Annotated in this window: 46 protein-coding genes and 1 pseudogene (1 of these 47 running past the window's edge); 23 read left to right on the top strand and 24 right to left on the bottom strand. The window is 48.3% G+C overall.

The annotated features are described in order from the left end of the window. The 5 genes and pseudogenes from ACXLDX_RS04960 to ACXLDX_RS04980 form a co-directional block, all read left to right on the top strand. Positions 1-405, top strand: a pseudogene (locus tag ACXLDX_RS04960) (hypothetical protein); the annotation flags it as partial. Then, positions 402-3,497, top strand: coding sequence for an efflux RND transporter permease subunit (locus ACXLDX_RS04965; protein ID WP_457576089.1), 3,096 nt, complete (start codon positions 402-404; stop codon positions 3,495-3,497). The pseudogene ACXLDX_RS04960 and the gene ACXLDX_RS04965, both read left to right, overlap by 4 nt. A 128-nt stretch (positions 3,498-3,625) precedes the next feature. Further along, on the top strand, positions 3,626-5,110 hold the full coding sequence (locus ACXLDX_RS04970) for an ATP-dependent DNA helicase (RefSeq protein WP_457576090.1): 1,485 nt from the start codon (positions 3,626-3,628) through the stop codon (positions 5,108-5,110). A gap of 4 nt (positions 5,111-5,114) precedes the next feature. Further along, positions 5,115-6,785, top strand: coding sequence for a glycosyltransferase family 4 protein (locus tag ACXLDX_RS04975; RefSeq protein WP_457576091.1), 1,671 nt, complete (start codon positions 5,115-5,117; stop codon positions 6,783-6,785). Between the two features lie 3 nt (positions 6,786-6,788). After that, on the top strand, positions 6,789-7,673 hold the full coding sequence (locus ACXLDX_RS04980) for a DMT family transporter (RefSeq protein ID WP_457576092.1): 885 nt from the start codon (positions 6,789-6,791) through the stop codon (positions 7,671-7,673). Positions 7,674-7,697: 24 nt separating this feature from the next. On the opposite strand, the gene ACXLDX_RS04985 is transcribed toward ACXLDX_RS04980, so the two are convergent. Beyond that, positions 7,698-9,563, bottom strand: coding sequence for a glycosyltransferase family protein (locus tag ACXLDX_RS04985; protein ID WP_457576093.1), 1,866 nt, complete (start codon positions 9,561-9,563; stop codon positions 7,698-7,700). Positions 9,564-10,021: 458 nt separating this feature from the next. On the opposite strand from ACXLDX_RS04985, the gene ACXLDX_RS04990 reads away from it, so the two are divergent. The 9 genes from ACXLDX_RS04990 (at position 10,022) to ACXLDX_RS05030 (ending at position 20,120) form a co-directional block, all read left to right on the top strand. Beyond that, entirely contained in the window at positions 10,022-11,899 is a 1,878-nt protein-coding gene (locus ACXLDX_RS04990; protein WP_457576094.1) for a PAS domain-containing sensor histidine kinase, read from the top strand. Continuing rightward, positions 11,893-12,642 (top strand): PAS domain-containing protein, encoded by a 750-nt coding sequence (locus ACXLDX_RS04995; protein WP_457576095.1) that lies wholly within the window; start codon positions 11,893-11,895, stop codon positions 12,640-12,642. Before ACXLDX_RS04990 ends, ACXLDX_RS04995 begins: the two co-directional genes overlap by 7 nt. Positions 12,643-12,716: 74 nt before the next feature. Beyond that, on the top strand, positions 12,717-14,498 hold the full coding sequence (locus ACXLDX_RS05000) for a sigma 54-interacting transcriptional regulator (RefSeq protein ID WP_457576096.1): 1,782 nt from the start codon (positions 12,717-12,719) through the stop codon (positions 14,496-14,498). Between the two features lie 289 nt (positions 14,499-14,787). After that, positions 14,788-16,584, top strand: coding sequence for an ATP-dependent zinc metalloprotease FtsH (ftsH, locus tag ACXLDX_RS05005; protein ID WP_457576097.1), 1,797 nt, complete (start codon positions 14,788-14,790; stop codon positions 16,582-16,584). After that, on the top strand, positions 16,581-17,069 hold the full coding sequence (locus ACXLDX_RS05010) for a cytochrome c3 family protein (RefSeq protein ID WP_457576098.1): 489 nt from the start codon (positions 16,581-16,583) through the stop codon (positions 17,067-17,069). The genes ftsH and ACXLDX_RS05010 overlap by 4 nt, the downstream gene beginning before the upstream one ends. A gap of 21 nt (positions 17,070-17,090) precedes the next feature. Further along, on the top strand, positions 17,091-18,020 hold the full coding sequence (locus ACXLDX_RS05015; protein ID WP_457576099.1) for a 4Fe-4S dicluster domain-containing protein: 930 nt from the start codon (positions 17,091-17,093) through the stop codon (positions 18,018-18,020). Then, positions 18,017-19,294, top strand: coding sequence for a polysulfide reductase NrfD family protein (locus tag ACXLDX_RS05020; RefSeq protein WP_457576100.1), 1,278 nt, complete (start codon positions 18,017-18,019; stop codon positions 19,292-19,294). The genes ACXLDX_RS05015 and ACXLDX_RS05020 overlap by 4 nt, the downstream gene beginning before the upstream one ends. A 294-nt stretch (positions 19,295-19,588) precedes the next feature. Beyond that, positions 19,589-19,786 carry a hypothetical protein gene (locus ACXLDX_RS05025; RefSeq protein ID WP_457576101.1) on the top strand — a complete coding sequence of 66 codons (198 nt, stop codon included), beginning with the start codon at positions 19,589-19,591 and terminating at the stop codon, positions 19,784-19,786. Between the two features lie 28 nt (positions 19,787-19,814). Beyond that, positions 19,815-20,120: a hypothetical protein gene (locus ACXLDX_RS05030; RefSeq protein WP_457576102.1), complete on the top strand. Its 306-nt coding sequence runs from the start codon at positions 19,815-19,817 to the stop codon at positions 20,118-20,120. A gap of 72 nt (positions 20,121-20,192) precedes the next feature. Here ACXLDX_RS05030 and ACXLDX_RS05035 read toward each other — a convergent pair whose 3' ends face one another. The 4 genes from ACXLDX_RS05035 to ACXLDX_RS05050 form a co-directional block, all read right to left on the bottom strand. Then, complete coding sequence (locus ACXLDX_RS05035) at positions 20,193-21,479, bottom strand: multiheme c-type cytochrome (RefSeq protein WP_457576103.1); 1,287 nt, start codon at positions 21,477-21,479, stop codon at positions 20,193-20,195. 199 nt (positions 21,480-21,678) lie between these two features. Next, the gene (locus tag ACXLDX_RS05040) at positions 21,679-21,984 is read right to left on the bottom strand and encodes an AzlD family protein (protein WP_457576104.1); all 306 of its coding nucleotides are present in this window, start codon (positions 21,982-21,984) and stop codon (positions 21,679-21,681) included. Beyond that, entirely contained in the window at positions 21,977-22,810 is an 834-nt protein-coding gene (locus ACXLDX_RS05045) for an AzlC family ABC transporter permease (protein ID WP_457576105.1), read from the bottom strand. Before ACXLDX_RS05045 ends, ACXLDX_RS05040 begins: the two co-directional genes overlap by 8 nt. Before the next feature lie 55 nt (positions 22,811-22,865). Further along, the gene (locus tag ACXLDX_RS05050) at positions 22,866-23,789 is read right to left on the bottom strand and encodes an AraC family ligand binding domain-containing protein (RefSeq protein ID WP_457576106.1); all 924 of its coding nucleotides are present in this window, start codon (positions 23,787-23,789) and stop codon (positions 22,866-22,868) included. A 296-nt stretch (positions 23,790-24,085) separates the two neighbouring features. Between ACXLDX_RS05050 and ACXLDX_RS05055 the strand changes: the two genes are divergently transcribed. Together ACXLDX_RS05055 and ACXLDX_RS05060 are read left to right on the top strand one after the other, a co-directional pair. Further along, the gene (locus tag ACXLDX_RS05055; protein ID WP_457576107.1) at positions 24,086-24,433 is read left to right on the top strand and encodes a DsrE family protein; all 348 of its coding nucleotides are present in this window, start codon (positions 24,086-24,088) and stop codon (positions 24,431-24,433) included. A gap of 299 nt (positions 24,434-24,732) precedes the next feature. Continuing rightward, positions 24,733-26,364, top strand: coding sequence for a hypothetical protein (locus ACXLDX_RS05060; protein ID WP_457576108.1), 1,632 nt, complete (start codon positions 24,733-24,735; stop codon positions 26,362-26,364). Between the two features lie 102 nt (positions 26,365-26,466). On the opposite strand, the gene ACXLDX_RS05065 is transcribed toward ACXLDX_RS05060, so the two are convergent. From ACXLDX_RS05065 to ACXLDX_RS05075, 3 genes are all read right to left on the bottom strand, one after another. Beyond that, complete coding sequence (locus ACXLDX_RS05065; RefSeq protein WP_457576138.1) at positions 26,467-27,591, bottom strand: iron-containing alcohol dehydrogenase; 1,125 nt, start codon at positions 27,589-27,591, stop codon at positions 26,467-26,469. 54 nt (positions 27,592-27,645) lie between these two features. Then, positions 27,646-29,031, bottom strand: coding sequence for an aldehyde dehydrogenase family protein (locus tag ACXLDX_RS05070; protein WP_457576139.1), 1,386 nt, complete (start codon positions 29,029-29,031; stop codon positions 27,646-27,648). A gap of 120 nt (positions 29,032-29,151) precedes the next feature. Then, complete coding sequence (locus tag ACXLDX_RS05075; protein ID WP_457576109.1) at positions 29,152-30,522, bottom strand: glutamine synthetase family protein; 1,371 nt, start codon at positions 30,520-30,522, stop codon at positions 29,152-29,154. Between the two features lie 278 nt (positions 30,523-30,800). Between ACXLDX_RS05075 and ACXLDX_RS05080 the strand changes: the two genes are divergently transcribed. Next, entirely contained in the window at positions 30,801-31,724 is a 924-nt protein-coding gene (locus tag ACXLDX_RS05080; RefSeq protein ID WP_457576110.1) for an AEC family transporter, read from the top strand. A gap of 154 nt (positions 31,725-31,878) precedes the next feature. On the opposite strand, the gene ACXLDX_RS05085 is transcribed toward ACXLDX_RS05080, so the two are convergent. From ACXLDX_RS05085 to ACXLDX_RS05105, 5 genes are all read right to left on the bottom strand, one after another. After that, positions 31,879-34,335: a bifunctional aconitate hydratase 2/2-methylisocitrate dehydratase gene (locus ACXLDX_RS05085; RefSeq protein WP_457576111.1), complete on the bottom strand. Its 2,457-nt coding sequence runs from the start codon at positions 34,333-34,335 to the stop codon at positions 31,879-31,881. An 82-nt stretch (positions 34,336-34,417) separates the two neighbouring features. Next, entirely contained in the window at positions 34,418-35,221 is an 804-nt protein-coding gene (locus ACXLDX_RS05090) for a beta-keto acid cleavage family enzyme (protein WP_457576112.1), read from the bottom strand. A 5-nt stretch (positions 35,222-35,226) separates the two neighbouring features. Further along, complete coding sequence (locus ACXLDX_RS05095) at positions 35,227-36,186, bottom strand: DODA-type extradiol aromatic ring-opening family dioxygenase (protein WP_457576113.1); 960 nt, start codon at positions 36,184-36,186, stop codon at positions 35,227-35,229. Between the two features lie 24 nt (positions 36,187-36,210). Then, a complete protein-coding gene (locus tag ACXLDX_RS05100; protein WP_457576114.1) occupies positions 36,211-37,191 on the bottom strand; it encodes a fumarylacetoacetate hydrolase family protein in 981 nt (326 codons plus the stop codon). 135 nt (positions 37,192-37,326) lie between these two features. Next, positions 37,327-37,995, bottom strand: coding sequence for a GntR family transcriptional regulator (locus ACXLDX_RS05105; RefSeq protein WP_457576115.1), 669 nt, complete (start codon positions 37,993-37,995; stop codon positions 37,327-37,329). Between the two features lie 452 nt (positions 37,996-38,447). On the opposite strand from ACXLDX_RS05105, the gene ACXLDX_RS05110 reads away from it, so the two are divergent. The 3 genes from ACXLDX_RS05110 (at position 38,448) to ACXLDX_RS05120 (ending at position 42,581) form a co-directional block, all read left to right on the top strand. Further along, positions 38,448-38,861, top strand: a complete 414-nt coding sequence (locus ACXLDX_RS05110) for a hypothetical protein (protein ID WP_457576116.1) — start codon at positions 38,448-38,450, stop codon at positions 38,859-38,861. Positions 38,862-39,141: 280 nt separating this feature from the next. Then, positions 39,142-41,757, top strand: coding sequence for a molybdopterin-dependent oxidoreductase (locus ACXLDX_RS05115; protein ID WP_457576117.1), 2,616 nt, complete (start codon positions 39,142-39,144; stop codon positions 41,755-41,757). Then, positions 41,757-42,581 (top strand): 4Fe-4S dicluster domain-containing protein, encoded by an 825-nt coding sequence (locus ACXLDX_RS05120; protein WP_457576118.1) that lies wholly within the window; start codon positions 41,757-41,759, stop codon positions 42,579-42,581. Before ACXLDX_RS05115 ends, ACXLDX_RS05120 begins: the two co-directional genes overlap by 1 nt. A 116-nt stretch (positions 42,582-42,697) precedes the next feature. On the opposite strand, the gene ACXLDX_RS05125 is transcribed toward ACXLDX_RS05120, so the two are convergent. The 5 genes from ACXLDX_RS05125 to ACXLDX_RS05145 all read right to left on the bottom strand — a co-directional run bounded on the left by ACXLDX_RS05125 (position 42,698) and on the right by ACXLDX_RS05145 (position 45,853). After that, a complete protein-coding gene (locus ACXLDX_RS05125) occupies positions 42,698-43,126 on the bottom strand; it encodes an FKBP-type peptidyl-prolyl cis-trans isomerase (RefSeq protein WP_457576119.1) in 429 nt (142 codons plus the stop codon). An 84-nt stretch (positions 43,127-43,210) separates the two neighbouring features. Continuing rightward, positions 43,211-43,540: a ferredoxin-thioredoxin reductase catalytic domain-containing protein gene (locus tag ACXLDX_RS05130; protein WP_457576140.1), complete on the bottom strand. Its 330-nt coding sequence runs from the start codon at positions 43,538-43,540 to the stop codon at positions 43,211-43,213. Continuing rightward, positions 43,540-43,797, bottom strand: coding sequence for a glutaredoxin family protein (locus tag ACXLDX_RS05135; protein WP_457576120.1), 258 nt, complete (start codon positions 43,795-43,797; stop codon positions 43,540-43,542). The genes ACXLDX_RS05130 and ACXLDX_RS05135 overlap by 1 nt, the downstream gene beginning before the upstream one ends. 155 nt (positions 43,798-43,952) lie before the next feature. Further along, positions 43,953-44,468, bottom strand: coding sequence for a universal stress protein (locus ACXLDX_RS05140; protein ID WP_457576121.1), 516 nt, complete (start codon positions 44,466-44,468; stop codon positions 43,953-43,955). A gap of 173 nt (positions 44,469-44,641) precedes the next feature. Continuing rightward, positions 44,642-45,853 (bottom strand): MFS transporter, encoded by a 1,212-nt coding sequence (locus ACXLDX_RS05145; RefSeq protein WP_457576122.1) that lies wholly within the window; start codon positions 45,851-45,853, stop codon positions 44,642-44,644. A 648-nt stretch (positions 45,854-46,501) separates the two neighbouring features. Between ACXLDX_RS05145 and ACXLDX_RS05150 the strand changes: the two genes are divergently transcribed. The 3 genes from ACXLDX_RS05150 (at position 46,502) to ACXLDX_RS05160 (ending at position 50,729) form a co-directional block, all read left to right on the top strand. Beyond that, positions 46,502-47,314 carry a cyclase family protein gene (locus ACXLDX_RS05150; RefSeq protein WP_457576123.1) on the top strand — a complete coding sequence of 271 codons (813 nt, stop codon included), beginning with the start codon at positions 46,502-46,504 and terminating at the stop codon, positions 47,312-47,314. Positions 47,315-47,329: 15 nt separating this feature from the next. Beyond that, complete coding sequence (locus tag ACXLDX_RS05155) at positions 47,330-48,109, top strand: cyclase family protein (protein ID WP_457576124.1); 780 nt, start codon at positions 47,330-47,332, stop codon at positions 48,107-48,109. A gap of 625 nt (positions 48,110-48,734) precedes the next feature. Beyond that, entirely contained in the window at positions 48,735-50,729 is a 1,995-nt protein-coding gene (locus ACXLDX_RS05160; protein WP_457576125.1) for a hybrid sensor histidine kinase/response regulator, read from the top strand. Between the two features lie 115 nt (positions 50,730-50,844). Here ACXLDX_RS05160 and ACXLDX_RS05165 read toward each other — a convergent pair whose 3' ends face one another. The 6 genes from ACXLDX_RS05165 to ACXLDX_RS05190 form a co-directional block, all read right to left on the bottom strand. Further along, a complete protein-coding gene (locus ACXLDX_RS05165; RefSeq protein WP_457576126.1) occupies positions 50,845-52,161 on the bottom strand; it encodes a TRAP transporter large permease in 1,317 nt (438 codons plus the stop codon). Next, positions 52,158-52,643, bottom strand: a complete 486-nt coding sequence (locus tag ACXLDX_RS05170) for a TRAP transporter small permease (RefSeq protein ID WP_457576127.1) — start codon at positions 52,641-52,643, stop codon at positions 52,158-52,160. Before ACXLDX_RS05170 ends, ACXLDX_RS05165 begins: the two co-directional genes overlap by 4 nt. A 430-nt stretch (positions 52,644-53,073) precedes the next feature. Further along, on the bottom strand, positions 53,074-54,093 hold the full coding sequence (locus ACXLDX_RS05175; protein WP_457576128.1) for a TRAP transporter substrate-binding protein: 1,020 nt from the start codon (positions 54,091-54,093) through the stop codon (positions 53,074-53,076). 101 nt (positions 54,094-54,194) lie between these two features. Then, positions 54,195-55,412, bottom strand: coding sequence for an MFS transporter (locus ACXLDX_RS05180; protein WP_457576129.1), 1,218 nt, complete (start codon positions 55,410-55,412; stop codon positions 54,195-54,197). A 107-nt stretch (positions 55,413-55,519) separates the two neighbouring features. Continuing rightward, entirely contained in the window at positions 55,520-56,362 is an 843-nt protein-coding gene (locus ACXLDX_RS05185; protein WP_457576130.1) for a 4Fe-4S dicluster domain-containing protein, read from the bottom strand. Then, positions 56,362-57,671, bottom strand: the end of a protein-coding gene (locus ACXLDX_RS05190; RefSeq protein WP_457576131.1) for a molybdopterin-dependent oxidoreductase. It continues 1,696 nt past the right edge of the window; the window shows 1,310 of its 3,006 coding nt (coding positions 1,697-3,006); its start codon lies beyond the right edge, outside the window; the stop codon is at positions 56,362-56,364. The genes ACXLDX_RS05185 and ACXLDX_RS05190 overlap by 1 nt, the downstream gene beginning before the upstream one ends.

Consider the following 57,671-nt stretch of genomic DNA (forward strand, 5'->3'; position numbering starts at 1 on the left):
GTCCTGCGCCTTGCTCCGGAACTCGAGCAGCAGGGGCGAATGGCCATCCTCTTCGTCTCCATTACCGATCCGCTCAGCTTTAAAAAATCCAACAAAAACAGCCCCAGACTTCTCCTCGGTTCCTTTCTCAGTGCAGAAATCGAGGGAACCCTGCTCCCTCACGTAATCCCCCTGCCCCGTCGCTATCTCCATGAAGGGAATAGTGTCCATATTCTGTCAACCGACAACACCCTGCAGGTCAGAAAAGTCAACATTGTCTTCAGTAACAGGGAGCAGGTCCTTGTTTCTTCCAACATTCTGGAAGGTGAGCAAATTATAACCACATCCCTTTCAGCTCCAGTTGCCGGAATGGCCCTGAAACTCAGCAGTAAAACCCTTAAAACTTCCGGGGAGGCAACCAGGTGATCAGATCAGCAGACTCCCGGGAGAAACAGGGGATCATTGCCTGGATGGTTCATAACAGGGTCACCCCGAACCTGCTCATGCTGGTCCTGCTCCTGGGTGGTTTTTTCATGTCAACCAGGATCAGACAGGAAGTGTTTCCCGCCTTTGAACTGGATCTTGTCTCCATCCGGATACCCTATCCCGGTGCAGGACCGGAAGAAGTAGAGCAGGGGCTTATTCTTGCAGTTGAAGAGGCCATTGACGGCCTGGAGGGTATCGGCGAAATCACAGCCACAGCGCTTGAAGGCAGTGCACTTATCAGGGTAGAGCTGCTGGAAGATGCCGATCCAGGCAGGGTTATCCGTGATATCCAGCAGGCGGTAGACAGTATCAGCAGTTTCCCCCGGGATGCCGAAGATCCCATAATATCACTGGCAACCCGCAAAAGACAGGTTATACGCCTGAATATCTACGGAAACATACCTGAGCTTTCTCTTCTTGAAACGGCGAAACAGGTTCGTAACAGTCTTCTGAAACACAAGGATATTTCCCAGGTGGAACTCCTTGGAGGCGGGGACCGGGAAATAGAGATATCGGTGTCCATGGAAAACCTCCGGAGATATAACCTCACACTGGCAGGGATTGCGACGATTCTCCGGAACCGATCCATCGAAATCCCCGGTGGAAAAATTGAAACAGAAAACGGTGAAATCCTGCTCAGGGTTAAAGACAGAAGAATCACTGCCGAAGATTTCGGACGTATCCCCATAATCACCACGCCAGGCGGAACTGAACTCTATCTTGCTGACATTGCCGAAATTAATGAAATTTTTGGTGATTCCGACCATTATGCAACATATAACCGTGCCAGAAGCATGCAGCTCCGTATTGCCCGGGTCGGCCGGGAGACTCCCATTGCGGTATCTTCCGCAGCCCGGGAAGTGATGGAAGAAATCAGCCCGGATCTGCCGCCGACAGTCAGCTGGTCCTTTTCCAGCGATCACTCCAAAATCTATAAACAGCGCCTTGAACTGCTGTTGAAAAACGGTTTTCTTGGACTCGCCCTGGTACTTATTCTTCTCGGACTCTTCCTCGAATTAAAACTCGCCTTCTGGGTAACCATGGGTATTCCCATCTCCTTTCTCGGCAGCCTGCTCTTTCTCCCGTTTTACGGTATCTCAATCAACCTGGTCTCCATGTTTGCCTTCATCATTGCCCTGGGAATAGTGGTGGATGATGCCATCATCGCCGGAGAAAATATTTATGAATACCGCCAGAGAGGCCTCAATTATGCAGAGGCTGCCATTCTTGGAGCCAGGGATGTGGCTGTTCCCATTGCCTTCAGTATTCTCACCAATATCGTCGCCTTTCTCCCCCTTGCCCTTGTCCCCGGTGTAATGGGGAAAATATGGCGCGTCATCCCCCTGGTGGTGATAACAGTCTTTCTGCTCTCCTGGCTGGAGGCCCTGCTTATCCTTCCCGCTCATCTGGCCCACAGCAGAAAAGAATCCCGCAGTGTTCCTCTCCGCTTTATCCAGACCAGACAACAACACTTCGGAAAATTCATAAACAATTGCATCAATACTGTTTACGGAAAAATCCTACTCATTCTCCTGCGTTATAAATATTTTACGGTCTCTTTACTGATTTCAATATTCATCATTACGGCTGGTTTTGTGAAAAGTGGTCGTATTGGCCTGATTCTCATGCCCAGGGTGGAATCGGATCGCACCGTTGTTACCGCGACTCTTCCCTACGGCAGCCCGTCCCGGGAAATCAGACAGGTCCATGACAAACTTGTCTCAGCCCTTGAACGCGTAGCCGCAGCCCATGGCAACCAGCAGCTTCTCGAAGGAATCTCATCCACTGTGAATAACAGCCGTATCGAAATAAACGGTTATCTCACCCCGCCGGAAATCAGACCCCTGTCAACCGGCCGGGTGACAAAACTGTGGAGAAAAGAGGTCGGCCCACTGCCGTCCCTCCAGTCGATTCGCTTTGAGGCCGACCGGGGCGGACCCGGACGGGGGGCGGCCATATCCATCGAACTGAGCCACAGAAACAGGAATATTCTTACGGAGGCCAGTGAGATGCTCGCGGAAAAACTCCGACAATTTCCTGCCACAAGGGATGTCGACAGTGGAGCCGGCAACGGGAAAATCCAGCTCACCTTCAAAGTCAATGAACAGGGAAAGAGCCTGGGCCTTGATACCACCGAGGTCGGCAGACAGATTCGCAATGCATTCCAGGGCGTCATTGCCCTTCGACAACAGCGGGACAGCGATGAAATGACGATCAGGGTCAGGTTACCGGAATCGGAAAGATCAAGTGAATATGATATAGAATCATTCCTGGTCAATACCCCGTCAGGAACATTTGTTCCCCTGCGTCAGATTGCCGAAACCGTCAGAAACAGAGGATATACCAGCATAGAACGACGAAACGGCCACCGGACCGTAACCGTATCCGCCAATGTCAACCCCCTGGGTATGACCTCACGAATATTAAAGGTCCTGAACGAAAAAACACTGCCTCAACTGGAGGCTGACTTTCCCGGCCTGGACCACCAGTACCGAGGCAGGCAGTCCGACCGTAAGGAAAGCCTTTCAAGCCTGGCGACAGGTTTCCTTTTTACCCTGGGAGCTATCTATTTTCTTCTGGCAATTCCCTTTCGCAGCTATGTCCAGCCGGTTATTGTCATGCTGGCTATTCCGTTCGGTATGGTGGGTGCCGTTCTCGGCCATCAGATCATGGGGTACAACCTGAGCCTGATGAGCATGATGGGGATCGTTGCCCTCTCTGGAATTGTCGTCAACGACTCCCTGGTTCTGATAGATTACGCCAACCGGCAACGGATGAGTGGGAAAAATTCTTTTGAATCAATACAGCTTGCTGCCCTTCGCCGATTTCGTCCAGTTCTGCTGACGACCCTGACCACATTCGGCGGCCTGGCACCAATGATGCTTGAGACATCACGCCAGGCACGCTTTCTCATCCCCATGGCTATTTCTCTTGGTTTCGGCATCGTTTTTGCCACTGTCATCACCCTGGCCCTTGTCCCTGCCCTCTACCTGATCGTGGAAGATATCAGAAAAAGCGCAGAATTCAGGTGACATCTTCTGGAAAATAGGACAAAATACCCGAATCTGTAAGCAATCTCCCGCAGGGTGGCAGATGATTGTTGAAATACGCCTGCCCGGACGGACACATCTTTTGACGATCAACTTTTTTTCAGGCCTGTATGGAACCATTTACCCTGTTAGCCCTGGCCTCGGCAGCCGGATTTGTCTTTAACAAGATGACCGGCAGAGGCAGTGAAAACCAGGAACTTGAAAATCGGAGCCGAACCGGTAGCTGGGACAGAGTTGCCACACTCACTCCCGACAACAGGTCTGAGTTCGATCTCTCTTCAATCGAGATTCTGCCCGAATACAAGCTGGTAAAAAAACTGATTGAAAAAGAATTTCCCCTTATTTTCATCACGGGAGGAGCCGGAACAGGCAAGAGTACTTTTGTCAGATGGATGGTCAATGAATTCAGCGGATCCGTACTTCTCGGTGCTCCCACCACCATGGCTGCACTCACCGTCGGCGGCAAGACCCTTCATTCCCTCTGCCGGCTGCCGCCCGGCTGGATCGTAAAAAAGGATATCCACCATGTTCCGAAACGAAAAGATATCCAGAAGGCAAAACTGCTTATCATCGATGAAATATCAATGGTTACCGCCAATCTTCTTGATGGCGTCAGTGGTTTTCTACGGTTGAACCGCGAGATTGATAAACCTTTCGGCGGTCTGCCCGTCATCATGGTGGGAGACATGTTTCAGCTTCCGCCGGTAGTCCGGGCTTCTACCCGCTCACTTTACCAGACGGTGTACGGGTCCGCAAAATTCTATAATGCAAAATGTCTGCGCGAAACAACCTATTATGCTGTGGAACTCACAAAAACATACCGTCAATCCGATCAGCATTTTGTCAATATTCTCAGCAGGCTGCGGGAGGGTATCGACCTGCCTCAGACATTGGCGGCGCTGAATGCCGGTTGCACAATTACTTCAACACCACCGCCGGATGCCGTTTGGCTTTCCCCCCGAAACAATGAAATCAGTTCCCGCAATTTTCGAGAAATGGCCGGCATCAACTCTCCCGAGAAAACCTACACCGGGACACTGCTTGGCCGCTTTCAATCCAGGCAGTTTCCCTCCCCCATGGAGCTGACACTCAAACGCGGCGCCCAGGTCATGTTCACCAAAAACGACGCGGCTCAAAGATGGATCAGTGGTACGGTAGGCAGGGTACAGAGACTGCTGGACGAAAAGATATTTGTCCAGCTTGCGGATTCAGGCAGGATTGTCGATGTGGGCAGGGTCAGGTGGAGTGAATATCACTATGGCTGGAACGAGCACAGTAGAAAAATAGAACGGACAGAAACGGGAGCCTATATCCAGTTTCCCCTGATACCTGCCTGGGGAATGACCATCCACAAAAGCCAGGGAAAGACCATCGAAAAAGTTCATCTTGATCTGGGCGGTGGCGCATTTGAAACCGGACAGACCTATGTCGCCCTCAGTCGCTGTCGATCCCTGCAGGGATTATCCATGGCCCGTCCCCTGACTGTTGCTGATATTCTTGTGGATTTTGAATCAAAACAATTTTATGATCACCTGCGAAACGTGATAAGAAAACTGCCCCCCGAAAAAATGCTTCACGAACTGAACCGGGAATAATCAATTGATTCCACCAGGCCAGACCCAGATGACCTTATCCATAGCCTTTCTTCTCGGCTCTCCCGACATCAGCGGCGGTACTTATGTTATTTTCGAACATGCCGCAAGACTGCAGAATCGCGGGCACAGGATTACAATAATAACTGAAAGTTCTATTGCCTCAGAACGTTACAGCTGGCACCCGGAAGCAGGAAAACTGAGCTGGCTCTCCCTTGAAGAAGCCGTGCCTGAAGGCTTCGATATCGTCATAGCCACATGGTGGAAGTCCCCCTTTCTTCTCCACCGGCTGCGAGGCAAACATTATATCTATTTTGTCCAGTCCATAGAATCCCGTTTTTTTCCTGAAGAAACTCCAAACCATCATGACAAAAGGGATCTTGCTCTCTGGCAGCACTACTGTGAATCAACCTACAGCTGCAATATCCCTGTCATTACCGAGGCTGGATGGATCCGGGATTATTTACGGGAAAACTACAACAGAACTTCATATCTTGTCAGAAATGGTATCCGCAAAGACCTTTACAACACAAAGGGTAAGTGTATTGCCCCGGTAAAGGGGGGAAAACTGCGTGTCCTGATTGAAGGCCCCGTGGATGTGGGATTCAAAAATGTCCCCCGCTCAATTGAGTTGGCGGAAAAAGCGGGTGCTGATGAAATATGGCTGCTCACATCTTCAGATATAGGAAAATTTCCAGGAGTGGACAGGGTCTTTTCCCGGATACCGATCCATGAAACACCACCGGTGTACAGATCCTGCGATGTCCTGGTCAAACTGAGCTATATCGAAGGAATGTTCGGCCCTCCCCTGGAAATGTTTCACTGCGGCGGCACTGCCATTGTCTATGATGTTACCGGACATGACGAATATATAGTCGACGGGGAAAACAGTTATGTTGTCCCGAAAGACCAGGAAGAAATGGTCGTCCGCCTTCTGCGGAAACTAAAAAATAATATGGCTGAACTGCAGCGTTTAAAACAGGGGGCGATAAAAACTGCTGAAAACTGGGTTGACTGGGAAAAATCCTCTGAGCAATTTTCCCGGGCACTGAAGGCTGTCACTGAAGGAACGGGTACCAGCCGGACTTATCTGAAAAACTGGACAAAGCGGGTGGAGGAGGCTCACCGGACAAGATTTTCAGATAAAATCCTGACACAGTTTCAAAAAAGAGAACAGGGTGAAGAGGGATTTAATTTTCTCCAGGTTTACACCTGGTCGGAAGAAGAAGGCCTTGAAAACGGTACTTTTCAATGGACTCACTGCCCTTCCGGTGAGCAGGTACAACTGGGCATTGAGACGGAAGTACGTGATTTTCCCTTCTGGATACGCATCGATCCCGGGGTACGTATCGGTATTATTGAGATCTTTTCAATCACCGTAACCTCTGTTGAAAACAGCATACTTCTCTACAGTTGTACCACTCCCGAGCAGTTCGACAAGCTCTTTATTACCGGAACATTGAAGAGGATCAACAGCCCTGAAAAGAACCTGTTTCTTTCCACAGGCGACGACCCGCAGCTTATCCTGCCGGCTCTGCAGCAGGGAACAGTTGACAAAAATAAAAAAGTTGCCATAGAAATTGAGTTGAGGGAAACCAGTGTCAGGGAATTCGCAGAAACAACTCAAGGCAGACCACAGGTTTCCCGCTTCAGACGGTTTTTAGCGGGATTACAATAAGGCATGGCTCGCGCGTATTTTTCCGGTCAACTGATGACCAGACAGAGCCTTCTCGGCTGGGTCGCCGTTTTCTGCTCCGCCTTCTGCTTCTACCTGGCCACGGCCATCATCCGCTGGGCGGAACCAAAGACAGATATCGCAACATCCTATTTTGTTTTTGCCAGGTTTCTTCTTGGATTTCTTGTGGTTTCCGGCTCCATGCTGATCAGGAAAGAGTCATTCAGACCAAGAAAATATCATTATCTTATCGGTCGAACACTCACCAATACGATTTCGGTTTTCTGCTTCTACAAAGCGATAGATTTCGGTTCAGTCGCTGAAGCCAATATCCTCAACATGACTTATCCTCTTTTTGTCGCCCTTTTCTCCTGGTTTTTTCTCAAAAACCAGCGGGATCTTTTTGCTCTACTCATTGTCGGAGTCGCCTTCACCGGTGTCTGGATGATCCTCGCTCCCGGAGAGCCGACCACGGTAGGATATAATTACTGGGGTCTGTCTTCCGGCATCATGGCGGCCGGGGCCATGATCTACCTCAATATCAGCCGAAAATACCATGACTCCCAGACCATCCTTCTCTTCATGTTCGGTTTTGGCTCCCTTGGCATGTTTCTCCTCTTTCATAACGCCATCTTTCTACCCACTCCCCTGGAATTCTACTATCTTTTCACCTGTTCAGCTGCGGGCGTGCTGGGCCAGTACCTTCTGACATACGGGTTCAGGTATGTTACCGCCGTGGAAGGATCGATCATTTCCTCAACACGGATTTTACTGGCTGCTCTCATCGGCCCGGTTCTGGTGGCGGATCCACCCCTCACGATGGCAGGCTGGTGCGGAGCTTTACTTATTTTCAGCGCAAATATTGTACTGGCCCTGCGCAGATCTGCATAAAAAACGCCATCACCCTTTTAACAGTCACATTACCACTGTTCTTGGTATTTCACCAAGACCTACTCCAATAAAAGAATAACAGCCCATAAGAAAAATGATAAAGACCAGAAAGGACAGCCCTTTTCTGTACAGGATATTTCTTGAGCAGACAAGAACAGCCCCAAGAATCGGGAAAATCGGAAAGAGATATCTCCCCTGGGCCTGGAAATCCACTGTCCATGAATGGTAAACGGATGCAGTGATTAAAGCTACGGAAAGAACCAGCCCCCAGAGATAAACCGTTCTGATTCTCCAGTCTCCCAGGAAAATCAGGTTGGCGGAAACAAATAGAAAAAAACCGAGAAGCAGCCACCTCAGATTATCGTAAAACACATGGGTTGCCGAAACTGTTGAGTAACCAAACACGCCAAACGCACTTCTAAAGGATTTCTCGAACCAGCGATGAACATTAATAATCTTTGAGAGAGTCACTCCCCTTTCTTTCATGCGCAGGTAAGCATACTGCCTGTTGAGATCAGTTGTCGGATTAAAAAGCGGTTCCGTCAGCTTTACTCTCATGGCCATTATTTTCGCATCCCTTTCGGGACCGTTCACCTTATAATCAAGATACCCCCTTGCCCCTGCACAAACGCCCCCGATAAGCAATATTGCCGTCAGCCGCACAAGAAACCGTTTCGGGTTCAGTTCATGCCGTCTGCTCCAGCAGAAAAACAGCAATGCACCAACAAGAAAAATCACGAACGGATAGTAGTTTTTCTTCAACAGCAGAACCAGACCGAAAAAGAAACCGGCAACCAGACCGTTCCCGAAAGTTTTCCAACGCGGCCGCCCAGTCAGAAACCGTTTCAGCAGTGTCTCAGAACCCGTGAGCTGCCAGGCAGCAATAAAAGCAATGAACAGGGCAAATGCATCAGAGTTACAGTAACTGAAAAGATACCAGACCTGGGAAGAAAGCAGCAGCGGCAACGCCACCAACCGTGATTCCGTATGGATGATGGTAACCAGAAGAACAGTAATAAACAGCAGGATATTGAAAGCCCTCAGTATCCTGAAATCATTGAGTTTCAAATCAGAGAACAGGGACGCAAATTTCCCGGCAAAGAAATAATAAACCTCATGATTATTCAGCCTGGATACCCCGTAGCGGCTGTAGGTACTGCGAATTTTTTCATCTTCAATCCGGGGCACCATCCAGTTATCCATATAATATTTTGATGCTTCAAGATGAACATGCTCATCCGGATGAACATCACGCCGACTTGTTCCCGCCATGACAACCGCCATGGTTACAGCCGCAACCAGCAGCAGGGGAACAAAACGGTACTCCTCCAGAAGAGGCCCGGTATACATCCCCCCGAAACACACAAAAAGAAAAATACCGCCAAGACGTATCAACAGGGTTGTCAGGTTACTTTCAATCCGACCGTCCGGCAGCGTATATTCAAAAAAAGGATCATTCCCGGAAGCATGCACTTCCAGCATATTATCGACTGGAACAGCTTCCTGCACCTGTGGTCCGGGCTGCAGTCCTGAAAAACCACTTTTTCCTCCCAGGGAAATGACGGGAAAACCGCGCTGGGTAATCTCAATTTTTTTTATCCTGCTCACTCCTCTGTATTCCTGCGGATCTATACGCAGTCTGCTGACTTTCCCGAGATCTGTGAGATAAAACTGATACTGCTCTTTTCCCGGTTTTACCAGGACCTCCACATGGTGCTTCTCTGAATATCTTTCTCCTGGCCCGACCCAGTAAATTTTAAAAAGGGTTCTTTTTTCCACCTGAACCTGGAGATCCACATGGGCCCTGTTCACGAAATAAAAGAAATAGCCCGCACAGACCAGCATGGCAATCAGAACCTGAAACCAGCTTATTTTTAATTTCCTCTCCATCCAGTACCTCCCCGGTACTCTTTAACTGCCCGCTGAACATCGTAATTTAAAACAGTGTGACTGGACCAGAAGGTTCAAATCTATTTGCCGTTTCTGTATCATAAGGTGATTAAAATCCAACTCCAGCAGAAAGACCTTCTGCCGGTAAAAATTCAGATAAACAACACCATAATTTGCCCCCAATGATAGTCCGACATCGGAAAAAACTCAAGAACCGGAAAAAAACAACCGGGCAAAGAAATTCAAACAGATGTATAATATACATATGCTCATTATTTTCCTGCTGCCGGCGAAACTCAGCCTGAAAAAACATCTCCCCTGATCCGGCTGAGTTTCATGGGGCATCAGAATTTTTTTTTCTTCCCATATCTTGGAAAAGCCCCAATGGCATAAAAGTTGAAAGGAAAATTTGCAGAACCGGCATCCAGAGAAGTAACCTAACCCTGACGGAGCGGCTTATGGCAAAACGACTGTCCGGAGAAGATGCAAAAAAGTTCCTCCTTTTTCAACACCGCAACAGACTCCTCACAATCATCAGGGAGCATAGCCTCTGTGACCCCGAAGAACAGAACCAGTCCTTTATCTTTCAACAGTGCTGTACTATTCTTGAAGCAGCCTTCGGCTGTCATTTCATCTGGGCCGGAGAGGATTCCTTTGATCTTTATCTTGACATTGACCAATCAGATTTAAACGACACCTCAAACCACCATTGTGTAATCTGGCCTGTGCGCTACAGGCATCATACCTATGGTTTTGTGGCCATGCACTGCTCCAGTGCTATTCATTTTTCCCAACAGGACAGGGAGTTTATTGCCCATGTCATAGATGACGTGGCTCTGGCATTGTTTTCCCAGGAAACCTCCCTGAAATTGAAAATAGAACGGGATTTCAACAAGGAGATAGTTGATACCATTCAGGCCCTGATGGTCACTATAAGCCCTTGCGGTACCATCCTTTCATTCAACAAACGGGCAGAGGATCTCACCGGTTTTCCGGAACACGAAGTCCTTGAAAAATACTGGGTGGATGTTCTGATCAATCCCTTGAAACGCAAGGAGTTTCAACAGTTTTTCTCAAAAGTTCTCAAGGGCACCAAAACAGATATCAATTTCAATGCCCCTCTGCCCCACAGAAACGGCACTGAAAGGCACATAAGCTGGCATGGCTCCATTCGCCATGATATAGAAACAAGCAAGGTCGGCCTGGTCATGCTTGGCATTGATGTGACGGAAACCCTTGAAGCCGATCAACAGATCAATAAACTGACCGCCAGGTGGGAAAAAATATTTATTGCCATTCAGGACCCGGCTCTGGTTGTATCAAACGAAAACATTATCCTGGAAGCCAATCCGGCGACCTGTGCCGCCGCCAGAAAACACAGGGATGAAGTCATAGGAAAAGGGGTTTGCGATATTCTCCACGGTAACTGCCATAACATTGAAAACCAGTGCCCTCTCGAACAATTTATTGGTTACCAGAAAACCCGTATTTCCGAAACGGAACTCAATGGTCTCCACGGAACGTACATGCTCACGGTCAGTCCCCTGCTGGAGGAAAATGGAGAAATCAACGCAACACTTCTTGTGGCAAGAAACCTTACCGAAGAAGAAGTTGTCAGGGCGGAGGCGGTACGAGCTGCCCAGCTTGCAGCCATAGGGGAACTCGCCTCCGGCATCGCCCATGAAATCAACAATCCGATTAACGGCATTATCAATTATGCCCAGATAATCCTTGATGCCCCGAACGACCCGGAATCAGGAAATAACCTCGAAAACATCATCAGTGAGGGCAAGCGGATAGCCCGGATAGTCTCAAACCTGCTCGATTTTGCCAGACAGCGGAAAGAAGTTGTTGCTCCCGTCCCCGTGGAACGCATTATCACCAACAGCCTGCAGCTTGTCGCCCATCTCCTGAAAAAGGACGGTATCAGCTGCGATATTGATATTGATACTTCTCTCCCGCCTCTACTGTGCAATGAACAGCAGCTCCAACAGGTTGTCCTGAACCTGATCAGCAACGCAAGGTACGCTCTGAACAGACGATATGCCCGACCATGTCCGGAAAAACGTATTGAAATCCAGGGACAATATATGCCCGATAATGATTCGCCTTTTCTCAGGCTCACCTTTACCGACTATGGAATCGGCATTCCGCCGGAAATACAGAGCCGGCTCTTTGACCCGTTTTTCTCCACCAAACCTCCCGGTGAAGGCACCGGACTGGGCCTCTCCATCAGCCACGGCCTGATCAGAGATCATGGAGGGCATATCAGGGTGCAATCCACTCCCGGGTACAGAACCCGGTTTACTCTTGACCTGCCGGTGAAGCCATGTTGAGTGCAATACGGAAAAGAGAGATATTGACTACTCTTATTATTCTATGTGAGTTTATTATTTTTACCCTTGTCTTCTTTTCAAAACCTGTCAATCTGCAACCGGATGCGCTCAACGAAAACATAAACAGTCTCTGGCCGATTATTTTTCTGTACGGGGGCGTTCTTCTGACTTTTTTCTACTTTTTCAGACAGGCAGACCGGAACATACTAACACTTCAAACAGACCTGACAGAGCAAAAAGAAACAAATAAAACCCTTAAAAATCAATATGAAGAAACCATTGAAAAACGTATTTTTGAACTCCAGGTAATCAACGGCACCCTGAATCGGGAAATTGCGGAACGTATCCAGGCAGAGGAGGAGATAAGGGAGCTGCAGAAGCAGCTCAGCCTCATTCTCGATTCAGCCGGAGAGGGCATTTTCGGTCTTGATAACCGGGGCAAGGTGATTTTCATGAATCAGGCTGCCTCGGTCATGCTTGGCTGGAAAGTGGAAGAACTGATCGGACAATCACACCATGAACTGGTTCATCACACCCACCCGAACGGTGATAATCACCCCGAAGAAGACTGCCCCATCTATATGGCCTACCGGGACGGTCTCGTTCATTACAATTCCGAAGATGTTTTCTGGTGCAAAAACGGCAGCAGTTTCCCGGTTGAGTATATCAGCACCCCCATACGCGACCGGGGGATGCTGACTGGAGCGGTAGTTGTTTTCCGGGATCTGAATACATTTAACTAGTGTCTGCCCAGAAATGGGCATTTCATTCAAAATCAAGAACCGTTATGAACAGGCACTGACTGGAGAGAATTACCATGAAAGAGTCGGGCATTTCTATTCTTATTGTTGACGACGAAACCAGTCTCCGTAACACCTTTCGCATTTTCCTGGAGCGGGCGGGATATGAAACCGTTATTTCAGTCAGTTCTTTTGATGAAGCTCTTGATGCGGTTGCTACCCGGATTTTTGATCTCATCATTACGGACATCGTTCTGGAAAGTCAGTCCGGAATCGAACTACTTAAAAAATTCAGGGAGATCGGCATTACCTGTCCGGTTATAATCGTCACCGGCTATCCCCATGTGGATACAGCTTCCGATGCCGTAAGACTCGGCGCATTTGATTATATCCCTAAACCGGTAGAAAAAGAAGTCCTGCTGAAAACCACGAGGCTGGCAATTCGCCAGTATCGCCTGGAAAAGGAGAAGCAAAAGGCGGAACAGGCCAGCGAAAAATATCGCAGCTTTCTTGAGACACTTTTCAAAAGTGTCAGTGACAGCATAATCTCCGTGGATAAATATCATACCATCCTCAAAATGAATGAAGCGGCAGTAAAATTTTTCGCCAAAATCCAACCGGATTTGAGAGAAGGCGGAAACCTGCGCTTAATCTGCAGCAACCGTGATCTCTGCCAGCTGACAGATAATGTTACAAGGGTGATGGAAAGCGGAATCGAAATGATCGACCATAGGGTTGAATGTATCCGTGACGGTCCCTGTACTGTACTTTCCATCTGTATTTCCCCCCTCGACGATGGAACGGGAACCCCAGCCGGTGCCGTACTTGTCTTTCGGGACATGTCGGGCAAGGTATCACCCCGTAACCATACAAGAACCCGGTTTCATAAAATGATCGGCAACAGCCCGGTCATGCAGAATATTTATGTGATGCTGGAAAACATTGGCAAGGTGGACACTTCTGTTCTTGTCACGGGGGCAAGCGGAACCGGCAAAGAACTTGCCGTCCATGCCCTGCACAGGGAGAGCAGGAGACGGGACCGTCCCCTGGTCATGATTGACTGTACTGCCATTCCTGAAAATCTCCTGGAAAGCGAACTGTTCGGACATAAAAAAGGATCGTTTACAGGTGCCACTGAAAACAGAAAAGGCAGAATTTTTCAGGCAGAGGGAGGAACTCTTTTTCTCGACGAGATCGGTAATATCTCCACAACAGTTCAGCTGCGACTGCTTCGTTTTCTCCAGGAAAAAACCTTTTACCCGGTTGGGAGTGACAGTGCCGTTCAGGTGGACGTGAGAGTCGTGGCAGCAACCAATGTGAATCTCAGAGAAAAAGTTGAAGCAGGTGAGTTTCGGGAAGATCTCTATTTTCGTTTACGGATTATTGATATCCATATGCCTCCCCTGCGTGACCGTGGAGGTGACATTGTGCTTCTCACAAATCATTTCCTGGAACATTTCTCCGGAAAAATCGGTAAAATATTCACTGGCATATCAGAACAGGCCCTTCGACTGCTTTGTGAATATGACTGGCCCGGCAACGTGCGGGAACTCGAGCATGTTATTGAGCGGGCCTGCGTTCTCTGTCAGGGAACCACCATTTCCACGGAGAACCTGCCTGAAGAAATTACAGGCAAGGGATCACCGGCCCGGAACAGGGAAAATGAAACACCGTTTCAGGTGGACTACCGAAATTCTATCCTGGAAAAAGAACAGGAAACCAGGTCAAAAATCATTGAGGCTCTGAAAAAAGCCGGAGGGAACAAGGCCAAGGCCGCCCGACTCCTGAAAATCGACAGGTCCACTCTTTACAGAAAAATGCATGAACTCCATATCGATATCAACATCTTCACCTTTTGATCGAAAGTGCCCTGCGAGCTACAGAACTGTTGCAACAGTTCTGTGGTATTTTCCATACTTGTGTTGCACACCTCTGGGATTTCCTCCCCGATAGCCCACTTCGTGAACAGCAGAACCGTCTCAGTTTGCCATTTCAAAACATTTTTTCCTCATTACCCGTGAAACTCAGCCGGATTTGAAATGCACCTGTTTCATCAGATTAGTTAGTGTCTGGATACCCGATACATCCACATCCTTTTCCCAGACTGGCATCCCATATGCAGAAAAGCACCCAACACCAGGAGGAAAAATGGAAAACAGGGTACAGGCAGGTCTTTTGCTGCTATTGCTTACAATTATCGGTGTGCTCGGTTACAACGTCTGGTTATGGGAAAATACACCACCTGCGATTGCTTATTCCGAGTTTTTGACGGAACTCAGGGAAAAACAACTCCTTTCCGTTCATCTTACCGGAAATGAAATCAGGGGAAAAGACCGTTTCAATAATCATTTTATCACCTTCTCCCCCGACATCCGCTCCCTCCTTCCACTGTTGTTGAAATCAGACGTCACCATAACTGTTAAAAACCCTGCTACTTCTTCAGAACGCTTCCTCCGCCTCCTTCTGCCTGTCAGTTTTCTCCTCGGGTTCTGGCTCATCTTTTCGAAAAAACAACAAAACGGTCACAGATTCTGGAAAGGAGCGAAGCTCCATATTCACTCGGGTCAAAACAGCACTGAGCCAAAGACATTCAACGATGTTGCGGGAATAGATGAAGCAAGGGAAGAGTTGATGGAGGTTGTCGACTTTCTCCAGCACCACGAAAAATATAACTCTCTCGGTGGACGTATTCCCAGGGGCGTGCTCCTGCAGGGACCTCCGGGAACTGGAAAAACCCTTCTGGCCAGAGCCATTGCTGGAGAGGCCTCGGTTCCCTTCTACTCCATAGGAGGAGCTGATTTTGTAGAAATGTTTGCCGGAGTAGGTGCCTCGCGGGTCAGGGAATTATTCCATCTGGCAAAAAAAAATGCTCCTTCCATTATCTTCATAGATGAAATTGATGCCATCGGAGGAATACGGAGTGGCGGGAATAATGGCTCCCACGAGGAACGGGAACAGACACTGAATGCTTTATTAGTTGAAATGGATGGATTTTCGAGCCAGGAAACAGTCATCGTCATTGGAGCCACCAACAGACCTGACATCCTTGATCCTGCACTCCTGCGGCCCGGAAGATTTGACAGACAACTCACCATTTCCCTGCCAAACCTCCATGGCCGCGTAAAAATCCTTGAGGTCCATGCCCGGAAAATAAGAATATCTCCGGCTCTGAATCTTTCTCTTATCGCCCAGACCATCCCGGGGTTCAGCGGTGCTGATATCGCAAACCTTGTCAACGAGGCAGCTCTTATTGCTGCACGTCGGGAAAAACGTGCCGTTGAAACAGCGGACTTTGAAGAGGCAAAAGATAAGATTCTCATGGGCCTTGAAAGAAAAAACAGTGCCGTCAATGAACAGGAGAGACGAGTGATTGCCTATCATGAGGCCGGCCATGCCCTGGTGGCAAGACTTTTGCCGGGGACGGAAAAACTCCATAAAATCACCATTATTCCACGGGGAAGCGCCCTCGGCCTCACCCAGCAGGTCCCCATCGAGGAACGGTATACCTATTCTCTTGTCTACCTCCTCAATCGCATCAAAATTCTATTGGGAGGCAGGGTCGCTGAAAAAATAATTTTCAACCACTTGTCGACCGGGGCGGCAAATGACATCGCCGCCGCCACCGATCTGGCCTCACGAATTATCTGTGAATGGGGAATGAGCGCCCTGTTTGGCTCCACCGTTTACAGCAGGCAGCATCAGCATTTCCTCGGAGACCATATTGTCCGGGGACAATACAGCGAAAGCACTGCCAGGGAAATTGACCTGGAAATCCGCAGAATTATTGACACCTGCCAGGAAGAAACGGAAGAACTACTGCGATGTAACAACAGCCTGATCCACGAGTTGGCAGAAATTCTGCTGATCAATGAAACCATTGATGCTGAAGAAATGGATATCATCATGGAGTGTCATATGGAAAAAAAGGAGGAGAAACGGCAATGAACAATGTTTTTCTCATGATTGCAGGATGTCTTCTGACCGGACTGTTTTCAGCGCTGCCACTCCCTGCGGCAAACAGACCTGATCCCCCTGAAGCCATTGTCCTGAATACCTTGTCAGAACTGTACCAACCTGTGGTTTTTGATCATTTGAGTCACCAGGATAACTACAACTGCAACACCTGCCACCACCATACAGCAGGGACTGGTGCTGCAACTGATTTCTGCGGAAAATGCCACGACCACTCTCCTCCCCGGCAAGAGCTTTCCTGTGCAGGATGCCACCTTCCCTTGTCACACCCAATCTCCTCCACCGAAGCCGAAAAAATTCCGTTCTACCATATCGATATCCTTTCACTGAAAAGTGCCCTGCACCTGCAATGTATCGGCTGTCACCAGGATGAAGATGGCCCCGATGGCTGTCTGGACTGCCATGCTTTTACCCGGAAAGGAAAAAAACGGTTTCAGATTACGGGCAACGATTCATGACTATTAAGAACAGGATGAAAAATGAATATTTCCAGAAGAATAGCCTTAAAAACCGCACTGGCCGGTATGATCACATCCCTGTTATTCCCATCCCGCAGGGCAGAATCACACCAGATCAAACAATACCAAAATTCCATGGGGGTTCTGGTTGATCTTACCAGATGTATCGGCTGCAGAAGTTGTGAAGCTGCCTGCAACGCCGAACAGAAGCTTCCGCCACCGAAAAAACCTTTCAATGACCTTTCAGTTTACGATGAACGGGAACACAACAGGCGGAGGAGAACTGATGAGACCCGTTACACGGTTGTCAATCGTTTTGAAATCCAGGGCATAGATCATCCACTGTTCAGGAAAGTCCAATGCAACCATTGTCAGGAGCCGGCATGTCTCACCTCCTGCTTTGTCAGCGCCTATACAAAAACACCGGAGGGCGCGGTAATCTATGACCAGAGCGTCTGTGTCGGCTGCAGAACCTGCATGGTAGCCTGCCCCTTTTACATCCCGACCTTCCGCTATTCCAGCGCATTCAATCCTTCCATTGTCAAATGCATCTTCTGTTATGACACAAGATTGAAATATCAAAGACCTCCAGCCTGTGTAGAAGCCTGCCCTATGGGTGCCCTGACATTCGGCAGACGGAAGGAAATGATACAAATTGGACGAAGACGCATTGAAAATAACAGGGGACTCTATGTTGATCATATCTACGGGGAATACGAGGCGGGTGGAACATCGTGGCTTTATATCTCTGACGTTCCCTTTGAGAAAATTGGTTTTGACATGAACATTCCCCATGCGCCGATCCTTGATTCGGTGAAAAATTTCCTGGGATTCGTTCCCATGGTGCTCACTATCTGGCCGGCTCTTTTTGCAGGTTTCCATCTGCTCGCCACCCGCAAAGAAAACCATGAAAGAAAGAAAACACAGGTTGAACGGGAGGAACGGCAATGAAGCATTACTGCTCCGACAACGTGGAACTGCCCATTTCACAATCAGAACGCGAAAACAGTGAGCCATGGAAAATAAAAGAACGAATCCTGCTCGGTCTCACCATCGGTCAATATTGCAGACAGATGATCCGTAATCCCGTGAACTGGTTCCTCTGCATCATTTTTGCGATCGGTATCCCCCTGCTCGGTCAGCGATACCTCTTCGGTCTCGGTGCCGTCACCCATGCTTCCAATGATTATCCATGGGGCCTGGTTCTCGGATTCGGCCTGTTCGGGATGGTTCCTCTTTCAGCCTCCGGGTTTCTGCTCGGCACAACCGTCCATCTTTTCGGCAGAAATGATTTTGCTCCAATAGAGAGACTGGCCCTGCTCAACGGACTGCTCGGCTATTTTTTCGCCGTTGTCTACCTGGAAGTGGACCTGGGAATGCCCTGGCGTCTTCCTTATCCCATGTTTGTTTCCTTTGGAACGGCTGCAGTACTCTTTCTGGTGGCCTGGCATGTGGCCACCTACCTTTCAGTGCAGATTGCTGAAGTTCTCCCTGCTTTCTTTGAATGGCTGGACAGACCCCATTGGACACGGCCCATAACCAGTATCTCCCTCGGACTGACCATCGCAGGAATCATTTTGTCGACCCTGCACCAGGGTGCGTTAGGAGCTCTTTTTACCTATGCACCGACCAAACTCCATCCACTCTGGCTCTCAGTTGAATTCCAGTGGATTCACTTTCTCTGTTCTGCGATTTTTGCCGGGCTTTCCATGGTTATTGTCAGTTCCACCCTGATAATACGAACGATGAACTGGCGCTGTGATACTGTATTTAAAGAAAACCTGGAAACAATCACCCTTGGTCTCGGAAAAGGTGCTTCCTATGCCATGATAACTTATCTTGTCATCAAACTTGTGGCTGTTGCCCATGATAACGAATGGGAATACCTGCTCAGCGGCTGGGGTGCCTATTATCTTTCTGAACTGGGGCTCGGGGTTGTGCTTCCGATGTTCCTCTTTGCAAAAGGTGTACGCGAACATCGAATTCTCCATGTAAGAATCGCCTCTTTTATCACAGTCATTGGAATTATCTGGAACAGACTGAATACATCACTGATCTGTTTCAATTACACTCTTTTTCAGGAAATACCGCACTGGAAGGAGTTCTGGTTGACCATAACTGTTTACGCCCTTTATTTCGTTGTCTACCGATTCATTCTTTACCGCCTGCCAATTGTTTTTACCTGGAAAAACCGGAAGGACCAGGAGGAACCAGTCACCTGGTGATGGCGCAATGAAAATCCAGATTGCAACGAAACAGCCTTCCGCTCTGAAATTTTTCTAATAGCCTCCGGAAACAGATGCAACACAAAGACACAAGTGTCGCATCTGATTCTTATCTCCATGCAACACATCCGGCTTTCTTCCCTACCTGAAACTGTCACCTGCAACGGAACGTCAATAAATTATATTTAATTTCAATATATTACAAATATATATTGTTTTGGCATGGCCAATGCAACCAAAAAAACAAAGCGATTCAGGATCATCCGTCAGGAAAACATAAAACAGGAGGGTATCATGAAATCCATTATCACCACCAGCGAGAAAACAACAGTAAACATATCAGATGAAATTATGGGATTCAGCCTCAAGGTTGGTGCTGTAATCGGGACAGTGATCGGGATATGGGCAATGGCCTGCCTCGTGGCAGGGCTGATAAACAGTGGTCCCACCGGATTGGTAAAAGGTTACATCACAGCAATTACAGGAATATAAAAGGTAAACTGTTCCCCGGGAGACAAAAATGAACACAGGAAAAGTCAAAACCGTACGTGTGGTCATGGCAGGGATGGGCGGTTTCTTCGGACTTTGGGCAATGGCCGCCATAATAGGTGGTCTCAAACAGGTTCACTGGCAGGTGACGGAACTGGTAAGACAGTTGCTGCTCGCCAGCGGAATGATGCAGCCCATCCATACGATGGTTGATTTTTACACCCATATAAAAGGAATTGAGTATATTATCTGCGTTATGTTTTTTGTTGTTTTTCCTCTATTTTACAGTTATGTGAACAAGGAAAAAGACCACATTGTCACACCGGTAAAAAAATAGAGCGCCACAGGCAAAAAAAAACGGCTGTTCCAGAAGGAACAGCCGTTTTTTTGAACAATCAAAGGTATCAGATCATTTTTTATGCTGGGCCCTCATGGACCTGGCAAGCTCCTTGATCTCCCCAAGATCCTTGGTCATTTCATTCCAGCCATACCAGTAGGCATAGTCAGGATTCACGTGGAAAAAGGCCTGATACGCGCGCATCCTGTGCTTCATGTACATCTGCACCAGAACCTGATCGATATAAGAAAGTTTATCCAGATCCTTGTCCCAGTTTGCACCGTTGGTATGCATCATGGTGAGCAGGAACGGATAATTTGCGGGATAACTTGCGGGTTTTTCGATGATTCCGTCTTTATAAAGGGCTGCAATAGTCTCGATGGCCTCGGCCATCAACCGGTCAGCCTTCATCATGATTGAATCACCCATATCAAGCTGTTCTTTGGCGTAAGAGTAGGAGTGACACTGGGCACAGACCTTCAGCATCTTGTCCCGTTCCTTCTGCCAGGATTCCTGATCAAGCTTGGCCATGCGTACAGCCTTGACTGCATCAAGAATCGGGGTAGCCTTCCCGGTTTCCGGGTCGAGAACTCCAAGCGCCTTCAGTATAGTCACCCTGTCCGCGGCGGCCTGCTTGTCATCCGGCAGAGGCAGTCGAACACCTAAAAAACCCCAGGCAGTTTCATTGGCATGATTGCCGTCGGCCATATGACAGGTCTGACAGGTGGGAGCCGGCGCACTTTCCGGCAGGTCACCATTCTGCTTGGCAAACCAGCGCATACCGTGTTTGGAGCTGGACCACATTTCCCACTGGGGATGATCATAACCCATGTGACACTGCTGACAGGAACGGGGGTTAAGTGCTTGTTTCTTAGAGAAAGTATGTCGGGTATGACATTCGTCACAGGAATTGTTCTGGTAGCGATAGCCTTTGTCCAGTTGTTCTTTTTTCTGCGCTTCCGTTCTGATACCCATGTTATGACAGCCACCGCAACCACGGCCGCCTTCAATCAGTTCATCGGGGGCAAGATGAGTTCCCGGAATTGCATTCAGGGTCGTCCAGCCGAAATTATGCTTACCATGGGCAAACTGGTCAAACTGCTCCTCATGGCACTCGGCACACACCTTCTCATCGGGCAGACGTGCCTTTTTATAATCCTGGGCAGTGGAATGATCAGTCCCGTGGCAGGTGGAACAGGTGATATCATTGTCAGCATGTTTACTTGCCTGGAAATCCTTTACCATTCCCGGTGAAACCGCGGTATGACATTCTATGCATTTGTCACCCGCCATTGTGTTGCCAGCCATGAACAGCAGGACTGCACATCCCGCCACAATGCCAAATACGGCTTTTTTCATCGCTTCCTCCTTGTAGATTGTTTTTGATGACGAACAAGATTCTTGATGGAACAACATGAATTTCATCCAACCCAGTGTAGCACAGATTCGTATTATTTAATATTCTTTAGCCAATTTTTTCTTTGATTTATGTCAAATTTTTCAGATTATAGAATGTCAGGCCCTGCAAAGGCTACTCTGTGATATTATTGATGTTTTGTTATCCCTGCCACCATCTTCCCACCGCAACAAGAACAACCCCGAGCACCATGGAGACAAAGACATTTCCGGTTCGCAGGCTGCACAACGCAGTGCAGACCGTTGCCAGCCACCCGCTCCACCCGGAGGAAAGTGCGGCTGGAACAATGAGAGAGAGGAGAATTGTTCCGGGCAGCGCATCCATGAATTTTTTAAACCTGCCCTTCTTCGGGAAGTAATCCGCCAGAATAAGCCCCGATGCACGAAGAAGATAGGTCACCAGGGCGGCAGCAAAGATCGCCAGGTAAACCGCTCTGCTGTTATCCATCTTTATTTTCCTCTCTTTGATCTGAAAATTGCCGGCTGAGGATTGTACCGCCGCAGTCGGGATTTTCATTGGCTTTTTGTGGCCGAGCCATAGATCCCGATCGTGGAGACTTGTCAGTTTTGCGCGGCAGGAACGCGGATGCAAGCGCCCCTCCTGTTCCCCCCACCAGAATATACCACTTCCCCGGAATAATTTTTTCAGTGATTACAGCCAGGAGAACAGTGATCAACCACGGAAGGAAATCCTGCCTGCCGCGCCAGAAACTGAACACAAGGGCCGTAAAAACCGCAACAAAAGCAAAATCGAGACCATATAGTTCAGGGTTACTGATAACCGCACCGAACCTGTGCCCCGTAAGTGTACCGATGCACCAGGCTGACTGCACACACAGGCCGCCGCCCAACAGGAAATAGCTGGTTGTCCGCTCCCTGTGGAACCGGGCCATTGTCATGGCCCAGTTTTCATCGGCCACCAGATGCATGAACAACAGCCTGTGCAGCAGGGACCGACCACGAAAAAGCGGATTAAGGGATGCCCCGATCAGAAGGTAGCGCATGTTGATCACCAGAACAGCCAGGGTCATCTCAAAGAGAGGCAGGGGCGGAACCCACATATCAACCATGACAAACTGAGCGGAACCCGCAAAAACGGAAAGATTCATCAGAAGGAGCTGATACCAGGTCAATCCCTTCTGGGCGGCCATCAATCCCAGTACACTACCGTAAGCTCCGACACTTGCGGCGACCACAAGATTGGCCCTGAAACCGGCCCCAAGCTGACTTAAACGATCATTTTCGGTAATGGAATGTTTTTGGTATGTCTTCATGAATTTTGTTTTACCACCATTGCACCTCCTGATCTTGAACAATATTGCTGGAGGTTCAACACACCGTTTTCCGGTATTGATGCAAAGTAATTCCATACGCTGCCTTGAACCTGCGGGAAAGATGGCTCTGATCGGCAAATCCGGCATCTAAGGCCGAATCAGTCAGGGATTTTTTCTTTTTAATACTCTCTTTTGCCAGCTGCAACCTTCTATGCAGAAGATAGGCGTAAGGGGACATACCGGTGGCTTTCTTAAATACACGCAGGAAATGAAAGCGGGACAGACCAGCTGCAGCGGCAATATCTTCAAGGGATATTTTTTTTTCTGGATTGTCATTTATAAATTCTGTGGCCCGCATGACAGAATCGGGAAAAAATTTTTCTTTGGCCCGCTCATTTTTTTCAATCCCGTGGCGGGCAAGAAAGGCGATCAAAAGAGAGTAAAAAAAAGTCTGCACTCTAAGGGTTTCTTCTTTACCCGAAACTCCAACTTCTGAAAATCTCTCTGCCGCAGCCGGATTTGCATTACCTTGTGGTGACGGGGTCTTAAGTTCCAGCCATGCGGATTTATCCAGCAGATAATGAAATTGCCGAAGCAGAATGCCAAAGGCAGGGTCATTGGTAACCGGTGTTTTAATATAAATCTCCGGTTTTTTCTTACCTCCTCCGGCGCCTGCTTCCTGCATCAATTCCATTGGAATATACAGAATTTTATACTTATAGCCGGCGCCGTCCGCAGAACAGCCATCATGAATATCTCCCGGATTTACTGTGATCAGGCTGCCCGCCTGAGCAAAATAATCCCGGCCATGGCAGAATATTTTCTGTACTCCAGATTCCATTAATCCTAAAGCAAATTCATCATGAAAATGTCTAATAAACTGGAATTTATGAAAACTGGCCTGAAATACAAAGAGCTCCGGAAGAATACTGGCCCTGTAGAAACTTGCCTTCTCTCCACTTCCCCTTATTTTTTCCATTTTTTCCGGAATTTGATTTTACGCTCTGACAGAAGACAGGCCATTCATCGCAGGATACCTTGATAGATGATATTTTTCCTCCAAGACACAGGAAAATGAAAGACAGCAGGATATCAACCATATGTGAATATTACTTATTTTCCTGTGACACGGAGACCGGAGACAATTTTTCAAGATGGCCTGTGTTATTTCTTGACACAACACGCTTCTGTGTTAGGATTTTAATCCATTCAACCGGCGGCAATACAACCTTCAGCCGCGAATCTTCAAATAAACTAAAACCAGGAGAGAAAACAATGGAAAAAGTTATTTTTTTTGCCTTTCGCGGTGATCCCCTCTGTTTTATACATGTGTTGTTAAACAGCCTGGACCTGGATGCCAGGGGACTGGAGGGTAAAATTATTCTTGAAGGCGAAGCTGTAAAACTCGTTCCTGAAATGGCACAGCCGGGTCATTTTCTAAACAGCCTCTATACAAAAGTAAAGGAAAAAGAACTGATTATCGGTGCCTGCAAAGCCTGCTCCAACAAATTGAAAGTGGTTCAGGCAATTGAAGATGAACAGATTGCCCTTATCGGTGAAATGTCCGGCCATCCCGCCATGTCCGAATATATAGGGCGTGGATACAGGATTCTCACCTTTTAAGGTGCCTTGAAAAATTAGAATTTCCGTTCAAAATTAAGGACCAGAGAAGTTATCAAGACCGGCAGGAAAAATCAGACCGCACCGTCATCGAATACACAATATCGTTAATTTGAGGACAAAATGGTGTTGAAAAGGAAATTATTCAAGGTGGCCCAGGTGTACAACCCACCGGGAAACGGTCCCGGAAATATTCCTTTCTGATAAGCATTTCATTGACAACAGCGTCCGGCAAGCTTAGCTGTTTTCTCTATAAGGACCTTAACCGCCCACGAAATGCCTGACGGAGATTCTACACTTTCATGAAATTAATAATTCGAATTCTAATCCCGACTGTTCTTCTTATCGCCTGGAGCGTTTCTCTGAATGCAGGTACAACAGACAGCATAATTAAAAATGCCCGGGCGGATATTGCCCGCCTTGAACAACAGGCTACCGGCCTGACATCATCACGCGCATCAAATGTTCGCAGAATTCTAAAATTAACGACACTGGCTCACAGAAGGCTGGAAAACTCATCAGATCACGGAGACCCGGTCTGGAAAGAAGTCAATCAACGCTTTCTCTCACTGGAGAATCTACTCCTGGGCCTGCTTAACCCCAAAGAAAACACCAAAAACAGTCAACACGTTAAAGCCACTGTTTCAAAAAACACACCGGCACAACCCGGTCATTCAGTTGCTCCCCTGGTCTCCGGACAACGGGTTCAAGTTAAAAAACTTGCCAGAGACATCAATTCTGTGACCGACGGTTTAAGCACATCAGGCCCTTCCATACTCCAGAGCCCGGAAAAGATAAAAGCCTATCAGAAACGGATGAAGCAGTTTGCCAATGCATTGGGCCGTTATCCGCAGACAGATGATCCGGATGTCAGGACTGCTCGAAAAAACTATGCCAGGCTGGTAAAAAAACTCTCGGATGAATTTAAACGCGCCAAAAAGCAACTCACCCAACTTGGAAACGTTCAGGAACGATTGATAACAATCCAGGCAAACAGCCGAAAGTACACTGTCCCTCGCGTTCTCCCGCTTCCTTTCAGTATGGAGCAGGCAGAAACATGGGTTCAGGAGGCATCCAATGCCCGTACAGTAGCTGAACATAACATCAGGGAGTTAAACACAATATCCCGACTTGCCTACTTCCCTGACCGTACCGGCCCCCACCAGCCGGGACACCCCTTTGACGGGAACGATGTCATCCAACTTCTCCGGAACATGGAAAACAATCTTAAATCCGTTGAAAACAACTATAAAACCATGGCTGAGGGACTCAAATACCAAATGTTGCAGATAGAAAAGGATGTTCTGTCCCGCTACCAGGAAAACCCGGACAGTGACAAACGATGGTTGTTCATCAGCGAAGGAAGGGAGAAAGAAATTTTCACCCTGTATGACAAAAGTATGGCAATTGCCCAGTCATCCATTTATCTGGAACGGGCCCTGGGAAGAACTCCGGAACAGGCTCTCGAACTCGTGAAAAAAATAAACCAGGCAAAAAAGGATTTTATAAGAAAACGTGATATTGCACTCGAAACATCAAAACTGCCTCCGGCGAAATCAAAGGACAAAAAGTTACTGGCCATAGCAAAATCCATTGTTGAAAAGAAAAAATACGGTTTTGGCGAACATGGCAGGATCATTTTGACCAGCGACAAAATAGCAGATCGTGAACGTAAGGAAAGTGAAATAAAAATAGATAAAGCTGACATTTCGCTCGGTGGTGATCTTAAGATGTCGGGCACACAGACAACCTGGACATACAGATGGAAAGAATTCCGGTTTGCCGTTCCCCTGAAAGAACCAGGAAGCGACATATGGTATATCTGGTGGATAACAGCAAAAAATTTCTCAGCCGGCGGCCCGCGAACACCCCTCAATCAGTGGATTTCAGGAAAGGCTGACAAGGGAAACCGTATCCTGGCGAAAAACCTGTGACCGGCTCAGGAAATGTCAGGCCTGAATACCCACACTTATCCGGGAACAAGAAAGAGTGAGTGCCGGGTCAACTCCGGGGAAGAAACCATCGCCGCCATTGATTCAGAGTATGCCGTTTACCGCATTTTCCACTATCAGCTGATATTGGGAAGCGGAAAGCATGACAGGGTTGGTTGCAGCGGACGGATCCACTGCAGCCATTTGGCCGATCATTTCAGCCTGCTCTGCTCCAATCCCGATTCCGGCAAGCGTATCCGGAATTCCGATCTGTTTTCTTAAATTCAGCAGCCAGGACATGAACCCGTCAAAATCTGCCTCAACCAGCCCCATGAACCTTGCCAGTCTGCAGATTACAGGTTCAATCTTCTCCCGGTTTGCCTTGAGAACATAAGGCATCAGAATAGCATTCAATGTTCCATGATGGGCATCATAGAGGGCTCCCAGCGGATGTGCCAGGGCATGCATCCCCCCGAGTCCCTTCTGAAAGGCGGTCGCCCCCATACTCGAACAGACAAGCATCTGCATCCGGGCCTCTATATCTGTTCCGTCTGCAACCGCCCTGGGCAGATATTCCTGCACCAGTCGCACTCCTTCCATGGCAATTCCTGCCGCCATGGGATGAAAAAAGGGAGAACAGAGCGGTTCAAGATTATGGGACAGGGCATCCATCCCCGTGGCAGCGGTGAGCAGCGGTGGCAGCCCCACCGTCAACTCCGGATCAAGTATGACTTCTCCGGGAAGCATCTTTGGATGAAATATAATTTTTTTTACATGATGTTCCTGGTCAGTTATGACGGAAGCCCGACCAACCTCCGAACCTGTCCCGGCAGTGGTCGGCACGGCAATAACGGGAACCATGCCGGCCACGTCAACACGTGTCCAGTTATCACCCATATCCTCAAAATCCCACAGGGACCTGTTCTGCCCTGCCATCAGCGCCACAGCCTTCCCGGCGTCAAGGGCGGACCCTCCTCCCATGGCTATTACCCCGTCATGATTGCCGGTTCGAAAAAAATCGACACCGTCCTCTATATTTTCCCCCGTGGGGTTTGACTGTATGGCGGAAAAGACACCACAGGATAATCCCGCTGTCCTGGTATCGGCGATTACCTTCTGCACCATGGGCAGTGAGACGATTCCCGGGTCTGTGACCAGCAGCGGAGAGCGCATCCCCATCGCTCTGCATATTTCAGCCACTTCCTTTATACGCCCCGCACCCACCCGCATGCTGGTGGGATAGTTCCAGTTTACAGTATATTTCAATGGTATCTCCTCTCAGAGTCAGGTTTTAATATGGAACGATTTTGGCCTGGTCAGGGACTCGTAACCCATCAAAGACAGACTGCAGCCGCGTCCTGAATTCTTTATGCCGGTCCAGGCAAGCTGCGGATCAAGATAATCGCAGCGATTGATAAAAAATGTCCCGGTTTCAATCTGCTGCCCCAGGGCGATTCCACTCTCAATATCCGTTGTGAATAGAGCAGCCGTAAGACCAAATTCACTGTCATTCATCAGCCTGACCGCCTCCTCATCGGAATCCACTTTCATTATGCCGATAACAGGCCCGAAACTCTCCTGGATCATTACCCGCATAGTGTGATCTACTCTGCTCAGCACCTGAGGAGCAAGGTATGGGCTGCCGGGGGTATCCGCTCCAAAATCATCCACGGTAATATGGGCGACCGCCCCCTGGCTGATTGCCTCACGCACCTGTTCACGAACAAAATCTGCAGCACTGCCCCGCACCATCGGTCCCAGGGTGGTTTCAAGATCATCAGAACGACCAAATTTAAGCTTTTTCACCCAGTCTACGGTAAGCTCCATGAACTCATCATAAACCGACTTGTGCACATAAAGACGCTCAACAGCACAACAGGACTGGCCTGAATTGAAAAAAGCTCCGTCTATGGCTGTTTCAACGGCATGGGACAGATCCGCATCGCCACGAACATAGGCCGGGTCCTTTCCTCCAAGTTCCAGGCCGGTTCCGATAAAACGACCGGCGACACCGTTCTCCACCATCTTTCCTCCGACAACGGAACCGGTGAAAGCGACATAATTGATCCGGGCATCCCTGATAATCCGCTCCGTATCCTTATGGGTCAAGTGGAGATATTGAAAAACAGATTCGGGTAATCCTGCTTCCACAAACGCCTTATGAAGCCGCTCCGCACAGAGCGGCGTCTGGGTCGAATGCTTGAGAATAACCGTATTTCCAGCCAGAAGTGCGGGAATAACAGCGTTAATCGCCGTCAAGTACGGATAATTCCACGGAGCAATAACGAAAACCACACCAAGCGGTTCACGCTGTATCCAACGCTCAAATCCCGGTTTTTCATCAAGTATGACAGGGGCCAGACCCTGATCTGCCAGATCAATCATGGCAAGTGCTCTTTCCTGAAGTCCCTCGACCTCTCCGGCCGCATAGCGTATCGGCCGACCCATCTGCCAGCAGATTTCTTCTGCAATACCCTCTTTTTCGGCCACAAAATGTTCAACAGCTCTGGTGCAGAGGATCTTTCTCTCGTTCAGAGGAACTCTTTTCCAGGATTGCTGTGCTGCAGCAGCGTTTTCCAGTGCCGTTTCAATGGATTTTTCATCGGCATAGGGACGCTCTATATAGACCGAGCCATCAATGGGACTTACGGTGGTAAATATGTTATTCATCATCCCTCTTTAACAGGAAGAATTCATGTAACTGCTCACAGGGGCAACAACTTGATGAGTAATTACCTTGATGATTCTATTGCCTCTGAAATGCAGTTATTTAAATTTTTCCAAAATATTTCAAATTATTTCAAAATACCTTTCCATCTCCCAGTCGGAAACATGCCTGCGAAATTCCCGTTCCTCCCACTCCCTGGAGGCGGCAAAATGATCCACAAAAGCGTTTCCGAACAGTTCTCTGGCGGCAACAGACTGCTTCAGCCTCCCGGCAGCTTCCCACAGGGTACCGGGCAGAGCCAGTTCCGCACCATGTTCCTGTTCATACGCATTGCCGGTAATTTCCTTTTCCGGCTGCCATTTTTTTTCAATACCGTAGAGGCCGGCACCCAGGGCCGCCGCCATCGCCAGGTACGGGTTGGCATCAGCCGCTCCAAGCCGGTGTTCCACCCGTTGTGATTTTTCACTTCCGGCTATCACTCTCAGGGCTGTCGTCCGGTTCTCCACACCCCAGGTGGCATCCGTCGGTGCCCAGAATCCGGGAATCATCCGCCTGTAGCTGTTTATGGTGGGAGCCATCATACAGAGAAACTCAGGCATCAGTTTCTGCTGCCCGGCGACAAACTGCAACTGGGTATCACTCATGGAGTGACAAACACCATTCTCATAAAATGCTGAACCTGAACCATCTTTTCTACGAAGCGAAAGATGGATATGTCCACTCTGTCCCGGATAATCCGCAGACCATTTTGCCATGAACGTGGCCATAAGACCGTGCTGCTGAGCCAGGACTTTTATAAATGTCTTGAAAAGGGCTGCCTTGTCCGCAGCGTTCATTGCTGTATCGACTGCAATGGCCGCTTCAATGACCCCCGGTCCGGTTTCAGTATGAATTCCCTCAAGGGGAAAATCCATTTTTTCCGAGAGCTCGATCATGGCATGGTACAATCCGGCATGGGTAGAATTGCGGATCATGGAATAACCAAACCAGCCTGGCGTTATCGGCGTCAGGTTCCTGAAATTCTTTTCACGGACGGAATCGGGTGTCTCATCAAAAATAAAAAACTCATACTCAAGGGCTCCAAATGGATCAAACCCCATGCTTTCAGCTTTTTCTATCACTCTCCTGAGGGTTGCACGTGGACAGACTGACTCAGCTTCTCCCGCAAACTCGGCCAGAAAGAGAAGCATCCCGTCTTCAGTGGGCACCTCCCGGCAACTTCCGGGAAGGATTCTCACCGGGGCATCGGGATACCCGGTATGCCAGCCTGTATAAGTCACATTGTCATAGAGCTGATCCTTCACATCCCAACCCAGAACAACATCACAGAAGGCAAACCCATAATCGAGTGAGGAAAAAAACTTCTCCCGGCTCATATATTTACCTCGCATGACACCGTCAATATCAAAAAGACCGACTTTAACATGGGTTAAACCACGTTCTTCGACAATCTGTTTGGCCTCAGCGGTTGTCGTCACATTTCCAGGTTCCATGGGCTTCTCCAAGTATCCTTGAAAATTATAGTGCTTGAAAAATAAGAGTATACCATATGGGAAAAATCGAGACAAACTGCCCTGAACAATAGGCCTGAATTATCGAACAGAGGGAAGAACAAAATTATTTCTCGTGATTTTCAACAAAAGAAAGTGTATTGAAGAGTACCTTGAAAAATGAGATTTTTTGTTCGTGGTGCTATAAAAAAACCTCCTCAAAGGGTTAATAACCCGGTGTTTTTATTACTTTTGCAACAGCTGATTTCAAACCCGGAGATGTGCCTGTTTTGATTGTCTTGAACTCCCTGTTTCCGATTTTTACTCTTCTCCTGCTCGGCAGCCTGCTGAAACGGCAGGGAATAACAGATACGGTTTTTCTGAAAACCGCTGACAGACTCATTTATTATATTTTTTTTCCCATCATGCTGTTCTGGAAAATTGGTGGAGCATCCCTGGAAAACGGCATCAACTTGAGCTTCTGCCTGGCCACCCTCTGTACCTTTCTCACTATGTTCGCACTCAGTACCATTGTGATCAGGATTTTCAACATCAACTCTTTTCAGGCAGGATCCTTTTCCCAGGGCTGCTACAGGTTCAACACCTATATCGGCGTTGCGGTTGTTCTCAACAGCCTGGGCGGTGAAGGAATACAATATTTTGGTATTGTAATCGGTTTCATAATCCCCCTGGTAAACGTGTTCGCCGTTTCCACTCTTATCTGGTTTTCAGGAAAAGAAATGGCACCGGGAAACAGGCTGAGATTTGCCGGCAGGGCTCTTATCTCCAACCCTCTTATACTCGGTTGTCTTGCCGGTATTTTTTATGCCCGTATTGTCGGCAGATTCCCTCTATTTATTAATAATTCTCTCAGCCTGGCATCAATGGCGGCACTGCCCCTTGCCCTGATTTCCATTGGCGGATCACTCACTTTCCGCTCCGTCCGGAAAAATACGGGTCTCTCTTTTCTTTCGGCAATCCTCAAGGTAATGGTACTGCCTCTGACTGGTCTCTTCTATTTCTCCCTGTTCAAAGTGACAGGTGTTCCCTTCAAGGTTGGGATACTGTTTTTTTCCCTGCCGGCATCAACCGCCATTTATGTTCTCTCCTCACAGATGAACAGTGATACGGAGCTGGCTTCAGCGGTGATTCTGGTCTCCACCCTGCTTTCTTTTCTCTCTCTTTCCATTGCTCTTCTCATCTAGTGTCCCGTCAACGATGAAATGTGACGTGACACTAGCGCCTGCCCATAAATGGCCCTTTCATTCAAAACCAAGGACCATGAAAACAAAAACAACCACTGAACCTGCCATTTGCAGGATTCAAACCTGAAAAGAACCGACAGCCCCTTCCTCAGAATTACTGTGTTTTTTCCCTGAAAAGAGTAAAATATTCCTCGACTTCCGGAATCCGCCCGAACATGCCGCTTATGGCAGTCAGTTCTGTAGACGCAAGATAGACCTGCGCTCCATCCCCCAGCCTGTTGTCAAAATTCCGGGTGGAGGTGGAGATCACAGTAGCACCCGGCCGTACCCTGGCCTGATTTCCCATGCATAAACTGCATCCCGGTATTTCAACCCGGCAACCGGCTTTGGCGTAGACACTGAGACCTCCCTCTTTCTGGATAGTATCTCGGTCGAGTCTGGTGGAAGGAGCAACCCATATCCTGCTCTCAGCATAACCATCCTCCAGAAAACGGGCAGCCGCTCTGAGATGGCTGAGATGGGTCATGCAGGAACCGATAAAAGCTTCTTCAATTGCGGTTCCCGCAACCTCACTCAAGACCCGGACATCGTCAGGATCATTCGGGCAGGCAAGAATCGGTTCTGTTATCGTATCGAGGTCTATCTCCAGGACATGACGGTACACAGCGTTCCCGTCCCGCTGAAGCAGGCCAGGTTTGGCCAGCCATTGTTTCATGGCCTCTATTCTTCCGACAAGAGCCTGACTGTCCTCATATCCCTCAGCAAGAAGCTGCTCAAGAACACGGACATTAGCTTCAACATTCTCCACTACCCGCTCCAGTGGCAGGGCAAGGGCACAGGCAGCTGCGCTTCGTTCGGCCGAAGCATCGCTTAACTCAAAGGCCTCCTCCACCGTCAGATCGTCGATCCCTTCAATTTCCAGAACAGTTCCGGCAAAAATATTTTTTTTCCCCTTTTTTTCCACGGTGAGCAATCCCCTGCGAATTGCCTCCAGGGGGATGGAGTTCACCATATCCCTGACGGTAATACCGGCTCTTCGGGTTCCTGTAAAACGAACCAGAACTGAGTCCGGCATCTCCAGGGGCATAAAGCCCAGGGCACCTGCAAAGGCTACAAGACCGGACCCGGCCGGAAAGGAAATACCTAAGGGAAATCTGGTATGGGAATCACCCCCTGTGCCCACACAGTCGGGAACAAGCATCTTATTCAACCAGGAATGAATCACTCCGTCCCCCGGCTTAAGGGCCAGACCACCGCAGCTTTTAACTGTTTCCGTCATGGTTTCCCACCGTCCAAGATCAGCAGCCTTGGGATAGGCTGCTGTATGGCAGAACGACTGCATAAAAAGATCAGTCTTAAAACGCAGACAGGCAAGCTCGGCAATCTCCTGCATGGTCATGGGCCCCGTTGTATCCTGGGAACCGACAGTGGTTATTTTCGGCTGGCAGACAGTACCAGGCAGAACCCCCGCCAGCCCACAGGCCCGACCTACCATTTTCTGAGCCAGGGTATAAGGCTGTTCAACCGCAGGCACTAGATTTTCCACTTCACTGAATTCAGGTTCCTTCACCCCAAGATAGCTGCATGCCTGCCGTGTCAGGCTGCGGCCGATGATCAGATTGAGACGCCCCCCCGCCCGATACTCATCAAGCAATGTTACGGGTGGAGTTGCAACCTCAATTTCCCGGCCATCCTTCACATTCATCTGCCAGGTCCGAAGATCAAGAACCACTTCATCTCCTGTCTGCAGTGCAGCCACATTACATTCAAGAGGAAGTACACCTGCATCCCTGGCCGTGGCATAAAAAATCGGAGCAATAATTCCTCCAAGAACAATTCCACCCGTCCTCTTGTTAGGAATATAATTCATATCCTCACCTATATACCAGACGAGGGAATTAATGGCCGACTTCCTTGACGAACCGGTCCCCACTACGTCCCCCGCAAAGGCGACTTGACGTTTTTCGGCACGAAATTTTGCAATGGTTTCAATCCCGTCCGGAAACCGGGTCTTACCGAAAAAAGTGGCATGCAGTGGAATATCGGCTCTGGACTGAGCCTGGTTTCCCGGTGAAAAGTCATCGGTGTTGATCTCTCCTTCCACCTTGTAGACAGTAAATTCAATTTTCTCCGGCAGTGATTTCTCTGCGAAAAACCAGTCTGCCGCAGCCCACGATTCCAGCACAGCCATGGCATGAACATTATCCTCCACCAGTGCTGTCACCTGATCAAAGGCCTCGTACACTTTAATTGTCCCTTTAAGTCCAGATGCCGCAATATCAGCCAACTCAGTGTCCAGAAGCCGAATAAGGGCTGCGACATTATACCCCCCTTCCATGACACCAAGCATCTCTACTGCCTTTTTCGGTGAAACCGCCATGGCCGACCGCCGGCCGAAAGCCACTTCCTCAAGCCAGAATGCCTTTTCCTTCGCTGACTTGCTGACCCCCGGTTCCACTCTTGTCTCCAGAAGATCCAGGAGAAAATCACTCTCTTTATGACCTGCTTCAAGGAGGATAGTCAGCTCCTGCACCTGTCTTGGAGTCAACGGCAGGGGAGGGATACCCGCTTCACTTCGCTTTTTCATCTCTTTTCGATACTGTTCAATCATAATTTCCTCTCTCAAACTCATAAAAATGGCTGATGCTGAAAGAATCATCTGCCGCCTTGCGGATCATCCTCCGGCAGTTCCGTTAAAACAACGATCTTGCAAAAGGCACATCAGCGGGTTTTCGCTCAAGTGCAGCAGCAACTTCCACCACCATCTGTACCAGTTCCTCATTACTTTGTGCAATGGAACCATCGGGTCGATGGAGATTATTCTCGAAGCCGACTCTGACATGACCTCCCAGTTTCATCGCCTCTTGAATAACCCGATGTTCATTGACACCAAAACCACAGGCCATCCATCTGTTTTTCCCACTCAGTGGTGCCAGAAATTGTTCAAGCGAATATACTGCGTCCTCTTCTTCCCGGTAACTGCCTACAACAAAAAGCAGAAAATGATTCTCTCCCGGCAATATCCCCTGTCTGCAGAAATTTTCATAAAGATACACTTCACGGGGACTGTACAGAATGAACTGAATCCGGGTTCCATTGAAAAAAAGTGAATAAAAAAAATCCTTCACACGGTCAATACAGCGGGAATCTCCCAGAAACTCACGAAGTCCAATTGAAAGGCAATGAGGGGCGAGGCGGCCCATCAGCTCGATCTGTTCGTCTGGTCCGTACATTCCCGCCGCCTCGGAAGAAACCTGGATCAGCATTGTCTCCCCCACCGCAGCCTCCACCTCTGTCATGGCACGACGATAGAGTCCGGGATCAAGACTGTGTCTCCCCTGTCTGTCCCGAACGTGAAGATGGAACATCGCGGCCCCGGCTTCAGTACAGGCAGCCGCAGTTTTAGCAAGTTCAAGGGGAGTAAGGGGCAGAGCGCCATGGTCCTGCCTTGTCCTGCGGGCGCCGTTAGGAGCAACACCTATGAGCAGCTCTTTCACCGGTACTATTCCCCGTACACTATTCCGGCAGCAATACCAAGCTCAGGGGTAACGCTGTAAAAGCCCAGTTCAGGAAACGCTCCTCCGGCTGTCATATGGGCAGCAGCTCCCGCTATCCAGGTGTGCAGCTCCATGGAACCGATCCCCGCTTCGGCCACAAGTCTCTTTTGATCCCATTGATCAAACTCCTCCAGACTGCCCGAGGTCAGTATATCCAGGAAACGACGATCCGCCTCTTCATTAAGATGCATCTGAGCGGCAGTCCGTTCACCCCTGGCAATCATCTCGGCACCCTCCCGGTGCATGACATCAAGACGATGCAGCCATTCCTCACGGGAAAGGGAGGCTGGATCTTTCCCCCCCGACATCTGCCAGGCGGTTACATTCTTTTCACCCTCTCCCGGAACTGGATAATATCGAGTGGGATGATGAGACATCCCGCCTGAAGACAGAAAAAGAACTCTCCGGTCCAGTTTTGAGACAAAACGCCCCACCGCTTCACCAAGGAGCCGAGAGCGGGAAAACGGAACAAAAGGTGAGGTTATACAATTAATAAATACCGGAACAACCGGCCGGACATCCAGGCCGCCCAGCATGATATGGATTGTCTGGGAGAAAGCATGATCAACGGTCATCCGGTAAGAAACAGCGGGATCGATATTGTTTTCCCGCAGGGCAGTAACCATTCTTTCCGCAATTTCTCCCGGCACATTGAGCGGGCCTGAAAACCCCCCAATATCCTCCTCCGCCTCAGCCCGCAAACCAACACAGAAAGCCGGCATATTATCCATGAAAAATCCGTTGAAATGGTCGGACCCGAAGGCAATGACCAGCTCCGGATCAAAGCTCCGTATGGTCTCTGCACTTTTTTTAAATGTTCGCTGCAGTTTTTGCCAGTCTTCCGGTTCCTTTGTGAAACAGTAGAGCAAAGGACTGTGAGAACTGCAGATCAACCTGGTTTTCATTGCTGTTTTCTCCTTTTCCTCAACTCAATCCAGCCTCCAGGCTCCCAGTTCCTTTTCTTCCATAACTACGTCATTATACTGACTGCCTAAGGATTCTATTGTGATTTCCATGGGCCCGCCGGTGACAAGGAGATTGGCATGATGAATTGATTTCCTGTTTTTTCCCGGCTGAAAGGCTGTTCCGCATGAAATAATATCACCGGGGAAAAGGGTCTGGAACTGGCTGATAAAACTGACAAGCTCCGCCACCCTGTAATTATAGTAACGGGTACTGTCTTCGGCAACCAGTTCCCCGGCGACCCGACAGCTCACCCTGAGATTATCAGGATCTTTCACCTCATCTCTGGTCACCAGCCAGGGACCCAGTACTCCAAAATGATCTGTTCCCTTGTAGCGGCCGGCATAGGAAAGATGCTGCTCCCTTTTCTCGATACGGTCCGGATCGTCAGCGGCGGCATAAAGAGCCTGATAATGAAAAAGATCCTCCGCCCGCATACCATTGCCGGTAATATCATTAAAAATGGAGTAGCCATATACATATTCGTCAACATCCACTGCGTCCACGTCTTTTGCCTTTTTCCCTATGATAACAGCCAGTTCAGGCTCAGGATGAACGCTGCCGTAATAGCTGCGGATTTTGACGGTTTCCCGGTGTCCCACAAGACAGGACGATGGTTTCAGAAAAAAGGCGGGATGATCCGGGGCCGAAATCTTTCTCTCGTTGCTGGCGGAATTGTTCAGCGCAACACCACAGATTTTTCCGGGGGAGGGAACAGGTGGCAGAAAAGAAATCTCTTCTGAAGAAACAACGGCTTCTTCGTTGCAGGTTGAAAGTGCGCGAAGCGCCAGGTCTTTTCCTCCTTCTGCCAGGCAGATAAACTCAACCATGGAGGAAGGAATGTTTTTTTCATCCGCAAGAGCCAGACCAATATCGACTATCTCCATCCGGTCGTTGACCACTCCGAGCCGCTGTTTTTCCGCGATCATGAAACTGACCAGTTTCATACAATGACTCCTTTTCTGATTTTTAGAGGTGGCACAGAAAGAAATGACATCCCGGAACAAAAGTTTAAGACAAGTCGCACCGGGTGTCAAACATGGGAGGTTCCAGCGAAGAACAGAAGGAATGATAACCTTCGACTATTCTCCCGGGAAAATTATGGGGAAGAGATTATTTCTTGAAGATTTGTGATGCATTCTCACCAATTCCTTGGCCCGGTCCACATCTTTTATCCGCACTGCTTCATAGAGATCGTGATGTTCCTTTTTGATCTCAAGAATACGGTTCATTCTCAAATCCTCGGTCCGGAAGCGAAGAAAGATTTTCTGACAGATATCCCTGTAACGGTCTGAAAGAATATCATTTTCAGCCATATCAATAATAGCTGCATGGAAGGCGGTATCAAGGATAAAAAGTTTTCTATCGACATGATTAGATATTGCCTTTTCATAATCAAGTTTTCGCTCCCTGACATTCTGAATTTTTCCTTCGGTCATGTTTCTGATTGCTTTACCAAGAAACCCAACCTCAAGAATTTCTCTGATTTCAAAGAGATTCTGTGCCTCTTTGCGTGTCAGTTTATGAACGGAATAACCCTGGTTCGGAACAAAATCCAGATACCCCTCCTGGGCAAGAATGCTGAGGGCGTTATTCACCGGTGTTCTGCTGACACCAAGCTGTTTGGCCAGATCTATGAAAACAAGTCTCTGCCCGGGAACAATTTCATAATTGAGCATCAGCTCTATTATCCGCTGATACACCTTCAAGGTAAGATTGCTGTGTTTTTTCAATTCAATATTCTCATTCATATTACATAACATCTTGACTGCCTGTTCCAGGCAGAAAAATACTGATTTTATCTCAACGCATTATGATATATTTCCTGAATCCTGCACTCCAGAGACAATAAAAACACGCAGTTATTAACCCTGTGAGCAGTGACGATTTAGGTTTTATTCTATTCAGGGAACTCTGTCAACTAAACATCAGCCCTGCAGGCCAGTGGAAAAGCGAAAAAGAATCGCCCGACCGGTCACACATACTTATCTGAGAATCCTTCCCAGCTGGCCTTGACACCAAATTTACATGCAATATAGTATACAGTAACTGTTTCTCATCGGACTGCCTTTTGGTATTCACATGAAATACCATCTAAATCCTGCACTTCAGCACCATTGAGGCCTCGCATTTTCAGCTGGCAGGTGTATCCTCATGGCCAATCGGCTGAATTCAGGCAGTCAATAAAGGAGACTTGATACTGATGAACCCCCTGAAAGTAAGTTCGGTTGCCCATAAAAATATATTGGATCACCTTAAGACAAGGGAAAACTCACCCGTCAGGATTTTCCTGAAAATGGGCGGCTGCGGCATGCGCTCTTTCGGGCTCGCCTTTGAAGAAGCCCTCTCCAGTGACACCGTCATTGAACTGGATGGCATTAAATATGTCATTGACCGCATTCTCCTAAAAAAGTATGGACCTATCTCCATTGAAAGTGACGGTTTCAGTTTCCGCCTGAGCGGCAATGGAATCCATCCACCTCTGGGCTGCGGCACCTGTGGCTATGGCTGCGGAACCCGGGGCGGCAGCAGATGTTCAGGGGTCTGTGCCACCTGCGAAAACCCGTGTCCGACAGGTCAGCGAATCAGAAACAGAAGAAAAAATCGTTTGAATTAGCACAGATGCCCCCAACGTCTCATTATTACATGCAATCCAGGATTCCTGTTTTTCACTGCAGCTGGTTGTCGACCCTTTAAGGCTGGAATTCAACCAAAAAAACATTGACAGCCCAGGGATTTCGTGTAAAACTGGAGCTGATTTCTTGCGTTTCTTTTGCAGTGGATATGTGTATGCAGCTCAATTGCATGTAATTTTTCATACAGATGATATAGTGGGCGACTCAACATGCATTTAACAGCATGCCTTCTGTAATTTTTCCCAGAGGAGATAAGTATCGATGAAACCAATCAAAACAAAAGACAAAACAGTCTTGAGATCCCTTGGCCTCGGCGGTTACTTCGGTGGCGGAGCTGAAGGTATGGTCGATGTCAAAGACGGTAAGATTGTCCGTATCCGGCCCATGCGGTACGGCTGGAAATACAAAAAGGAAGATGTTCGCCAGTGGAAAATGGAGCGTAACGGTAAAACCATCGAGCCCACCTGGAAATCACTTCCCGGTCCATTCTCCCTCGCCTACAAGAAACGGGTCTACTCCCCCAATCGTATCCAGTTCCCCATGAAACGGGTGGACTGGGATCCAAACGGCGAAAGGAACACGCAGAATCGCGGTAAATCGAAATATGTCCGAATCTCCTGGGACGAGGCAACCAAACTGATTGCCGATGAAATCAGGCGGGTTCATAAAAAATACGGCTATAACGCCATCCTTATGCAGGGTGACGGCCACGGGGAATGCAAAACCATAAATACACCCCACGGCCATCCAGGTGTACTGCTGGAATACCTTGGCGGTTTTACCCTGCAGGTGAGAAACCCCGACAGCTGGGAAGGCTGGTACTGGGGAGCTAAGCATGTCTGGGGCCAGGGTGCCCAGGGCATCATGTACCCGGCGGCAAATATTGTCAAGGATACTATTGAACATTCGGATATGGTCCTTTTCTGGGGCTGTGATCCGGAAACCACTCCCTGGGGTTTCGTCGGCCAGTTTGCCAGCCGTCTCTGCTATTATTTCACGGAAGTCGGAATCAAGCAGGTCTATATCTGCCCGGACTGCAACTACGGTGCTGCCATCCATGCTGACAAATGGATTCCGGTCCTGCCCAACACCGATGCGGCCCTCCAGCTGGCCATAATTTACATGTGGCTCACGGAAGGCACCTATGACAAGGAATATGTCAAAACCCATACCGTCGGCATGGACAAGGTGGCCGACTATGTTCTCGGCAAGGAAGACGATGTGCCGAAGACTCCTGAATGGGCTTCTGAAAAATGCGGTGTCCCGGTCTGGACTATCAAGGCCCTGGCTCGCGAATTCGCAGAGAAAACCACCTCAATTGCCCACTATTTCGGTGGCGGTTTCATCCGCGGGCCATTCTCCCATGAACCCGCCCGTCTCGAGTGTATTCTTCTCGGGATGCAGGGTCTTGGCGGCCCCGGTGTTCACCAGCACCAGTTCACCTATTTCGGACTGCCGAGAGCAGAAGGACTGGGTGGAACCTTCTTCTGGAATCCAGAGATTGAAGAACGACTGGCCCTGCCTGTTCTCAGTGCCGTTTCGGCATGGCAACAGCAGGTTATCCCCAAGACTCTCATCCAGAATGCAATACTCTCTGATGAACCGATCACCTTCAGGGGAACGGGTGCCCAGAATGCCCTGGTCCATGACCAGTTTGAGCACTACGTCTTCCCCATTGAAGAAGAGAAAAAAGGTTCAAGAATTCATATGATCTGGGCGGACAGCCCCTGCAGAATCACCTGCTGGAACTACGGCCATGAAACTGAACTGGCCATGCAGAGTCCGGAAATTGAATGTATCGTCGTCCAGCACCCATGGTTTGAAAACGACTGCATTTATGGTGATATCATCCTTCCTGCCAACACTTACATGGAAGTTGACGATATCGTCACCAATATCCGACAGGGTACCATGCAGCCCAATATCATGATCACCGAAAAAGCGATCGAGCCGATCGGAGAATCCAAAAGTGATGCTGAATGTGTCCGTGAAGTCGCCAAGCAGTTTGAAGGAATGTATGACCAGATGACCGATGGCAAAACCACCGAAGACCTGCAGAAGGCAATCTGGGGGTATATGGGCGGCGAAAAACTGGTTTCCTGGGAACAGCTCAAAGAGAAAAGTTACTGGATCTATAATACCGCCCCGGACTGGGAAGATGATCCTCCGGGATTCAGGGAATTCTACAATGATCCGGAGAAGCATAAACTCAATACTCCAACGGGCAAACTGGAGTTCTACTCCGAGGCCCTGGCCAAAGCCTACCCGGATGATAAGGAACGCGGCCCGATTCCTCGCTGGGTCGAAAAGAGCCATAACCACGACGAAAGGCTTTCAAGCCATCGGGCGAAAATGTTTCCTCTTCTCATCATGTCCAACCACGGACGATGGCGTGTTCATGCCCAGTGTGACGATATCACCTGGACCCGTGAAACCCCGACCATGAAGGTCACCGGTCCTGACGGATACAAATACGAACCATGCTGGATGCACCCGACAGAAGCAGAAAAACGGGGCATCAAGAACGGTGATATTGTCAAGGTTTTCAATGAACGCGGTATCGTGCTGGCAGGCGCCTACGTGACGGAACGTGTCCGTCCGGGTGTCACCTATGTGGACCATGGAGCAAGACATGATCCCATCAAAACTGGTGAGATTGAACGTGGTGGTGCCATAAACACAATCACGCCTGGAGCCATTACTTCAGAAAACTGCGTGGGTCAGATCGGTGGCGGCTACCTGGTCGAAGTCCAGAAAGTCAGCGGAGAAGAGATGGACCAGTGGAGAAGAGATTACCCGGAAGCATTTGCAAGAAAATATGACCCGGCAGCAGGGCTTCGTTTTGATGCCTGGATTGTTGATGGAGGTGATAAATAATGAAAGTTTTTACTGTAGATCTGTCCATTTGTAATGGTTGCTACTGCTGCCAGATTGCCTGCAAAGATGAACATGTTGCCAATGACTGGACCCCCTACGCCAAACCTCAGCCGGATACAGGGCAGTTCTGGATCGGCCTGACGGAAAAGGTCAGGGGACATGTTCCACACGTGAAGGTTACTTATACACCTTTCATGTGTAACCATTGTGACGACGCTCCCTGTATCGCAGACTGCAAGGCAGATGCGATCTACAAGCGTGATGACGGCCTGGTCATTATCGACCCGGTAAAATGCATAGGCTGTAAAATATGCGCGGATACCTGCCCCCATAACTCCATCTATTTCAACGAACAGCTCAATATCGCCCAGAAGTGCACCGGCTGTACTCATCTGCTCGATAATGATGATGAATGGACGGTTCCCCGCTGTGTTGACCAGTGTCCCACCGAGGCTCTACGCTTCGGCGAAGAAGAGGAGTTTGCCGACTTTATCAGGGACGCTGAACTTCTCAACCCGGGAGCCGGAACAAAATCCAGGGTATACTACAAGGGATTGCCTAAAAAATTTGTCGCGGGAACCCTCTATGATCCTTCTGTCCAGGAAGTCATTATCGGTGCTACCTGCACGTTAAAGGATAATGACAGCGGAGAGACGTTCACAGAAACAACCAATAATTTCGGAGATTTCTGGATTGACGGACTCGGAGACGACAGGACCTACACTCTAACTCTGGAAAAAGATGGTGTCTCAAAGGTCATTGAAAATATCACAACTGATATTGATCGTGGTCTCGGCGATATCCCGATGGATATGAGCAACTGATTGTAAAAACAGCTGTCTCGGCAGATAAAAAACCCCGCATGCTGAATGCATACGGGGTTTTTTTATTGACTCATTTTTCAAACGCAATCGCGAGTTACCGTGACTGATTCAAGCAATCATTGGATATCGACCAACTCAACCTCATATGTCAGGTCAAGGCCAGCCAGGGGATGGTTGCCGTCCAGCGTAACTGTTTTCTCATCCAGGGCATTCACCACAAAATTAACCCGCTCCCCATCCCTGTTCTGGTACTGAATAGTTCTGCCGACTTTCAATTCCACATCATCCGGTATTTTCTCCCGTTCAAGGCGCAGCACAAGCTCTTTATTGTACTCCCCGTATCCGTCACGCGGTGAAAGAACGATGCTTTTACTTTCCCCTTTTTTCATGTTGATGATATTTTCTTCCAGACCTTTGAGCAGCTTTCCTTCACCCAGGGTGAATTTCAGTTTATTCTTTTTCCCAGTCTCTCCAACAACACTGCCATCGTCAAGCCTGATTATAAATTCTATGGTTACAGTGGATCCCGGCTTTGCCGTTTTCATTATATTTTCCTCCAAATGGTGACTGAACGGGGGTTCTAAACCGGTGCCCGTTCATAAATCTGAAATTGGCGAAATCATACTGCATCAAAGCAGTTTGTCCACTGGTCTCCTTTCCGGGACAACGACTTCAAAATCTCCATTTTTCACATAATCCTCGCTGACATACAGGTTACAATAACAGCTCCCGTATTCCCGCAAATCCTGCTCACGGTATTCACAGGGGCAGATAATATCCCTGTCTCTGTCATAATCACCGGATGCAAGGCGACAGGGACAGGCCATATAACCATAGCGCTCCCTGTTACTCAGCAGGCCTTTTAACAGATCGATGGTCAATTCCCTGTTCCTGTTTAAAAAATATCCTTTCTTTTCCTGAATATTTTTTAAATCTTCCAAAAGATTTTCAGCCGTCATCATACAGCCAGTGCCTCCCGGATTTCCTTTTCTCTGTAACCGACAATAACCTTGTCATCCACTCGCAAAGTCGGAAAAGAGCATCTCCTGTTATACTTTCTGATCTCTTCTATCATCTCCCTTCGCTCTTTCCCCCGCAGAAGGTCCACATCCACATATTCAAAACTGATACCTTCAGTTTCAAACATTTTTTTAATTGCACGGCAATGACTGCAGGTTGTCAATGCATACAATTTTATTGCCCGGTTTTCAGCCATTTTTTACTCACATGATAAAAGTGCCTTGAAGAATTGATGTTTTCATTCGAACTCAAGAAATAAAGAGAATAAAATCCTCTACATATCAATCAGATGAAAGTATTTTTCATTTTCCTGTACAGCAGAGATCGGACGAAAATTTTTCGCAGCAGCCATCAGTTTTTGGGAGGAACCACTGTCACAGGGATTCCGGCCTGTTTGAGAATATTTTTGGTCTTACTGCCCACTGCTGTTTTTGAAAACACGGTTTTATGTGCACCAAGCACAATAAGATCACACTCATTTTCCCGGGCATGCTTCAGAATTTCCTCTTCCACGTCACCATCGCTGATGATTATTTCCCTTGACTGAAAATCACATTCATTCTCATCAATACCACTGCTGTTGCAGAACTTTGTCAATGCTTCCCTTACAACAACATTTGTAGATTTTTTACCCAGCAGTGAACGACGGACATTCGTCTCCTGAGAATGAACCATATCTTCCCATTGGTGTTTACCAAGCAGGGTTTTCAAACGCCCATCCAGATTTTCGGGGAGAGGTTCAATGACATGCAGCAGGTATATGGTAGCCTTAAACCGTGTGGCCAGAGCAAGGGTAAAATCATAAGCCGCCTGACAGTTTTCCGTAAGATCTGTTGCAAAAAGAATTGATTGAATCGGTTGTAACATTTTTCTCTCCCATTATTTATATACTGATATGAACGTAAACTTACAGACTCCGCGGATTTTTGCAGGCTCTTCCGGTCGCTTTCAGCCACCTGTGCGAACAAAAGAAACCGAAAAAAGCAGGGGGGCCTGTGAGTAATACCATAGGATCACCATCCAGAAATATACCTCTTCTTTCAACATCCTTCCAGTTCATCGCTTTCGCCAAGCTTCAGGAAAAAGACACACAAAGGCCCCATCATCATAAAACAGCCTGCAAAAAGAATCCCGGAAGCAAAAGAGTATGATTCGGCCATGTACCCGATTATCACAGGCATAAGCCCGCCCCCAAGCAGAAAGGACAGGGGTGGGCCCAGGCTGTTGGTTACACTGCGCAGGGCCGGAGGTGCGGTACGCGAAATTGCAGCAAATCCTGCCGGAAAAAATGCTGAAAGCACAGCCGGTTGCAAAAAAAGAACCAGCACCAGTATTTTTCCTTTCACAACCGCCAGCAGAATTGTCAGTATTGCTGTGATAAAAAGCGTTCCGGCCATAACTGTTTTCTGTCCCACACGATCAGCCAGCCAGCCGGCAAGAAAAACAAAAACAATCCCGGATAACTGGGAGAGTCCAATGATTATATTGGCCGAAGTAAGATCAAAACCTCGCTCAGTGACAAAGAACAGGGGCAGCATCGCAAAAATCCCTGCATTCCCGCCAACCGCCATGGCAAAAAGAAGGACCATGATCCAGAAGGAAGGATTACTTCCAACTGCCTTAGCATTTTTTATATTCATTGCCTTTCCCGGAAAAGCACCCCCCCTCCCTTTCAGGGTGTAAACAAATGCAGTGAATAAAGCAATTCCTGCCCAAACCAACAGAATCGTTCGCCAGCTGAACCACTGCAGAAGTGTTGCAGCAATCAGCGGCGCCGAAACAAAACTCAAAGGAGGAGCCAGCTGATGAACACTGAGCCCTTTGCCCCAATCCGACCTCTGGATTTCCGCAGTGATTGTCGCAATCGCGGAAGGCAGATGAAGCGATCCGGCAAAACCAACAATCATCAACAGTAACCCAATTCCTTCACGGGTAGTTATAAAACTGAACGGGAGGAGGGCCAGACCAATGAGCCAGGCCGACAATTTCAGGGTGCCAAGATGTTCAATCCTCGAAGAAATCAAACCTGAACAGAGGGGCGCAAGCAGGTACCCGGAAGACATCATAAGAAACAGCATCCCCGCATCACTGTGACTGAGGCCAAGTTCCGCTTCAATTTCAGGCATGAGCGGCGCAAACAGCATCCTTGCGACAAAACCCAGATAAAACAACCAGGCGAGAAATACAAGCATGCCTGCCTTGTCTTTGAAGGTCTCGGGCATTGGACAATCATACAACCCTGTCTCATCCATAAAATGTCCTGACTTTTTCCTGTTTAAAACCCTCTGTACCCTATAATATCAGCTGTTCCCGATCCGGGAATCAACCCTGCTAACATTACGTCATTAGCACAAAAACAACAATGCAAAACATAAAATATTACATACAAATTATCCTTGACTTCAACCGGCCCGGATGTAATATTAGTTTCATATAGAAGTTTGTCAATTCCGACATGTGAAACTTTTTCTGATAAAAACATTTTTTCTACGAGTTTCCTGCAGGGATTAAAAAATGTGACCGTGTATTGTCTACCTGCCGTTCATACAGTTTTGACTGTATTGATCCGCAGACTCTGGTTAAATGACAATACACACCCTTTTTTCGACATATTGACATCTTCTGATTGATTTTGTTCCGACCGGCTCCTGGAACCGGTCACTATTACATACAATCATCCTCGGTTGGATTACTGCTAAAACCAGCCCGATCTTGAATCACGACATTTCACCGGTAAACTGACTGAAGAGAGGCAAGTGATTTTTGTATTTCAAACTCTTATCAAGAAAAACATCACACGCCCCGGATTCATGTTGATATTATTTTCAACCCCGGTAAACGGGATAACAAAGGATAAGTACTCAGGTTACTCCTGATACTGCATCTTGGAGAGGAAAATTATGACAGCAGTTACAACAGACCCTTACAGCGGGTTACAAATGGTCGAACTCAGTCACCTGTGGGGGCATAACGCGCCTTCCATGCCAGGTATTCCCGATGTCATCATGTACCGCTCGGTCAAACATGCTCAGCATGGTGTTATGGCCCAGCGTCTGAAGATGATCATGCATTCCGGAACCCATATGAACAGTCCCCTGCATCTCATCCAGAAAGGTGCCGGGGCAGCTGATATCCCCCTGGAGCACTTTTTCGGCAACGGCGTTATTGTCGATATCCCCAAAAAAAGGTGGGAACTGGTGACAGCCGCTGACCTTGAAAAGGCAACACCAGCAATCCAGGAAAATGATTTTGTTGTCATCGTCACAGGCTGGCATGAAAAATACTCCGACAGCCTGGAATATTTCGGTGAATCTCCCGGCCTTTCAAAGGAAGGAGCCCGGTGGCTGGTTGATAAAGGATGCAAACTGGTGGCCATTGATACACCCCAGATAGACCATCCCCTGGCAACTTCCCTCGGCCCCCATCGGGGCGGTCCACTGATGAACCGGCTCACTGCAAAATATGAGGATGAAACCGGGCTTGATCCGAAGAAGGAACATCCCGAATGGAATATTGCTCACAAGACTATTCTGGCCGCAGGCATTCCCACAATTGAACAGGTTGGCGGTGATGTTAAAACCATGGTCGGCAAACGGGCCACCCTTTACGCCGCCCCCTGGAACTGGAAACACGGCGATGCCTGTCAGGTTCGCTTCGTCGCCATCACGGACCCCACCGGCAACTGCAGGATTGAACCCGGTAAATCAGAATAGTAGAAGGAGAAAACAATGAGTTTACAGATATACAATCTCAGCCAGCCATGGGGACATCATATGCCGGAATGGCCGTCCACTCCCGGAATCAATGTCCATGTGAAAAAATTTCATGCCAAAGACGGCCTCTACATGACCGAGTTTGAAGGTATCATGCACAGGGGTACCCATATGGACGCCCCCCTGCATGTCACAGAGAACACACCCTGCCTCATGGGTTATCCCCTCTGGCGATTTTTTGGAACCGGTGTCGCTGTTTCCATTCCCAAGAAAAAATGGGAAGTGATTACGGCAGAAGACCTGGAAAATGCCCGTCCGAAAATCCGTGAGGGTGACATTGTCATGATCAATACAGGAATGCATACCAAGATGGCTGATACTGATGAATATTATGCCTATTCCCCCGGAATCTACCGGGACGGTGCCCAGTGGCTGGTGGACAGAAAGGTGAAAATGGTGGGTTATGATGTTCAGGCAAATGATCATCCCATGGCCACAAAACTTGTTGATCACGGTCTTGGCCCGACCCATCCCCACCTCATCGAAGAATACAAGGAATATTTCGGACGTGACCCCAAGGAGGATTTTCCAGACTGGGAGGCAGGACATAAAACACTGATGGTCAAGGGAGGTATTCCAGGTATTGAAAACGTTGGTGGCGACCTGAACAAGGTTACCGGAAAACGCTGTACTTTCATGGCGTTTCCCTGGCGCTGGCAGGGTGGTGAAGGATGTGCAATCCGCGTCCTTGCTGTAATCGATCCGGACCAGACTTTCCGCTTTGAAAAAGGGTAACAACTCTATGATATAATAACATCGAAACCAATGTCGTTAACTTAGTGATGAGTCCCATTCTGACCTCGTCCGGCCAGGGTCAGAATGGGACTTTTCCGAACCATCTTGTCCTTAAGTTAACGACATTGACATCGAACCTGTAATTGCTCACAGACACCAAAGATTTTTCAGGTTTTTCTGTTCCCTTTTATCGATCTGTATTGACATAAGAGGCTGTGAAAACCGGGGGCCTGTAAACAAATTACGCAGAATATTCAATCAACGTCCAGCGGCCCCCTTCCCCGACTGAATTCTCCAGGTCACTGCCACTGCTTTTTTTCGGTTCACCAAACAATTCATATTTCTGACCATGTACCGGTTCACCCGGCAGATTTTTCTGCTTAATCAGACAGTTCAGTCATTCATCCTGCTATTTACCATCACCTGAAGTACACAGTGCCGGTGAATAAAAAAAATAATTGTTGCTTCAAGGCCACGAACCAGTTCTTCTTATATAACTTTCGTCTGATCCAGCAGACGAATGGCATATGGTCAGGGACACAGCATTTTCACACGGTTCCGAATGGCCGCCCAGTGCAGAACTTAGGTTTCACAGCATCGCTGACTGAAGAAAAGGAACTTCTCCATGGCCGAGAGTAATAACTTGTTGAAAAAACTTGCCCGTCAGATTCATGCTCTGGAAAAAGAAAACCGGTATCTCAAACAATCCCTTCAGAAATTTGAAAAGAGAACGGTTCTTTTTCAAAACCTGATTGAATATGGTGTGGATGCCATTTTCTGTGGAGATTCTGCGGGCAACATTATTTATGCCAATCAAAGAGCTGCAACCTTAACCGGTTATTCAAACTCAGAATTACTGTCCATGAGAATGTCGCAGTTATTTTCCCCGGAAGAACGGCAGCGTGCACCCTTAAAATACGATCGCCTCAGACAGGGAAAGACTGTTATAACAGAACGATTACTCACCCGCGGAAATGGCACCACAGTCCCCATTGAAATGAACAGCAGAATGATGCCTGATGGCACCTACCACAGTTTTTTCCGCGATATCTCTGAGAGAAAAGAGGCGGATAAAGCTTTACGCGTTTCCGAGGAAAAATTCTCCCGCGTTTTTCAGCTCAGTCCTGATGTCATTGTTCTCAGTCGGCTGGAGGACGGCCTGTACCTTGAAGTCAACCGGGGATTTACAGAAACACTGGGCTGGACTCCTGAAGAAGCCGTAGGCCACAGAACCGATCCCGGTGATCTTGATATATGGTGTAACCTCGAAGATCGGGAAAAAATGATCTCTGGTCTGGTTGCCCATGGTGAGATTACTGATCTGCAGGCCGAATTTAAGCATAAGGATGGACATGTTGTTATTGGATTGATGTCAGCCAGAATCATTGATATTGATGAAACGCCCTGTGTCCTGTCGGTAGCCCGCAATATTACGGAACGCGTCCGGGCCAGGGAGAAAAAAATAGCCTTTGAAAAACAGATGCTTCAGGCGCAGAAATTAGAAAGCCTTGGTGTTCTTGCCGGAGGTATAGCCCATGATTTCAATAACATTCTGACCGCTGTAATCGGGCACTGCGAACTTGCCCAGCAACGCCTTTCTGCGGAGTCACCGGCTATGGAGAATCTTCGCCAGATTAATATCGCAGCGGGCCGGGCTGCTGACCTTGCCAACCAAATGCTGGCCTATTCAGGCAAGGGAAAATTTGTCATAGAACCATTAAACATTTCACGGATTATTGAGGAAATGGCTCATATTCTCTCGGTTTCCGTCAGTAAAAAGGCAATAGTCCGTTACGATCTGGCCCGTGATCTGCCCAGCGTCGAAGCCGACGCGACACAAATGCGCCAGATCATCATGAATCTTGTTATCAATGGTTCTGATGCCATTGGCGATGAAAATGGTGTAATTGCTATTTCAACCGGGATCATGGAGTGCGACCGCTCCTATTTACGGAATGTTCAACTTGAGGCAGACCTGTCGCCCGGTCGGTATGTTTTTTTCGAGGTGGCTGATACCGGCTGTGGAATGACAAGTGAGACAATGCAGCGTATTTTTGAACCATTTTTCAGTACAAAATTTACCGGACGGGGACTGGGGATGGCTGCAGTCCTCGGCATTGTCCGCAGTCATGGGGGAGCCATAAAGATTTACTCGGAAGTCAACAAGGGAAGTACATTCAAGGTCCTGCTGCCCTCTTCCAAACTTACTGCTGTTCAAAATGAAACCGTACCCGAGACCATCTCCCTCTGTGGCAGCGGACTGGTTCTGCTTGTTGAGGATGAAGAGATCGTCCGTGACATCAGTAAGGCGATGCTTCAGGATTTTGGTTTTGAAATTCTCACTGCCCACGACGGGAAAGAGGCGGTAACAGTTTTCAGAAAACACCACAGGAATATCCGTTTTGTACTGATGGATTTAACCATGCCATATATGGATGGCGAAGAAGCTTATCGTGAATTGAGAAGAATAGACCCTGGGGTGAAGGTTATTATCTGCAGTGGTTACAATGAACAGGACGTTTCACAGAAATTCGTCGGCAAAGGATTGGCTGGTTTTCTCAAAAAACCATACCAGATCCAGGAATTACAAAAAATGATCCGTCATATTCTTGAGGACTAACCGTTCCTGCCCGTTATTTTGTGCAAAAAAGCCGCGAACAGCAAATGCTTTTCGCGGCCTTTTTTTATCATCTCATCCCCATGACTGACAACCCAGCAGAAGGCTGCTTAAGACATCAGTACATCATATTTGGTAACACAAGGATAATCTGAGGGAAAATCGCCAGAATAATGGTTCCCACCAGGACTGCGATCATAAAGGGTGCAATACCACGGAAGATTGATTCCAGAGCCATTCCTCCACCGGGAAGACTTCTCGCCACACCGTAAACCACGTAAACATTGATCCCAACAGGTGGTGTAATAACCCCCATCTCCGTCACCATGACGATAATAATACCGAACCAGATCGGATCATAGCCAAGGCCAAGAATAAGGGGAAAGAAAATCGGTACCGTGAGCATTACCAGGGCCAGGGAATCCATGAAACAACCACCGATAAAATAGACCATGACCACCATTCCAAGAATCGCAAGAGGCGGCAGGTCAAACCCACCTATCCATGAAGCGATGTCATAAGGTATCCTGGTGACAGCCAGAAACTTTCCGAATACAGTGGCACCGGCCACAAGCATCATGACCATACAGGAAGTTTTCAGGGTCTCATACAGTGCGTCCACAAACCGCTCCCAGCTGATCTGTCTGCGCAGCATGGAAACCGCCAGAACGCCCATCACTCCAACGGCCGCAGCCTCGGTCGGTGTGAAAAGGCCAAAGAACAATCCACCCATGACCAGGGCAAAAACAGTCAGCGTCTCACCCATACCGCTCAAGGACTTCAACCTCTCCTTCCAGGAGAATTTCTCCCCTCTAGGTCCCTGCTCCGGCATGAAAAAACACCAGATGGTAATGGCAATAATGAACAGGATGGTCACCAGCAGGGCAGGCAGAATACCGGCCATGAAGAGTTTTCCTATCGACTGCTCCGTCAAAATACCATATACGATAAGTACAACACTGGGAGGCATGATCATACCCAGGCCACCACCCGAAGCCACAGAACCCGCAGCCAGCTCATCGCAGTAATTGAATTTTTTCATTTCAGGGAGCCCGACAGTAGCCATGGTTGCAGCCGTTGCCGCACTAGATCCACAGACAGCTCCAAAAGCTGTACACGCTGTAACGGTCGCGATTGCAAGCCCTCCTCTTTTATGACCGAGAAATTTATAGGCTGCCTCATAGAGTTTACTGCTGATCCCTGAATTAAAGGCAAGCTGCCCCATAAGAATAAAGAGGGGAATGGTCGTCAGACCATAGGAAGAAAAAACCTCGTAAAAATCTTTTGCCAGCAGATTCAAGCCACCTTTCAGCGAAGCCATAATACTAAAACCCAGGAAACCTACAGTTGCCATGACATATGCAACCGGCATTCGGGTCATAAATACCACGATCATCAATACTATTCCGGTGACGCCGATTAGTGTGGAATTCATCTTTTTCTCAAATTTGAAATGGTTTTTAAAATACTGACAAAAATTGTCATGGTAAGGATGACAAAGCAAGCCGCCAGCAGAAAAATAATCCAGTATTCAGGTAACTGGAGATTCATGGACAGCTCACCTGATTCCCTGACTTTATAGCTGTAAATAAACATCCTCCAGGTTACCAGAATAAAGAGGATCAGACAGAGTGTTTCCGTAAACAGCTTGACGATATCCCTTACTTTTCTTGGGAATTTACGGATAAACAGCTCAACCCCGATATGTCCTTCCTCCGCATGAGTAAATGGCAGTGAAGTGGCGATAGCGATCACTCCCATGAAACTGACCAGTTCCACTGAGCCGAATATGGGGTGCTTAAACAACCTGCCCACCACATCCACACAGGTCAGAATGGCCATGCCAAACAGGAAGAATGCCCCGACAACTTTTAATTTCTCAGCAATAAACTGCAGTATTTTATCAATTGATTCCATTGAAAGGTCTCTTTTAACATTCGTGAAAATGGTTTGCCGATATTTGATCAGGAGTCACGCGGTCATTTTCATAAAAATTCATATTGTTCAGATGCGACCCCTTACCGGGGCAGCAACCGCTGTAATTGGTCACAGGGGTAACAACTCTGTGATTTTATTACCTCTGAAGAGAGGCGAAAAACTGGAGTGCCTGTGAGCAATTATGTCAAGATCCTGCAGGATATCAACAGCCTGCAAAGAAAAGGGGGCCTCACTCGGAACAAAATCGGCCCCCTGTATCATTACAATATCCTGAATTTGTGACGGCCTCGTGATATTTTCCTTAATAAGACACTGAGAATACAATTATAATTCACACATTCCAGTCTGTTTGAAAAATTCACAACCTTCCTTCGACCCCTGCGATCACGGATTCAGGAATTTGTTATTTTTACATTCTGGCTTTAAGACCATCACGAATGGTTTTTATTACAGCAGCCCCGTCAATACCTTTCTTATCCAGTCCGGCTGCATATTTATCGATGACCGGAGCCACAGCCTTCTTCCAACGCTCAACCTCTTTCGGGTCCAGTCCGGCTGCAGTATTTCCCTGTTCCATAAAAAATCGGAGTCCGGCCAGATCGCTTGAGTCCCAGGCCTCACCATGCTTGATGGACCATTCCGCATTTATCGCCTCAATCGCATCCTGATCTTTTTTATCAATAGCACTCCATTTGTCCTTGTTCATGGTAACAAAAAATGTTGTGGTGTAGGCGACAGGATAAACACAGACAGCATATTTGGTTACCTCACCAAGCTTCCAGCCTCTGTTTGCCTCCAGAGGATATGCACTGCCGTCAACAACACCTTTCTGCAGACTCTGATATGAATCAGCCATTCCCATTGCAACTGGAGTTGCTCCAAGAGCTTTTACCGCTTCCGCACTCATACCTGTGGACCGGATCCGCAGTCCTTTCAAATCTTCAAGTTTGGTGATCTGCTTGTTCCTGGTGTGAATAAAGCCGGGTCCATGGGCGTGGAGATACATTAACTTCGTATCGTTGAATTCCTTCGGTTTCAATTTATTGTACAGTTCATTTGCCACGGCGGTGGCTGTGATACCGGAAGTATATCCAAAGGGCAGATCCAGGGCGGAAATTACAGGAAAACGTCCACGGGTATAAGCCAGAACGGAAAAACCGATATCCGCGATACCATCAGCAACACCATCATAAATCTGTTTTCCTTTCAAAAGACTGCCGCCGGGATAATATTCTATTTTTACTCTGCCATCAGTGCGTTTTTCCACTTCCTTGCACCAGGACTCTGCCAGTTTGCTCTGGATATGAGTCGGCGGGAAGAAATTTGCGTATTTCAGCGTAACGGTTTTTGCAGTGGAAATGGACGGAGTTACAAGTAAGAATGTGAAAAAAGAAAAGACCAACGTACAGGTAAAAACGATTTTTTTCATGTTGCTGTCTCCCTAAGTGTTGTTTGCGATGAAACTTCCCGTTTCGAATTACCCCTTGCTGGCATCCTCCTTTATGCCACAGGGATTGAAAATAATATGACCTAATTTTCTTCTGCTTTCCAGGCTGCAACACCCGATTGTCTAAGACCGGGAATCAGCAGAAGCACTGAAAAAACGGACGCTGTAAACCCTATCATAAAAGGTCCGAAATAGGAACCGGATCGATCAATTGTCCAACCGCATATCACTGGTGACAAGATAGAACCAATTCCCAGGAAAACCGTCCAGAAACCGATAACGGTGCCCGCCACAGTCCTGGGAAAGAAATCCATTGCCGCTGCGGCATAAACAGGCCATACAGCTCCAAATCCCAACCCGACCATGACAACAGAACAAATTTTCAGCTGAAATGCACTCAAGTTGACAATACCCAGACATCCGGTGCCAAGCAAGGCCCCGCAGAGCATCATCACCTGAATCCTGCCCCATTTGTCGGACAAAACGCCCAGAATAATTTTCCCTGCCATTCCCGACACAGCAAGCAGCGAAAAAAGCCGTGTCGCATCCCTGTATGACAAATGCAGTTCCTCAACTCCATAAACACCGAGAAAAGTAAAAGGGATAAGAACGATAAAACCAATAAGCAGATATGAACAACCGATAAGCCACAGCTGTTTTTTTTTCAAAATCTGCATGTATGACACCTTTGTTTTCCGATTTCCCCTGCTCTTTTCATTCCACTGCCGGGAATCATCCTCCCCCGGGGCATTTCTTACAAGAATAAAATTCAACAACGCGACGAAAAAACCGAAAATACCCATGGCATGCCAGCCTGCCTGCCAGGATGAGCGTTCAACAACAACCGGCAGGATCATTCCCCAGGAAGCTATGCCCACTCCACTCCCCATGGTGGCAAATGCAAGTGCCGTACCCCTGTGTCCATCCTTCACCCAGAGTTGAACCAGGGAAACTACCGGAGCCCAGCAGGCCGCATGACCTATTCCTGCGAGGGAGAAAAAAACAGCCGCCTGTCCCAGGGTGACAGCATAGGACATCAGCAAAGCCCCGGCTGCCATCAGTGCGGGAAAAACTGTTAAAATCAGGCGGGAATCATACCTGTCGGAGAGTAATCCGAGTAACGGTGAAAAAAGCGTATAAGCCACAAAATACGACGCATATATGATTCCGGCCTGCGTTTTGCCGATTTCAAGGGACTCAATCATTCCGGGGAGCAGCATTCCATAACCATACCGGATACCGTAGGCGATGGACACCGTGAAAAATGCCGCAATGATAATTGCGTATCCCCTCATCTTCATATGACCGCATCCATATTTCACCATGCATTTTGTGCTATGTAAAATTACATGCAACCAAAGTTTTGTCAATCATTTTTGTTGATTTTACGCCCTTTCCCGCCAGATTTTCAGACCCAGACTGTTCCGAGAAAACAACTTTTTTCCAAGTCAATTTCAACGGTCTGCCTGTCTCCGGCAGGCGATAAAATCTCAACGCAATAGACAGACCCGTCTTCCTCCAGTCCGTCAAACTTAAAATCCCCGAATCCATCGCTCATCTGCTCAGCCACAGGATCACCATCTTTCAGCAACCTTACAGTTGCCCCTTCAACACAATCCGATTGCTCTTTATCACCTTTCGCAACAGTTCCTGCGATAAAAGCACTATTGAAGCGGTGGAGGTTTTTATAAAAACAACGGGGCTCCGCCCCATGTTTTTCTCCGCCATATCTTTTTAACCCCTCATCCCTGATCAGTCGCTCAAGTTCTTCATTCTCTAAAAAGACAAAGGAAAGTGCGCCGGTCGGGCAGGCCTGTACACACCGTGTTTTCTTCCATCCCTGATCAAGAAGGTGGGCGCAGAAAGTACATTTCTGGGGAATCTGTTCTTTTTCATTCCACCAGATGGCGCCAAAGGGACAGGACGAGACTATCTCCTGTCTCCCCTTTGCCTTCTGCGGATCAATAATCACTATCCCGTCTTCCCTCCTGTACACGGCCCCTTTTTCCGCAGCAGAAACGCAGGGCGCATTGTCACAGTGAAAACAGGGTTGCGGCAGGTAGGCCACATCAACATAGGGGAATTCCCCCCTTTCTCTTCGTCTGATATTGATCCAGCGCTGACCGTGAAGAGGCTGGGACAGGCTGATCCCCGGCCAGTCATTGCCGCAGTGCTCGTCCTTACAGGAAAGAAAACAGTTATTGCAGTTTTCACATTTGGCAATATCAATAATAAAGGCATATTTTTTCATTATTCCCTCCTTTCCACCCAGGGCTCAACCTGAACCAGGCATGAATTGGAAGCAGTTGAATGCGATCTTTTGATTATATTTCTGCCAGGAGTAAGCAGATTGATACAACCACCCCTGTCCGGTGAATTCCCCGGTTCTCCCAGGGGGTCATACACCGCGGATCCTTCAGGGGACTGTACTGTACCCGGCGGCAGTCTGTCTGTCACATGGGCGGCACAGATCACTTCCCCGCGATCGTTAAACAGCTTGACAAGGCTGTTATGTTCAATCCCCCTTCTGCCCGCATCCCCACGGTTTATTCGTACAATCCAGTAATAATAGCCATCTATCAGTACCCGATGATCCTTGACATCATTGATGATGGAATTCTTACCGTCGAACATGGTGTGAAAGCTGTAACGCGGATGGGGAGAGATAAGATTGAGAGGATATTTTTCATACAGCTCCAGATTATGATGGCCCTCCCAGGACGGCCGGAATTTTGAGATTGGCGGCCGCTCCGGATCATCCGGGGCAAATCGCTTGAGGCTCGATGATTCAAATTCCAATTTTCCTGACTGGGTCTGCAGCCCCTTTCGCCACTCTTCAGTGTAATCAGAGGGCAGAGGGGAAAGTTCAGGCACATTTTTCTTCGTTCCTTCAGCAAACCAGCGATAGGAAACCGGGGCCCGGTTTTCCTCCAGGGGAGCCGGAACAACATAGTACCCCTTCTTCATGAAATCCCGCCAGGAAATAACCGTAGGCAGATCACTTGCATCAAAGAGCCTGCGACACCATTCAATCTCGGTGATCCCTTCTGAAAAGAGGGTCCCCAACCCCAGCCGTTTGGCCAGATCGAGAAAGATCTGGTAATCGGACCGACTTTCCCCCAGGGGCTCGATACATTTATGCTGCATGGTGATAACCCTGTGGTTCCACTGGATAAACTGCTGATGACTGTAGCCACCGGAATTCGCCGTCTCACCAATATCCCATCGTTCAAAATTGGTGCAGGCGGGCAAAATAATATCTGCAAATTTTGCCTCACCCTCAAACCAGATAGATTGATTAACCACAAATTCCAGATTTTCGCTGCGATAGGCCCTGGCAAAACGGTTCGAATCCGCCATGGTACCAAAGTGTGAACCGCCATATTTATAGTACATTCTCGACGGAGAATGGCCGGGAGCAGGATAGGTTATTTTTTTGAACTGCCCCTCGATGCTTTTCGGATCGGTGGGATATCCCTCACAGGAAAGATTGAGAATCGCCTCGGGTATCCGCAATCTCGGGATCATCTGGGAGACCGAATTCATGGAAGGAAGCTGGG

The organism is Desulfomarina sp. (genome assembly GCF_054039375.1).

Coding starts and splice junctions, on each gene's coding strand:
- ACXLDX_RS04970 (WP_457576090.1), top strand. CDS start 3,626: ATGGAACCATTTACCCTGTTAGCCCTGGCCTCGGCAGCCGGATTTGTC.
- ACXLDX_RS04980 (WP_457576092.1), top strand. CDS start 6,789: ATGGCTCGCGCGTATTTTTCCGGTCAACTGATGACCAGACAGAGCCTT.
- ACXLDX_RS04985 (WP_457576093.1), bottom strand. CDS start 9,563: ATGGAGAGGAAATTAAAAATAAGCTGGTTTCAGGTTCTGATTGCCATG.
- ACXLDX_RS04990 (WP_457576094.1), top strand. CDS start 10,022: ATGGCAAAACGACTGTCCGGAGAAGATGCAAAAAAGTTCCTCCTTTTT.
- ACXLDX_RS04995 (WP_457576095.1), top strand. CDS start 11,893: ATGTTGAGTGCAATACGGAAAAGAGAGATATTGACTACTCTTATTATT.
- ACXLDX_RS05000 (WP_457576096.1), top strand. CDS start 12,717: ATGAAAGAGTCGGGCATTTCTATTCTTATTGTTGACGACGAAACCAGT.
- ftsH (WP_457576097.1), top strand. CDS start 14,788: ATGGAAAACAGGGTACAGGCAGGTCTTTTGCTGCTATTGCTTACAATT.
- ACXLDX_RS05010 (WP_457576098.1), top strand. CDS start 16,581: ATGAACAATGTTTTTCTCATGATTGCAGGATGTCTTCTGACCGGACTG.
- ACXLDX_RS05015 (WP_457576099.1), top strand. CDS start 17,091: ATGAATATTTCCAGAAGAATAGCCTTAAAAACCGCACTGGCCGGTATG.
- ACXLDX_RS05020 (WP_457576100.1), top strand. CDS start 18,017: ATGAAGCATTACTGCTCCGACAACGTGGAACTGCCCATTTCACAATCA.
- ACXLDX_RS05025 (WP_457576101.1), top strand. CDS start 19,589: ATGAAATCCATTATCACCACCAGCGAGAAAACAACAGTAAACATATCA.
- ACXLDX_RS05030 (WP_457576102.1), top strand. CDS start 19,815: ATGAACACAGGAAAAGTCAAAACCGTACGTGTGGTCATGGCAGGGATG.
- ACXLDX_RS05035 (WP_457576103.1), bottom strand. CDS start 21,479: ATGAAAAAAGCCGTATTTGGCATTGTGGCGGGATGTGCAGTCCTGCTG.
- ACXLDX_RS05040 (WP_457576104.1), bottom strand. CDS start 21,984: ATGGATAACAGCAGAGCGGTTTACCTGGCGATCTTTGCTGCCGCCCTG.
- ACXLDX_RS05045 (WP_457576105.1), bottom strand. CDS start 22,810: ATGAAGACATACCAAAAACATTCCATTACCGAAAATGATCGTTTAAGT.
- ACXLDX_RS05050 (WP_457576106.1), bottom strand. CDS start 23,789: ATGGAAAAAATAAGGGGAAGTGGAGAGAAGGCAAGTTTCTACAGGGCC.
- ACXLDX_RS05055 (WP_457576107.1), top strand. CDS start 24,086: ATGGAAAAAGTTATTTTTTTTGCCTTTCGCGGTGATCCCCTCTGTTTT.
- ACXLDX_RS05060 (WP_457576108.1), top strand. CDS start 24,733: ATGAAATTAATAATTCGAATTCTAATCCCGACTGTTCTTCTTATCGCC.
- ACXLDX_RS05065 (WP_457576138.1), bottom strand. CDS start 27,591: ATGCGGGTGGGTGCGGGGCGTATAAAGGAAGTGGCTGAAATATGCAGA.
- ACXLDX_RS05070 (WP_457576139.1), bottom strand. CDS start 29,031: ATGAATAACATATTTACCACCGTAAGTCCCATTGATGGCTCGGTCTAT.
- ACXLDX_RS05075 (WP_457576109.1), bottom strand. CDS start 30,522: ATGGAACCTGGAAATGTGACGACAACCGCTGAGGCCAAACAGATTGTC.
- ACXLDX_RS05085 (WP_457576111.1), bottom strand. CDS start 34,335: ATGATTGAACAGTATCGAAAAGAGATGAAAAAGCGAAGTGAAGCGGGT.
- ACXLDX_RS05095 (WP_457576113.1), bottom strand. CDS start 36,186: ATGAAAACCAGGTTGATCTGCAGTTCTCACAGTCCTTTGCTCTACTGT.
- ACXLDX_RS05100 (WP_457576114.1), bottom strand. CDS start 37,191: ATGAAACTGGTCAGTTTCATGATCGCGGAAAAACAGCGGCTCGGAGTG.
- ACXLDX_RS05105 (WP_457576115.1), bottom strand. CDS start 37,995: ATGAATGAGAATATTGAATTGAAAAAACACAGCAATCTTACCTTGAAG.
- ACXLDX_RS05110 (WP_457576116.1), top strand. CDS start 38,448: ATGAACCCCCTGAAAGTAAGTTCGGTTGCCCATAAAAATATATTGGAT.
- ACXLDX_RS05115 (WP_457576117.1), top strand. CDS start 39,142: ATGAAACCAATCAAAACAAAAGACAAAACAGTCTTGAGATCCCTTGGC.
- ACXLDX_RS05120 (WP_457576118.1), top strand. CDS start 41,757: ATGAAAGTTTTTACTGTAGATCTGTCCATTTGTAATGGTTGCTACTGC.
- ACXLDX_RS05125 (WP_457576119.1), bottom strand. CDS start 43,126: ATGAAAACGGCAAAGCCGGGATCCACTGTAACCATAGAATTTATAATC.
- ACXLDX_RS05130 (WP_457576140.1), bottom strand. CDS start 43,540: ATGACGGCTGAAAATCTTTTGGAAGATTTAAAAAATATTCAGGAAAAG.
- ACXLDX_RS05135 (WP_457576120.1), bottom strand. CDS start 43,797: ATGGCTGAAAACCGGGCAATAAAATTGTATGCATTGACAACCTGCAGT.
- ACXLDX_RS05140 (WP_457576121.1), bottom strand. CDS start 44,468: ATGTTACAACCGATTCAATCAATTCTTTTTGCAACAGATCTTACGGAA.
- ACXLDX_RS05145 (WP_457576122.1), bottom strand. CDS start 45,853: ATGGATGAGACAGGGTTGTATGATTGTCCAATGCCCGAGACCTTCAAA.
- ACXLDX_RS05150 (WP_457576123.1), top strand. CDS start 46,502: ATGACAGCAGTTACAACAGACCCTTACAGCGGGTTACAAATGGTCGAA.
- ACXLDX_RS05155 (WP_457576124.1), top strand. CDS start 47,330: ATGAGTTTACAGATATACAATCTCAGCCAGCCATGGGGACATCATATG.
- ACXLDX_RS05160 (WP_457576125.1), top strand. CDS start 48,735: ATGGCCGAGAGTAATAACTTGTTGAAAAAACTTGCCCGTCAGATTCAT.
- ACXLDX_RS05165 (WP_457576126.1), bottom strand. CDS start 52,161: ATGAATTCCACACTAATCGGCGTCACCGGAATAGTATTGATGATCGTG.
- ACXLDX_RS05170 (WP_457576127.1), bottom strand. CDS start 52,643: ATGGAATCAATTGATAAAATACTGCAGTTTATTGCTGAGAAATTAAAA.
- ACXLDX_RS05175 (WP_457576128.1), bottom strand. CDS start 54,093: ATGAAAAAAATCGTTTTTACCTGTACGTTGGTCTTTTCTTTTTTCACA.
- ACXLDX_RS05180 (WP_457576129.1), bottom strand. CDS start 55,412: ATGAAGATGAGGGGATACGCAATTATCATTGCGGCATTTTTCACGGTG.
- ACXLDX_RS05185 (WP_457576130.1), bottom strand. CDS start 56,362: ATGAAAAAATATGCCTTTATTATTGATATTGCCAAATGTGAAAACTGC.